The organism is Pseudomonas delhiensis (genome assembly GCF_900187975.1).
Classification (GTDB): Bacteria; Pseudomonadota; Gammaproteobacteria; order Pseudomonadales; family Pseudomonadaceae; genus Pseudomonas; species Pseudomonas delhiensis.
On the sequence record NZ_FZPC01000038.1, the window covers coordinates 1 to 53,613 of the forward strand.

Sequence of the window (53,613 nt, forward strand, 5' to 3'; positions counted from 1 at the left end):
CTGCAGGTTAGAAACTGTTACCCATGTGCCTGAACCGATTTGTCACCTATGTGGGTGAGTCGTACCGGCAAGCCTTTTTGGTTACTTTTGTGGCGTTTGACAAAAGTGACTCGCCCGAGGGGGCGAAACAAGAAACATCCTAGCACTCGGAGCGGCGCGCTACACCGAGCCCAAACCCAAAAGTCTCTGGGTTCCCGCATTCGCGGGAATGACGAGGCTGAGGGCAGAGTGCGAGGCCAAGGTTCGCGAGCAAGCTCGCTCCTACAAGAGCGTTTCCAGCGAAACATCGGTGCGTGTTCGCGGTTATCCGCCCCACGGGGAAAAACCCGGCCATGACGCCGATTTTGCCCCGGATCAAGCCCTTTCGAGCCCCGCCTGGCCTAGACTTGCCTTATCGACAGAATGGACAAGGACCCACCATGGATTCCTTCGGCGTCACGCTCGCAGTCATCATCTTCGGCATGTTCATGCTCGGCATCGGCTTCACCATCCGCGAGCGGGGGGCGGGCGTGCTGCTCATGTGGGTCGGCGTGCTGAGCATGCTGTCGATCATCACCTACCGCATCTACCTCGCCACCTCGGCGGTCTGAGCGCCGCGCCAGCCGTGCATCGCCCGGGCGTAGCCGGCCGGGGCGAAGCGCAGGGTCACCCCCAGCATCAGCAGCACCGACAGCGCCAGCAGCGTCCAGGAGGCCTGGAAGCTGCCGGTGGCGTCGCGCAGCCAGCCGGTGACGTAGGGGATGATGCCGGTGATGATGAAGCCGATGCCCTGCACGAAGGCCGCCAGGCTCCCCGCCGGGCCGGGTTCGGCCAGGTGGTCGAGGGTCAGCGTCAGGCTCAGCGCGAAGCAGGCGCCCAGGCCATAGCCGATCAGCGCCACCCAGGCCGCCGGCAGCCCCAGGGGCGTCAGCAGCAGGCCGGCGAAGCCGCCGAGCTGGATCAGCAGGCACAGGCACAGCCAGGGCCGGCGGTCCGCCGAGCCGCGGCTCAGGGCCGGCATGCTCAGGGCGCCGAGGACCTGGAAGATGGTCATCAGGCCGATCAGCTGGCCGCTGCCCTGGGCACTCCAGCCCAGCTGCCGGTAGAACATCGGCAGCCAGGCCACCATGCTGGTGTAGCCGCCGTTGATCAGCCCGAAGTACAGCGCCAGCAGCCAGGCCCGGCGGCTGCCGAAGAAGTGTTCGCCACGCCGCGCCACGCTGGGCACCGCCGCCTCGCGCGGGCGCGCCAGGGCCCACAGCAGCAGCCCCAGCACCGCCAGCGCCACCCAGGCGCCCAGGCCCAGCTGCCAGTGGCCGGAGCCGCCGGCCAGCACCGGCGCCAGCACCGCCGCGGTGCCGCCGCCGGCCATCAGCGAGGCCGAGTACAGGCCCATGGCCGCCGGCACCCGCTGCGGGAACCAGCGCTTGACCACCCCCGGCACCAGGGCCTGGATGATCGCCACGCCGGTGCCGGCCAGCACCGCGCTGGCGATCAGCGCCAGGCCGCTGTCCAGCAGCAGGCGCCAGGCGCAGGCCACGGCGATGGCCAGCAGGCCGCCGAGCATGCCGCGGCTCTCGCCCAGGCGCGGGCCCACCCAGGGCAGCGCCAGGGCGAACAGGCCCATGCACAGCACCGGCAGCACCGTCAGCAGCGACGCGCCCTGGAAGCCCAGGCCGGTGGCCTGGCGGATCTCCGCGAGCAAGGGGCCGATGGAGGTGAGGATCGGCCGCAGGTTGATGCCCAGGGCGACGATCACCAGCAGGCCGATCCAGCCGACCCGCGCCTTGCCGGTGCTCATGGGCGGCGCTCCCGCCAGAAGCCGTACAGCCCCTCCTCGTCTTCCGGGCGCAACGCCTGCAGGGGCAGCGACTGCCACTCCACGGGCTGCGCCATCTGCGCATAGACCGCCGCGGTGGACAGCCCGTAGGGCTCGCCGTCAGCGTTGGAATAGGCGTAGTAGGCGGCGCTGACGCCGCTCAGGTGCATGGCCGCCAGGCACATCGGGCACGGGTGGCCGCTGGCGTAGACCACGCAGCCGTCCAGGCGCGGGCTGCCCAGGGCGCGGCCGGCCGCGCGCAGCGCCAGCAGTTCGGCGTGGGCGGTGGGGTCGTGGTCCAGGTGGGTGCCGTTGGCGGCGCGGGCGATGACCTCGCCGTCGCGCACCAGCACGGCGCCGAACGGGCGGCCGCCGGCCTCGACGTTGGCCCGCGCCAGGGCCAGGGCTTCGCGCATGTATGCCAGGTGTTGCATGGGGGAATCCTCTTCGGCGGGGCCCATTGCGGCGCCCCCTTCGTCGAAAGGGATTATCCCGGCGCGGCCTTCCATGGTGAAATTAAATGGAAAAATGACTTCCAGTGGATTTCCGAATGCTAGACCCGACCCTGTTGCGCAGCTTCGTCATGGTGGTGGACGCCGGCAACTTCACCCGCGCCGGCGAGTGGCTGCACCTCACCCAGTCCACCGTCAGCCAGCAGATCCTGCGCCTGGAGGAACAGCTTGGCTGCCGTCTGCTGGAGCGCGGGCGGCGCCAGGTGCTGCCCACCGAGGCCGGCGAGCGCCTGCTGGGCTACGCCCGGCGCATCCTCCAGCTCGGCGAGGAAGCCCGCGCCGCCCTTGGCGAGGAGCACAGCGAGGGCGTGCTGCGCCTGGGCATGCCCGAGGACTTCGCCGGCGAGCGCATGATGCCGCTGCTGGCGGCCTTCGCCAGCCAGCGCCCGCGCCTGCGCCTGGAGGTGGCCAGCGGGCTCAGCCACGAGTTGCTGCGCCAGTACCGCAACGGTGAGCTGGACCTGGCCCTGGTCAAGCAATGGGGCGCCGACAGCGACTGCCTGGCGCGCTGGCCCGAGCCGCTGTGCTGGCTGGACAGCGCCGCCAACCCGGCGGCCGCCCGCGAGCCGCTGCCGCTGGTGGCCTTCCCGCTCGGCGCGCTGTACCGCCAGGAGATGATCCACGCCCTGGAGGCCCAGGGCCGGCGCTGGCGCGTCGCCTACGGCAGCGCCGCCCTGGCCAGCCTGTCGGCGGCGGTGGCGGCGGGCCTGGGCGTCAGCCTGCTGCCGCAGCGCTGCCGGTTGCCGGCGCACCGGGTGCTCGGCGCCGCCGAAGGCTTCCCGGAGATCACCGGCCTGGAACTGGCGCTCTATGCCCGCACCGACCTGCCCAGCGCCGGCCGCAGCCTGTGCGAGCAGCTGCGCGAGCTGTGCGCGCAGCTGAGCCTCACACCGGCAGGGTAAGGCGGCCGAGGAACTGCTAGGCCGGGCACGGCTGGCCGAGGGCGACGATGGACAGGTCCAGAGCCGTGTAGGAAGCCAGGACGGCGACGAAGAGGGAAATCAGCACCAGCGCAAGCCGTAACGGCCTGCCGGCATCTCGAATCTCTGGAGCGCCGCCCGGGGCGCGCGCAAAAGCGCAGATTTCAGCCAAGCGCCAGCACCTCGAACCAGATGCATTTTCATTGCGCGACAGCCGCGGGTTTGCCGCTCGTCGGCCACAGCACCTAAGCTGAGCGGATCCGCCCCCGCGAGGAGAGCGCAGCGCCTTGGCGAAATTCCTGCAATTCCTGGCCCGGCCCTGGCGCCGCCTGGCCAACCCCTACACCCGCTACCGCTACGCCGCGTGGATCCACTGCGTGCGCGTGGGCCTGGCGCTGCTGGCCTCCATCCTGCTCACCACCGGCATCGACATCCCCCACGGGCTCTGGGCCTCGGTCACGGTGCTGGTGGTGATGGGCGGCCTGGTGCACCAGGGCACCATCCGCGGCAAGTCCCGCGAGCGCACCCTGGGCACCCTGCTGGGCGCCGCGGTGGGCCTGGCGATCATCCTGGTGCACAACCTCACCGGCTCCGATCCGCTGGTCTATGTGCTGATGTCGGTGGCCGGCGCGGTCTCGGCCTTCTATGCCATCCGCCGCCCCGGCTACGTGGCGCTGCTGGCGGGGATCACCATGTGCACGGTGGCCGGGCATGGCGACAACAGCATGACCGAGGGCCTCTGGCGCATGCTCAACGTGCTGGTCGGCGTGGCCCTGGCGCTGGTCTTCGCGCAGATCTACCCGTTGCGCGCGGTCTACGTCTGGCGCTACCTGCTGTCGGACAACCTGCGCGCCTGCGCCCGCCTGTTCGGCCAGTTGAGCAGCAGCGCCGACCTGCGCGCCGAGCACTTCGCCAGCCAGCTGGAGGAACTGGACCAGCGCCTGGTGGCGTCCCGCGCGCACCTGGCGCCGGTGGCGCGGGAAACCGGCATGCCGCTGCGCGAGCTGGAACTGATCCAGCGCGCCCACCGGGCCATCATGGGCACCCTGGAATCGCTGCTGGCCTCGCGCCAGTTCGCCGCCCAGGCCGGCGGGATCGCCCCGCTGCCGGCGGACCTGGAACCGCTGCGGCAGGCCATCGGCCGCCTGCTGCTGCAATCGGCCCACGCCCTGAAGTTCAGCCGCACCTCGCGCCTGGTCCAGGAATGCCAGGGCACCGCCCACCTGCCGCCACGCCCGCAGAGCCTGGCCGGCGCCTTCGAGACGCAGGGCTTCTACTGGCTGACCCTGCGCCTGTACGAGCAGGTGGAGCAGCTTTCCGCGCAACTGGCCGGCAGCGCCGCGCACTGGAACATCCAGAGCCGGGAGCGGCCGGCGGCGCGGTGAGGTTTCGGGAACTCAAAGCTCCAATTGCGCCGGCGCAATGCCGAGTGCCCCGGCGATGCGCGCGCGGGTGGCTTTCCTCGGCCGTGTCGAGGCCTCCTGCTGCGCATAGGCGGACTGCGTCACCCCCAGGCGCTCGGCCACCTCCAGCTGCGTCAGCCCCAGGTGCTCCCGCCAGGCCCTGATCGCGCTTGCACCATCCACCATGCGGCTGACCACGTCATGGGGAATCAGGTTCTCGTCCAGGCGGTGCTGCGCCACGTAATCGGCATAGGGAATCACCACGAAGGCCGGTTTACCGTCTGCGTCATTGATGATCTGCACCTTAGTAGGTTCGCTCATCGCGCTTCCTCACTTCTTGCATCGCAACGATCCTGATTTCACCGTCCCAATCGAACAGTACCCGGTAGTTGCCGACGCGAAGCCGGTAACCGTAGGCGTGATCGCTCAGTGCCTTCACTTGCCGGCAGTCGGGCATCCGCCTCAGCTCGCCAACGGCGTCGCGAACCTGCACCTGGTGACGCCTGTCCAGCCTGAGCAACTGCTTGACCGCCTTCCGCGTCCAGTTGACGGAGTTCATCGGATATTAGCCTTTTATTAGAGTTCCGATAAATACCTTATATCCATGCCAATCCCCGGGACTGCACTCCTCGAAAGCGACTCATGCCTTGGGCATTGGTGGGATGACGGGCAAGGCAGGTGGCGGTATTGCTTGCCGCCACCTGCCTCCGCGAAAGGTCTCAGGCCGCGAAGCCGCCGTCGATCAGCAGGTTGGCACCGGTGATGTAGGCCGCTTCCGGGCCTGCCAGGTAGGCCACGAAGGAGGCGATTTCCTCCGCGCGGCCGTAGCGGTCCAGGGCCATCAGGCCTTTCAGCGACTCGGCGAAGTCGCCGCTGTCCGGGTTCATGTCGGTGTCCACCGGGCCGGGCTGCACGTTGTTCACGGTGATGCCGCGCGGGCCCAGGTCGCGGGCGAAGCCGCGGGTCAGGCCGGTCACCGCGGCCTTGCTCATGGCGTAGACACCGCCGCCGGCGAAGGGCATGCGCTCGGCATTGGTGCTGCCGATGGCGATGATGCGGCCGCCCTCGCCCATGTGCCGGGCCGCGGCCTGGGTGGCGACGAATACGCTGCGCACGTTGACCGCCAGGGTGCGGTCGAAGTCTTCCAGGCTGAACCCGCGCCTTCGTCGACTTCATCCTCGAGCACTTTCGCGCGCAGCAGCTGGAGCGGCGGTTTTCCGCGCTGTAGCGAAAACGGCGGATAACGCCTGGGGCGTCATGCGCCCTACGGGATGGACGCGCGGATGGCGGGGGCGAAAAAAATGACACGAACGGCGCGGGGGCCGGTCGAAACAGGCGTCAGGTATTCCTGGCCACCTTGATCGACATCAGGTGAAGCGGCATCCACGGGCCCGCGGGCTTGCTCGCGCACGGCCCCGCCCCCAGGTTCACGGTGAACCCGTTCAGGAGACAGCCCCATGAAGAAGATCGCCCTCGTCCTCGCCGCCACCCTGGCCCTGCCGATGGCAGCCATGGCCGACAGCAAGCTCTGCGACGCCAACCTGACCCAGTTGAAGGACTTCATCGCCACGGCCAGCAAGAACGCCACCGGCGTGAAGGTCAACGTGGTCCAGGACCATATCGACCAGGCCGAGAAGGCCCGCGCCGCCGGCGACTACGAGTCCTGCGTGAACCACACCACCCAGGCGCTGCGCATCATCCGCAAACCGGCCAACCGCTGACCGGGCCCCGCCCGTGCGGGAGCCCGCGCCGGGCTCCCGTCACCCCGCGCCCGGGCATTGCACGCCGGGCGCGGTTCTCCCGCCTCAGCCGCAGTTGAGCCCGCGCACCAGTTCGCGGTCGTCGACATTGATGTTCAGCCGCTGCGAGTTGTACTCCAGGGTGACCGCGTCATGGGGGTGAAGCACGCGCGCGTTCTGCGCGCCGGCATCGCGCCGGGCCTGCTCCACCAGCGCCTGGGACAGCGGCTTGCCGACCAGCGACTGCACCGCCCCGGCATTGCAGCGGCCGGCTTCGGGCGCGGCGGCGGCCGGGGATTCGGCGGGCTTGTCGGCGCTGCTGCAACCGGCCAGCAGGATGGCGCCGAACAGCATGGCCGGCAGGGCTCGATTCAAGGGCATAAAGCCTCCTTGGCTTGAGGGAAAACCCCAACCATAACAAGCCGCGCCGCCGCAGGCCCGGTTTTTGTGTTGCCGGCTGCATCGAAGAAACCCCGGAACGACCGTATGGCGCCCTTTACACAGGATTTACACAGCGCCGGTTACACTTTGCCTGAACAGAATGTCTTAGAAGTATCCGACCTCAAGGCCGGAACTTTCAGGAGGCAAGACAGATGATTCGCCGGATTCCGCAACTCGCCCTGGTGTTGTGCGCATCCTTCGCCCTGGCCGGGCAGGCATCGGCCAACAGCAACACCGATGCCGCGGCCATAGGCGCGGTGGTCGGCGCCGTCGTGGGTGGCGCTGTCGTCGCCGGCGCCTCCGCGCCGCCGGCACCGGTCTACGTGCAACCCGCCCCGCCGCCGGCCTACTACTACCCGCCGGCGCCGGTGTACTACGCCCCACCGCCGCCAGTGGCCGTGGTGGTGCCGCCGCCGGTGCGCTACTACCGGCCGGTATACTACGGGCCGGCGTACTATGGCCCGCGCTACTACGGGCCGCCGCATGGTTACTATCGTGGGTATCGCCACTGGTGATGGTGCGCGGGTCATGAGGAAACGCCGTTTTCTTTAGTAAGGGGAACGGCGTTTTTCATTTCCAACGAGGGGGCGAGGCTGTTGTAGGAGCGTGGGGGATGCCTGGTTCTTGCTCGCGAAGCTTGGGCCCGTGCTCCAATCTCCCCCGCCACGAGGCCCGCCCCGACAGCACGTCCCTGTGCTGATCGGGGCTCTCGCGAATCCATGTCACATGACCTCCTGAGCGCCGGTTTCGCTCGGCCTTCTGAAGGGGCGTTCCGGTGCGCTCGGAGGTTTCTCTGGAAACCCGTAGGGCGCATAACGCCTACGGCGTTATCCGCCGTTTGCGTCGAGCATCGGCCAACGGCGGATAACCGCGAACGGTTATACGCCCTACGAGTTTGCCGGCTGACGCTGCGTTATCCGCTTGCTCGGGACAGCCCCCTCTCCCTTCAGGGCGGGCCGCGTAGGCGAGGGTTGGGGAGAGGGGACGGACTTCGCCCACGCACCTCTGCCAACCCTGACACCGCACCCCCTCCCTAACCCTCCCCCGCAAGCGGGAGAGGGGACCGTTCGGCGCAATGCGGAACCGCGAAGTTCCCGGGCTCCCCGTAGGGCGCATAACGCCTACGGCGTTATCCGCCAGATCGCGGACAGAGTCCGCTCCGGTTCCAGGTAGCACGGGCGTAGGAGCGGACTCCGTCCGCGATTGGTCTCACCGCCCACGCCGGACTTTCCGCCTGCACAGGACAGCCCCCCAAAATGCCACCCCAATCCCATTCCCGAAAAATCGCCCCCCGCGCCATGGCCGCCCCGTCGGGCCGTGCCTATCCTTTGAGCATTCCACCGCCGTAAACCACCGCGTCGCCACCGGTCACCGACCCAGGAGCCCTGCATGGCCGCGACCAGGAAGATGGGCCTCACCGGGCTGACCACCCTGGTGATGGTCAACATGATGGGCTCGGGGATCATCATGCTGCCCTCCAGCATGGCCCAGCTGGGTGCGGTCTCGCTGCTGTCGTGGGTGTTCACCGCCGTGGGCTCCATGGCCATCGCCTACTGCTTCGCCCAGTGCGGCATCTACTGCCCGCGTTCCGGCGGCATGTCCGCCTACAGCGAGGAGGCCCATGGCAAGTCGGCGTTCTTCCTCTGCTCGTACCTGTACTTCCTGTCCCTGGTGATCAGCAACGTGGCCATCAGCCTGTCCGCGGTGGGCTACCTGACGCCCTTCTTCCCCTGGCTGGGCAGCGGCGCGGTGCCCCTGTTCCTCGGGACACTGGGGCTGATCTGGCTGACCACCCTGGCCAATTTCGGCGGCCCGCGGATCACCGGACGGCTGGGCTCGGTCACCGTCTGGGGGGTGATCATCCCGGTGGCCGGGCTGGGCTTCTTCGGCTGGTTCCGCTTCAGCCCGGAAACCTTCGCCGCCGCCTGGAACCCCAACGACCTGCCGGTCAGCCAGGCGATCACCGACAGCATCCCGCTGACGCTCTGGGCCTTCCTCGGCATGGAGTCGGCGGCGCAGAACTCCGACGCGGTGGAGAATCCCAAGCGCAACGTGCCGCTGGCCTGCCTGCTGGGCACCCTGGGCGCAGCGGTGGTTTACGTGCTGTCCACCACCGTGATCCAGGGCCTGGTGCCGAACCCGGAGCTGGCCAACTCCAGCGCGCCCTTCGCCCTGGCCTACGCACACCTGTTCAACGACGGGGTGGGCAACCTGGTGATGGCCCTGGCGGTGATGGCCTGCGTCGGCTCGCTGCTGGGCTGGCAGTTCACCCTGGCCGAGACGGCCAAGGTCACCGCCGCCCAGGGCCTGTTCCCGCAACTGTTCACCCGCGTCACCGGGCGCGGCGCGCCCTTGGCCGGGCTGGTCACCTGCGCGGTGCTGCAGAGCCTGATCGCCCTCTCGACCATCTCGCCCAACGCCACCGCCCAGTTCACCAAGCTGGTGAGCCTGGCCGCGGTCACCAACATCATCCCCTACATCACCTCGCTGACCGGGCTGGTGGTGATCCTCTACAAGGCCGGTGTCGGCCTGGAGCTGGTGCGCCGCAACACCGCCGTGATGCTGGTCGCCGCCGGCTACTGCTTCTACGCGCTTTATGCCTCGGGGCTGGAGGCGGTGTTCGGCGCCGCCCTGGTGATGGTGGTCGGCTACCTGCTGTTCGGCTTCATCGCCAAACGCTTCGTCAAGGCCTACGAGCGCCTCGCCGCGCCGCCGGAGTCGCCATGAACCGCCTGTTCGCCGCCCTGTTCCTGCTGCCGCTGCTGCTGGCCCCCGGCGCCCGGGCCGACAGCCTGGCGCGCATCCACGCCAGCCATACCCTGGTGCTGGGCTTCCTGGCCGACAACGCGCCCTTCTCCGAGGGCGACGAGCACACCGCCAGCGGCTACGCCATCGACCTGTGCCAGGCGCTGGCCGCCCGCCTGCGCAGCGCGCCGGGCCTGGCCGACCTGCAGGTGCACTACCGGCCGCTGCCCCTGGAGCAGGCCCTGGAGGCCGTGAGCAGCGGCCAGGTCGACCTGTTCTGCAGCCCGCTGGTGGAAACCCTGCAACGCCGCGAAAGCGTCAGCTTCTCGCTGCCGGTGTTCACCGCCGGGCTCGGGGTGATCCTGCGCCGCGACGCCGACGCCACCCTGCAGGCCGCGCTCAGCGGCGCCCCGCGCGAGCGCACGCCGACCTGGCGGGGGACCGTCAACCAGGGCCTGAACAAGCGCAGCTTCGCCGTGCTCAAGGGCAGCACCAATGTCCAGTGGGCGCAGCAGCGGGTGCGCGAACTGGGGCTGCAATCGCGCCTGGTGGAGGTGGCCAGCTACCAGGACGGCGTCGACCGCGTGCTGCGCCGCGAGGTGGACGCCTTCTTCGGCGAACGCCTGTCGCTGCTCAACTACCGGGCCCGCTCGGCCCAGGCCGACCGGCTGCAGGTGTCCGACCACCTGTTCGAGATGGCCAGCGTCGCCCTGCCCCTGCCCCGCAACGACGACGCCTTCCGCCTGGAGGTGGACCGCGCCCTCAGCGACGCCCTGCGCGGCGCCGCGGGCGAGGCGCTGTACAGCCGCTACTTCGGCCCGCCTTCGCCACAGCAACGCCTGCTGCTGCGCCTCTACTCCCGGCCCTGAACCCGGGAAGCCCCCGCGGGACAAGCCCGCCCCTATCGCTATATACTTTTATAAATAGCGATAGCCGTTTCCCCGGATTCCCCATGAGCGACCAGGCCACCCGCCCTGCCCGTAGTCCCGCCAACCGCCGCAAGGCCAGCGTCGACGACAGCGAGCCGCTGGGCATCCGCGAGCGCAACCAGCGCCTGATCCTCGGGGCCGCCAGCCAGGAGTTCGCCGCCAAGGGCTTCCAGGCCGCGCGCACCGAAGACATCGCCGCCCGAGTGGGGCTGCCCAAGGCCAACGTCTACTACTACTTCCAGAACAAGCGGAACCTCTATGCGCGGGTGCTGGAAGCCCTGGTCGAGCCCCTGCTGCAAGCCGCCGCCCTGCTGCGCGCCGAACGGCCCCCGGAGCAGGCCCTGCCCGCCTACATCCAGGCGCGGATGCGCGTGGCCCACGAGCACCCGCACACCTACAAGGCCGTGCTCGGGGAAATGCTGCTGGGCGCCCGGCAACTGCCGGCCCCCTGTGGCGAACGCCTGCGCCAGGCCGCGCAGGACAACCTCGCCTGCCTGCGCAACTGGATGGAACGCGGCCTGATCGCCACGGCCGACCCGCAGCACCTGCTGCTGTTCCTCTGGTCGGCCACCCAGGCCCACAGCCATTTCGGCTGGCAGGCCTCGCTGATCACCGGCAAGGCCCGGCCGGCGGAAGCCGACTACCGAGCCGTGGCCGAAAGCGTCAGCCGCCTGGTGCTCGGCGCCCTCGCTCCGGACGATGCGCGCCCGCGGTTGCGGCCGTTTCCGATATGAAGAACCCTCTCCCACAAGCGGGAGAGGGTTGGGGAGAGGGCTGGAATTTAGCCGCCATCCTCACACTCCGTCGCTCCCCCGTAGGGCGAATAACCGTTCGCGGTTATCCGCCGCTACACCGCGGCCACAGCCAACGCCCAGATCAACCCCGGAGCCGCCGAGCATCAAGGCCAAACGGCGGATAACGCCATAGGCGTCATGCGCCCTACGTCCCGCCCGGCGTTGTCCGGTGTGCGGGCCCGCGCGGGTGACGCCGCGGGCCCCGGCGGGTAAGCTGCCGCCCCTCGTATCACCCGCACAAGGAGGCCCCCATGGCTGACAACGACCTCACCTTCCTCCCCGACGCCGATCCCGAGTCGATCTCCTCCGACGTCGCCGGCTTCGGCGGCCTGCTGGTCTCCACCCAGATCCCCACCCGCGAGGACGGCAGCCTGGAGCTGGGCGGCATCGTCGAGCAGAGCGAATGCACCCTGCGCGCGCTGAAGGCCGCCCTGGAGCGCGCCGGCAGTTCCATGGACCGTGTGCTGCACCTGACCATCTACCTCACCGACATGGCCGACCGCGCCGCCTTCAACGAGGTGTACCAGCGCTTCTTCGCCAGGCCCTGGCCGGTGCGCGCCGCCGTCGGCGTGGCCGCCCTGGCCGTGGAAGGCATGCGCGTGGAAGTCACCGCGCTGGCCGCCAGGGCCTGACCGGGCCCCTTCGCCGTCCGGCGCCCCGCCGGGCGGCGCCACCACCGGGCAGCGCACGGGTGCCCGGCGGGCGTTTCGCCGCTACAATGCGCGCCTTGCCGTGTCACGCCTGATGAAGAAGAAACCATGTCCCTGCCCAAGAACCATCTGGAACTGCTCAGCCCTGCCCGCGATGTGAGCATCGCCCGCGAGGCCATCCTGCATGGAGCCGATGCCGTGTACATCGGCGGCCCGAGCTTCGGCGCCCGGCACAACGCCTGCAACGAGGTGAGCGACATCGCCCGGCTGGTGGAATTCGCCCACCGCTACCACGCGCGCATCTTCGTCACCATCAACACCATCCTCCACGACGACGAGCTGGAGCCGGCCCGCGCGCTGATCCACCAGCTCCACGACGCCGGCGTCGACGCGCTGATCGTGCAGGACCTGGGCGTGCTCGACCTGGACATCCCGCCGATCGAGCTGCACGCCAGCACCCAGACCGACATCCGCACCCTGGGCCGGGCGAAATTCCTCGACCAGGCCGGCTTCTCCCAGTTGGTGCTGGCCCGCGAGCTGAACCTGAAGGAAATCCGCGCCATCGCCGACGAAACCGACGCGGCCATCGAGTTCTTCATCCACGGCGCGCTCTGCGTGGCCTTCTCCGGCCAGTGCAACATCTCCCATGCACAGACCGGGCGCAGCGCCAACCGCGGCGACTGCTCCCAGGCCTGCCGCCTGCCCTACACCCTGAAGGACGACCAGGGCCGCGTGGTGGCCTTCGAGAAGCACCTGCTGTCGATGAAGGACAACAACCAGAGCGCCAACCTCAGCGCCCTGATCGACGCCGGCGTGCGCTCCTTCAAGATCGAGGGGCGCTACAAGGACATGGGCTACGTGAAGAACATCACCGCCTACTACCGCCAGCGCCTGGACGGCATCCTCGCCGAGCGCCCGGACCTGGCCCGCGCCTCCAGCGGCCGCACCGAGCACTTCTTCCTGCCCGACCCGGACAAGACCTTCCACCGCGGCAGCACCGACTACTTCGTCAGCGAGCGCAAGATCGACATCGGTGCCTTCGACTCGCCGACCTTCACCGGCCTGCCGGTGGGCGTGGTGGAGAAGGTCGGCAAGCGCGACCTGATCGTCGCCACCGAGCAGCCGCTGTCCAACGGCGACGGCCTGAACGTGCTGGTCAAGCGCGAGGTGGTGGGTTTCCGCGCCAACATCGCCGAGCTGAAAAGCGAGTTCGAAGAAGATGGCGAGAAGCGCTACCGCTACCGCGTCGAGCCCAACGAGATGCCCGAGGGCATGTACCGCCTGCGGCCGAACCACCCGCTGTCGCGCAACCTCGACCACAACTGGCAGCAGGCCCTGCTGAAGACCTCCGCCGAGCGCCGCGTCGGCCTCTCCTGGGTGGCCCGCCTGCGCGAGGAACGCCTGGAGCTGAGCGCCACCAGCGAGGAAGGCGTCAGCGCCAGCGTCGCCCTGGATGGCCCCTTCGGCCTGGCCAACAAGCCGGAGCAGGCCCTGGAGCAACTGCACGACCTGCTCGGCCAACTGGGCACCACCCAGTACCACGCCGAAAGCATCGAGCTGGACGCGCCGCAGGCCTTCTTCATCCCCAACTCGCAGCTCAAGGCGCTGCGCCGCGAGGCCATCGAGGCGCTCACCGCCGCCCGCGTCGCCGCCCACCCGCGCGGCAGCCGCAAGGCCGAGACGAACCCGCCGCCGGTGTACCCCGAGGCGCACCTGTCGTTCCTGGCCAACGTGTACAACCACAAGGCCCGCGAATTCTACCACCGCCACGGGGTGCAGCTGATCGATGCGGCCTACGAGGCCCACGAGGAGGCCGGCGAAGTACCGGTGATGATCACCAAGCACTGCCTGCGCTTCTCCTTCAACCTGTGCCCGAAGCAGGCCAAGGGCGTCACCGGCGTGCGCACCAAGGTCGCGCCCATGCAACTGGTGCACGGCGACGAGGTGCTGACGCTGAAGTTCGACTGCAAGCCCTGCGAGATGCACGTGATCGGCAAGATGAAGGGCCACATCCTCGACCTGCCGCAGCCGGGCAGCGCGGTGGAGCAGATCGTCGGCCAGATCAGCCCGGAAGACCTGCTCAAGACCATCCGCCGCGCGCCGCACTGAAGCGCCGACACGACAGCGCGGGGCGGCCCCATGACCGCCCCGCCGCTGCTCAACCCGCCGGCTGTTCGCGCTCCTGGAGCAACTGGCGGATGATCGCCTCCTGCCCTTCGTAGTCGCCCTCGCCCACATGCAGGTGGCGGACGCGGCCCTTCGCATCGATGAAGTAGTGCGCCGGCCAGTACTGGTTGGCGGAGGCGTTCCAGATGCGGTACTGGTTGTCCAGCGCCACCGGGTAGTGGATGTCGTGGCGCTCCACCGCCTTCTGCACGTTGGCCGGGATGCGCTCGTAGGGGTATTCCGGGGTGTGCACGCCTATCACCACCAGGCCCTGGTCGGCATAGCGCTTGGCCCACTGGTTGACGTACGGCAGGCTGTGCTGGCAGTTGATGCAGTCGTAGGTCCAGAAATCCACCAGCACCACCTTGCCGCGCAGGTCCGCGCTGGCCAGCGGCGCGCTGTTGAGCCACTGCACGGCGCCGTCCAGGCTGGGCATGGCGCCCAGGTCGGCCAACTGGTCGGCGGCATTCGCGCTGGGCATCAGCTTGTCGAGCAGCTTCGGCACGCCGTCCAGCACCTTGTGCTCCAGCACGGCCAGGGTGCGCGAGGCGCCGGAACCCACCAGCTGCACGCTGGCGCCACTGCCGATGACCACCACCGCCAGCAAGGCCAGGGCCCCGGCCCCGCGGCGCAACCACTCCAGCGCACCCAGCGACGGGCGCAGGCGCTGGTACAGGCCGCGGCCGAGGAACAATGCGGCGCCCAGGGCGACGGCGCTGCCCAGCCCGTAGGCCAACAGCAGCAGGCTGGTGGAGGCGCTGGGCCCCTGGAGCATGGCCCCGGAGAGGATCAGCCCGAGGATGGGCCCGGCGCAGGGCGCCCACAGCAGGCCGGCGGCGAAACCCAGCAGCCAGGCCGACAGCGCCGGCGGCAGGCCACGGGCCTGGCCGTGCAAACGGTCGCCGAGCCAGGCCCAGGGCCGCGACAGCCAGGTGCCGAAGCGCGGCGACAGCAACGCCACGGCGGATAGCCCGAGCAAGCCCAGCGCCAGGTAGCGGCCGACCTCGCTGGCCTCCACCACCCAGGCGCTGGAAACCGCGGCCAGGCTGGCCAGCACGGCGAAGCCGCTGGCCAGGCCGGCGAGGGTCAGCAGCGGCGACCAGGCCGGCCCGCCGGCGCGCTGCAACAACAACGGCAATACGGGAAGGATGCAGGGGCTGAGCAGGGTCAGCACCCCGCCGAGAAAGGCGACGATCAGCATGGGAATCTCCTCTTGAAGGGCTCTGGAGCGGCAGGGCCATCCCTGGCCGGGCGGCGTGCATCAACCGCCTTCGTTGCAGTCGCTGGAGAACTTCTGGTAGGCCAGGCTGTGGGGCTGGCCGTTGGAGTCCAGGTAGTCCATGCGCGCCTGCACCACCTGGCAGCTGCCGGGCTCCTCGTGCAGGGCCAGGACCTTCTTCACGTCCAGGTGCTGGCCGTAGTGGTACTGCTCCACCGGCGCGGGGGCGCTGGCGGCGAAGCTGGCCAGGGGCGCGGCGAAGGCGAACAGGGCGGCGGCAAGGGTCAGGGTTTTCATGGCGGTGTCCTCGGGTGTGGGTTCGTGGCGCGGAGGCCGTGTGCCTTCCGCTTGGTGCCCATTTCACCCGCCGCCGGTATCCCGCCTGTGTCCGCCGCCGCCCGCGAATGCCGCCCCAGGTATCGGCACGGCGAATGGATACACTGGTATACAAACCCTGGCGGGCAGGCACCGCCTTGCTCTATACACTTGCCCCAACGAACGAACCGATGGGGAACCACCATGGAACACGTCGATCACGTCCTGATCGTCGACGACGACCGCGAGATCCGCGAGCTGGTCGGCAACTACCTGAAGAAGAACGGCCTGCGCGTCAGCCTGGCCGCGGACGGCCGGCAGATGCGCGCCTTCCTCGAAGCCAACGCCGTGGACCTGATAGTGCTGGACATCATGATGCCCGGCGACGACGGCCTGAAGCTGTGCCGCGAGCTGCGGGTGGGCAAGCACAAGGCCACCCCGGTGCTGATGCTCACCGCGCGCAACGACGAGACCGACCGCATCATCGGCCTGGAAATGGGCGCCGACGACTACCTGACCAAGCCCTTCTCCGCCCGCGAGCTGCTGGCGCGGATCAATGCCGTGCTGCGGCGCACGCGCATGCTGCCGCCGAACCTGTCGATCACCGAGAGCAGCCGGCTGATCGGCTTCGGCCAGTGGCGCCTGGACACCAGCGCGCGCCACCTGCTCGACGCCGAGGGCACCCTGGTCGCCCTGAGCGGCGCCGAGTACCGCCTGCTGCGGGTGTTCCTCGACCACCCGCAGCGGGTGCTCAGCCGCGAGCAGCTGCTGAACCTGACCCAGGGCCGCGAGGCGGACGTGTTCGACCGCTCCATCGACCTGCTGGTCAGCCGCCTGCGCCAGCGCCTGCGCGACGACGCCCGCGAACCGGACTGCATCAAGACGGTACGCAACGAGGGCTACGTCTTCTCGCTGCCGGTGCAGCTCATCGAACCCGCCGGGTGACCGCCATGCCCCGCACCCTGGCAGCGCGCCTGGCGCTGATCTTCCTCACCGGGCTGGTGCTGGCCTACGGCCTGTCCTTCAGCTCGCAGTTCTACGAGCGCTACGTCAGCGCGCGGAGCATGATGCTCGGCAACCTGGAAAGCGACGTGAGCACCGCCGTCGCCTTGCTCGACCGCCTGCCGGCGAGCGAGCGCGAGCAGTGGCTGCCCATGGTGGAGCGCCCCAACTACCGCTACCGCCTGGACGAAGGCGAACCCGGCCAGGCCATGGACATGGCCCAGGCGCCCATGGCCGCGACCAGCATCGAGAGCGCCATCGGCTCGCGCTACGCCCTGCGCTTCGAAACCCTCCCCGGCCCCGCCGCGCACTTCCAGGCGCACCTGCGCCTGGCCGACGGCAAGCCGCTGACCATCGACGTCACCCCCCGCGGGGTAGCGGCGGTGGCGCGCTGGCTGCCGGTGGTGCTGGTGCTGCAGCTGGCCGTGCTGCTGGCCTGCACCTGGCTGGCGGTGCGTACCGCGATCCGCCCGCTGACGCGCCTGGCCCAGGCCGTCGACCACCTCGACCCGGACACCCCGGCCGCGCCGCTGGACGAGAACGGCCCGAACGAAGTGGCCTACGCCGCCCGCGCCTTCAACGCCCTGCAGGGCCGCATCGGCGACTACCTGAAGGAACGCATGCAACTGCTGGCGGCCATCTCCCACGACCTGCAGACGCCGATCACGCGCATGAAGCTGCGCGTCGAGCAGATGGACCCGTCGCCGGAAAGCGAGCGCCTGTGGAGCGACCTGGAGGAAATGCAGCACCTGGTCCGCGAAGGCGTGGCCTACGCCCGCAGCATGGACGGCGCCAGCGAGGCACAGCGCCGCGTCGACCTCGACGCCTTCCTCGACAGCCTGGTGCTCGACTACCAGGACGCCGGCCAGCAGGTCAGCCTGCAAGGCCGCGCCGGCGTGCCCCTGGAAACCCGCCCCCACGCCCTGCGCCGGGTGCTGGGCAACCTGCTGGACAACGCGCTGAAGTTCTCCGGCGCCGCGCAACTGGAGGTGGGCCGCGAGGACGGCAAGCTGTGTATCCGCGTACTCGACCGCGGCCCGGGCATCGCCGAGGAAGAACTGGAAGAAGTCCTCAAGCCCTTCTACCGCGTGGAAAGCTCGCGCAACCGCAGCACCGGCGGCACCGGCCTGGGCCTGGCCATCGCCCATCAGTTGAGCCAGGCCCTGGGCGGCCGCCTGACCCTGGCCAACCGCGACGGCGGCGGCCTGTGCGCGCAACTGGAACTGCCACTCCCGGCCTGAGCGACCGTACAAGCAGATACAAGGCGGCCCCCGGCGGGACACATCCGGGACAAGCCGCCTTGCCAGCATGGCTCCACCGGCAGCGACGGCACCCCGCCGCTCGCGCCGCCCCCCAGGAGCCCACCATGACCCCCACCGCGCCCACTGCCAGCCTGCACGGCTGGCGCCTGTTCACCGCCCTCGCCGTCGCCGTGCTGGCGGTCACCGCCCTCTGCCTGCTCTGGCAGCCGCAGCTGGTGGAGGCCCTGCGCAGCGCCATCCGAGCCACCGCGCGGACCTCCTTCGCCCTGTTCCTGGCGACCTTCCTCGCCTCCGCCCTGGCCACCCTGGTGCCCAGCCCCGGCAGCCGAGCCCTGCTGCGCGAGCGGCGCTTCCTCGGCCTGGCCTTCGCCTTCTCGCACCTGGTGCACGGCGTGCTGATCATCGCCTACGTCAAGCTGTTCCCGGAGACCTTCTGGGCCGGCCGCACCGCGGCGGCGAACATCCCGGGCTCGGTGGGCTACCTGTTCATCCTGGCGCTGGCCCTGACCAGCTTCCCGGCCGCGGTGAAGGCCCTGGGCGCCCGCACCTGGAAGCTGCTGCACGGCACCGGCACCTGGGTGATCGCCGGCATCTTCTGCCTGTCGTTCTTCAAGCGCATCCCCATGGGGCCCTGGTACGTCCTGGGCTTCGCGCTGATCTTCAGCGCCATCGTCCTGAAACTCACCGCCAAGCTCGCCACCCGCCAACGCCGCGCCACCCCGGCCCTGCGCGGCGCCACCCGCTGAACGAACCCAGGAGACACCGCCATGCAAAGCCCCCTCGCAACCACCCTGCGCCCCCTCGACCGCCTCGGCGCCTGGGGCGCCGACATCCCCCTGCGGCTGTTCCTGGCCTGGGAATTCCTCGAATCCGGCCTGGAGAAATGGAACGGCGAGAACTGGTTCGCACAGATCCACGACGCCTTCCCCTTCCCCTTCGACCGCCTGCCGGCGAACCTGGACTGGCAGGTCTCCATGTGGGCCGAACTGATAGCCCCGGCGCTCCTGCTGCTGGGCCTGGGCACCCGCTTCGCCTCGGCGGTGCTGATGGTGCTGACGGTGGTGGCCATCGCCGCCGTGCACTGGCCGGCGCACTGGTCGAGCCTGGGCGAACTGGCCATGGGCTACTCCATCAGCGACAACGGCTTCGGCAACTACAAGCTGCCGCTGATCTACCTGGTGGCGCTGGTGCCGCTGCTGCTCAAGGGCGCCGGGCGGCTGAGCCTGGATGCGCTGCTGCGGCGGCGCTTTGCGTAGGTAATTGCACCGTCCTGACGAACCCGCCGCATGGCGGGTTCTTCTTTTTCGTCCCCCTCGAACACAGGCGCTCCGCCCTACGTTGGGCACCTGCGCAGGAGCGGACTCCGTCCGCGCTTGGTCCCGTAGGGCGCATAACGCCTACGGCGTTATCCGCCGTCGTCCCGAACACCGGTGCTTCGACTTGTTTATTACGTAGGAGCGAGCTTGCTCGCGAACAGATTTCTCCTGCCCCTCCGCTGCCTTGGCTTGAATCCGTCCCCTCTCCCCAACCCTCTCCCGCAAGCGGGAGAGGGGGCCGTCCTGAGCGGCGTCGAGATCAGGCGCCATCCTTCAGGCCAACCTGTATGGCGCTCTCCCTCATCGCCCCCGAACACCGGTGCTCCGGCCGGCGGCGGATAACCGCGAACGGTTATTCGCCCTACGTTGGGCACGTGCGCAGGAGCTCCGTCCGCGATTGGTCCCGTAGGGCGCATAACGCCTACGGCGTTATCCGCCGTCGCCCCGAACACCGGTGCTTCGACTTGTTTATTACGTAGGAGCGAGCTTGCTCGCGAACAGATTTCTCCTGCCCCTCCGCTGCCTTGGCTTGAATCCGTCCCCTCTCCCCAACCCTCTCCCGCAAGCGGGAGAGGGGGCCGTCCTGAGCGGCGTCGAAATCAGGCGCCATCCTTCAGGCCAACCTGTATGGCGCTCTCCGTCATCGCCCCCGAGCACCGGCGCTCCGGCCAACGGCGGATAACCGCGAACGGTTATTCGCCCTACGCTGCCCCACCCGCGCCTACGGATTGCCCGTCCGTTCGCCATCGTGCACTGCTTCCCCAACGAAAAAGCCCGCGCACCTGGCCAGGCACGCGGGCTTCTCGAACATCACCTCACTGCATCACGGAAGGATGCTGTCCGGTATGTCGGTCATCGCGGTGTCTCCCTGGGGGCTGAGGAATGCTGTCGACGGTGGGTAGCGCACAGGTTGCGCGTGCCGAGCACCACGCCTTGTGCGTGAAGGGCCTGCAACAGGGCCAGGCCCTGCCGCAGGATGGGTTCGGGGTCGGCGCCAATGGCCTCGGCCAGCGCCTGCAGGTGTTCCCGGCCGCTCAGCTGGCGGTCGCGCACGGACTCCAGCAACGCGTGGGCCAGCGGCGCCAGGCGGGCGAAGTGCACCTGCTGGTCGCCGCCGCGGCGGGCCAGCAGCAGCGTCGGCTGCTCTGGCGGCTGCCCGGGCAGGTGGCCGGGGCCCAGGTCGCTCACCGGCCAGGCGTAGGCCAGCGGCCAGGCCAGGGACGACAGCAGCGGCACGCCCTCCAGCAAGTCGCCCTGCGGGTCGTGGGCCGGCTCCCGGCTGTCGCTGAGCGACAGGGCGGTCTCCACCCATTCGTAGTGCGCCAGCTCGGCGGCCCAGGCCGGCGCGTCGATCCCGCGCTGTTCGAGGAAGGCGACGAACTCGCCGGCCAGCTCGGTGAACAGCGGCGTCCGGCAACGGTAGTCAGCGTAGAAGCGCTCCGTCAGCGCATGCCACTGGCTGTCGGCCAGGCTGGCGCGCAGCACCGGGAAGCTGCCGGCCAGCAACGACTGCACATTGCCCAGGAACAGCTGGCGATACACCGCCAGGCGCCGTGCCTCGATGCCCGGCGGCGGCGCGTTGCGCTGCGGGTCGCGGATGTGCCGGGCCAGTTGCAGTTGCTGCTCGCGCAGGGTCTCAGCCATGGCTCACCTCCCGCGGCGCGGCGGCCTGCTGCAGGGTGCGGATGCAGTCCACCTCCGCCAGCAGCTCGGCCAGCGGCGGGAAGTTGAAGTCGCGCTCCAGCAGCGTCGGCACCACGCCACAGCGGGCGTAGGCCTGCGCCAACAGGTGCCAGACCGGCTGCTGCACGCTGGCGCCGTGGGTATCGATCTTCAGGTCCGGCGCCTCGTCGTAGTGCCCCGCCACGTGGATGCAGGCCACCCGCTCGGCGGGCACCCGGGCCAGGAAGGCGGCGGCGTCGTAGCCGTGGTTGCAGGCGTTGACCACCAGGTTGTTGACGTCCAGCAGCAGGTCGCAGTCGGCTTCCGCCAGCACGGCCCGGAGGAAATCGATCTCGCTCAGCGCCTGGTAGGGCGCGGCGTAGTAGGAAATGTTCTCCACCGCGATGCGCCGCCCCAGCACGTCCTGGGCCTGGTGGATGCGCGCGGCGACGTGGTGCACCGCCTCGTCGGTGAAGGGCAGCGGCAGCAGGTCGTAGAGCTGGCCGTCGTCAGAGCAGTAGCTCAGGTGCTCGCTGAACAGGCCGACGCGGTGGCGGTCGAGGAACTGCCGGGTGCGCCGCAGCAGCTCGAGGTCCAGTGGCCCGGGGCCGCCGAGGGACAGCGACAGGCCGTGGCAGGCCAGCGGGAAGCGCTCGGCGAGCTGCGCCAGGCCCTCGCCATAGGCACCGCCGACGCCGATCCAGTTGTCCGGCGCGCATTCGAGGAAGTCCACGGCTTCGGCGGGCATCGCCAGCAGCTCGGGCAGCAGCGCGCGGCGCAGGCCGAGGCCGGCCCCGCGCGGTAGGGAATGGGCATTCATGGCAAGGCTCCACGGGGGAGGAATGCCCTCCCCGCAGGGAGGGCCGGATTGGCGGATGACTCAGTGGCGGTCGCCCTGGAGCCTGGCGAACAGGCCGGCCGGCATCGGCTTGCCGTGGGCCTCGAAGACGCTCTTCAGGTGCTGGTAGGCCTCGGCCTCGGAGATTAAGCCGTCGTGGTCGGCGTCGATCCTGTCGAAGTCGCCGGCGCGGTCCCTGGCCACGGCCAGGAACTCGTCGCGCGAGACCTTGCCGTCGTGGTCGCTGTCGGTACGCGAGAAGGAGGCGTCGCCGCACTTGCCCTCCCCGCACTTGCCTTCGGCCTGGGTCGCCTTGGCCTTGCCGGCGCCGCACTTGCCTTCGCCACACTTGCCCTCCCCGGCCTTTTCGGCGGCGGCGAGCTGGTAGCCCTGGGGCAGCGCCTCGACGGCGAAGGCCGAGGTGGCGAGGTTGGCGCCGCCCACCAGGGCGATGGCGAGCAGGCCGATGCGGGTCTTGGTCTGGATCGGGTTACGGGACATGGGTGTTTCTCCGATGCTGGGCGCTTGGCGCGCGGGTCTGGGTTCTGGTCGAACCCGGACGAGCGGGGGGCCGGCTTTCGAAGCCCGCCGGGTCTCTCGTCCGGGTGTGGCCATTTGGCCCGCGCCATGTATCGGCGACGTATCGGAGGGTGGCCGGGTTTGTATGCGTGCCTCGTGCAGGGGCTGGCGGGATACATTGGGATACAGCGCCAGGATGCCCAATGGCTCATGCGGCCGTAGGCCATCGCGGACGGAGTCCGCTCAGTTACCCACCCGTAGGAGCGGACCTTGTCCGCGATAGCCGGAGGTTCAGGTGCGATTCGCGGATGAGATCCGCTCCTGCACTGCCCCACCACGCCGTGCCCATGTAGGAGCGCGCCCTGCGCGCGATTTCGCGGGCAGGGCCCTACAGGTTTTCATGAGGTACCTGGCCCTACGGCGCCTCAGAAGTTGTAGCTCAGCGAAGCCGTCACGTTGCGCGACGGGCCGTAGAAGCCGGAACCCCCGCTGTACAGGCTCATCAGGTACTTGCGGTCGGTGACGTTGTTCAGGTTCAGCGACGTGCTCCAGTGCTTGTCGATGTCGTAGCTGGCCATCAGGTCCACCAGGGCGTAGGCGTTCTGCCGCACGCGGCTGTCGTCGTCGAGCTGGATGGCGCTCTGCCAGGCCACGCGGGTGCCGACCTTGGCCCGGGGCAGGCCCGGCAGTTGGTAGGTCAGGCTGCTGCGCAGGCTGTGGCTGGGCACGTACTGGCGCGCCTTGTGGCCGTCCGGGTCCTCGATGTGCACGTAGGTGTAGCCGCCCTGCAGTTGCAGGCCGGGGGCCAGTTGGCCGCTGGCTTCCAGTTCCACGCCATGGCTCTTGAAGTCCTCGCCGTTGTAGATGGTCTCGCCGCCGGGCAGGCTCTGGTCGGTGGCTTCGGCGACGTTGCGCTGGTCGGTCTTGAACAGCGCAGCCGACAGACTCAGCTGGTCGTCGAGCAGGCTGCCCTTGATGCCGGCCTCGTAGCTCTTGCCTTCCAGCGGGTCGAGCACCTTGCCCTGGGCATCCATGACGTACTGCGGGTTGAAGATCCTGGTGTAGCTGGCGTACAGCGAGTACCGCTCGTTCAGGTCGTAGACCACGCCGGTGTAGGGCGTCACCTCGCCATGGATGTGCACGTCGCGGGCGCTGCCGTAGTCGGTGCCGTCGCTGTCGACGCTGAGCATGCGCGCGCCGAGGATCCAGTGCAGCCGGTCGCCGAGGTTCAGGCGGGTGCCGGCGTAGACGCTCTTCTGCCGGTCGGTGAAGCGCGCCATCTCGATGGTGTCGTTGGTGTAGCTCAGGCTCGGCCTGGGTACGGCGCCACTCAGGGTCTGGCCCAGGTCGGCGTCCATGAACTCGTCTTCGTTGTTGTAGTAGCCACGGTCGCTGTGCCGCGAGCGGCCGTAGTCCACGCCCAGGGTCAGGTCGTGCTGGCGCCCGCCGAGGCTGAACGGGCCGCTCAGCTGGGCCTCGCCCAGCAGCTGCTTCTCGCCGGAATGGCTGTGGCTGGGGTCGGCCAGCCAGGGCGTGTCGGCGTCGTTGGCCATCAGGTAATACATGTTCGCCTGCTGGCTCTGGTCCACGCCGGTGACGTTGAGCTTGCCCTTCCAGCCGGCGCCGAAGTCGTGGGCCAGTTCGACGAAGGCGCGCTGGGTGTGCACGTCCCAGTAGGTCCAGTCCTGGCCGATGTTGGCGCCGCGGCGGCTGTAGTGGATCAGGTTGCCGGCGTAGTCGGTCAGCGGCAGCGCGCCCCAACTGCTGCCGTTGGAATTGCTCTTGTTGTCCGAGAAGCCGACGGTGAGGGTGTCCGCCGCCGAGAGGTCGAAGGCCAGCATGCCGCTGAGCACGTTCTTCTCGTGGGAGTAGCGGTCCAGGTAGGAATTGCCGGTTTCGTTGGCGTAGATGAAGCGGCCGCGCACGGTGCCCGAGTCGGTCAGCGGGCCGGCGGCGTCGAGGTCGACGCGGCGGGTGCCCCAGGAACCCACCGAGAGCTTCACCTGGGCCTGCGGCGTGTAGGTCGGGCGCTTGCGGATGAAGTTGACGGTGGCCGAGGGGTTGCCGGTGCCGCTCATCAGGCCGTTGGCGCCGTGGAGGATGTCCACCTGCTCGTACTCGGCCAGGTCCAGGTCGCCGCTGAGCAGGCCGGCGCTGAACGGCGAGCCGATGCCGTCGTACTCGAAGTTGTTGATGTCGAAGCCGCGGGAGGTGAAGTTGGTGCGGTCGGTCTCGTACTGCTCGACCGTCACCGAGGGCGCGCTGCGCAGCGCGTCCTTCACGCTGTTCATGTTGAAGTCGTCCAGTTGCTGGCGCGACAGCGTGGTGACGCCCTGGGGCGTTTCCCGCGGCGTCAGGCCCAGGCGCGTGGTGCTGCTGTCGCTCAGTTGCTGGTAGCCGCCCGGGGTGCCGGCAGCGCCGGCGCTCGCCTGGATCACCGTCTCGGGCATGGCCAGGGTGTCGCGGCCCTTGCCGAGCACGGTTTCGGCCGGCATCTGCAGCGCGGTGCCGGAATCCTCCAGCGCGTAGATGCCCGCGCCGCGCCGCACCGGTTGCAGACCGCTGCCGCGCAGCAGGCGCTGGAAGCCTTCGTCGACCCTGTAGCGGCCCTTCAGGCCCGGGCTGCTACGCCCGGCCAGCTTCGCCGGGTCGAACACCAGTTGCACCCCGGCGCGCGCGGCGAAACGGGCCAGCACGTCGCTCAGCGCGCCGGCGCCGATGGCGTAGTCGCGCGCGTCCTCTGCGGCCATGGCCACGGACGGGGCCAGGGCCAGGCCGGCGCAACCCAGGGCCGCGCCATGGATCGCCGCCGCCAGGGCCAGGTGGGTGATTCGACCGGTGCCGGAATGCCGTCGGTGCTTCGAAGCCATGCTCATTGCCATCCTTCAAGCCGCGCGTCGCGCGGGCTGCCCACCCCTCCCCACGAGGCGTGTTCAGCCTCTTTCCCGGACGAGACGGAAAAAGTGCTCAGGGGGACGTGAAATTGTTTCGCTAGCGGGCGGAAACCGTCACCCAGTAGCGGCTCAGGCGCGACACCCGCACCGGCAGCGTCAGCTCCAGGGCGTTGAGCGCCTGGTCGGTGTCCGCCACCGACAGCGCGCCGGAGACACGCACCCCGGCCACCTCCGGGTCGCAACGCAGCAAGCCGTGGCGATAGCGCCCCAGCTCCGCCAGCACCTCCACCAGCGGCTGGTCGCGGGCCACCAGCATGCCCTGCTCCCAGAGCGCGGCGCTGTCGTCCACCGCCGCGGTGCGCAGCACGCCGCGGGCGTCGAACCAGGCCTGCTGGCCGGCGGCCAGGCGCAGCACGGCGCCGGCATGCGGGCGAATCTCCACCTGGTGCGCGAACACCGCCACCTGGCACTGCTCGCCCAGCTGGCGCACGCTGAAACGCGTGCCCAGCGCCTCGACCACGCCCTGCCGGGCGTCGACCAGGAACGGTCGGCGCGGCGCCACGGGGTCGGCGTGGGTGGTCACCAGCACCTCGCCATTGCGCAGGCGCAGGCGGCGCGCCGTGGCGTCGAAACGAACGTCCAGCCCCGATGCCGTGTTGAGCACCACCTGGCTGCCGTCGGCCAGCGTCAGCGCCCTGCGTTCGCCGGTGCCGGTGCTGGCATCGGCCAGCCAGCCGTCCCAGGGGGCGCTGCGCGCCACCAGCCAGCCGGCCGGCGCGGCCATCAGCAGCGCGCCCAGCAGGCGCAGCGCGCGGCGCCGGCTCAGGCCCTTGAGCCCCTCCAGGCCATGCAGCGCCTGGCGGCCCAGTTCCGTGGGCACCGCGTCGAAGGTGCCGAACACCCGCTCGGCGCGCGCCCAGGCCTCGCGGTGCGCGTCGCTCTGCCCGCGCCAACGCTCGAAGGCCTGCCACTGCGCCTCGCCGGGGGCGTCGAAGCGCAGCGTCATGATCCACTCGGCCGCCTCTTCCAGCAGCCTGGCCGCGGGTGCGCCCCGGGCATCCCCGCGGCTCATGGGTCGCAGGCCGCCATGCAGGCCACCAGCGCCTTGTGGATGTGCCGGCGCACGGTGATCAGCGCCATGCCGGTGCGCTCGGCGATCTGCCGCAGGGTGAGTTCGTGGAACTGCGCCAGCAGGAACACCTCCCGCGTCTGGCTCGGCAGCCCGTCCAGCATCGCGTCGATGCGCAGCAGCGACTCGACGATCAGCCAGTGGGTTTCCGGCGCCGGCACCTGCGCCTCGGGCAGGTGCGCGATGGCCTCGCGGTAGGCGCGCTCCACGTCCTGGCGGCGCCACAGGTCGATGACCAGGCCCTTGGCCACCTGCACCAGGTAGCGCCGCGAATCGTCCGGCGGCGGCGTGCGCCCGGAGGTGAGGATGCGCAGGTAGGTGTCATGGGCGATGTCCGCCGCATCCGGGGCATTGCCCAGGCGCTGGCGCAACCAGCCGAACAGCCAGCCGTGATGGTCGCCGTAGAGGCGCTCCAGCGTGGCTGCCGGCGAAGCGTGGGACGAAGCGGGAAACATGCGCGGGCATCCTTGGCGGGACCGCCGGAAAGGCGAGAATGAGAAAGCGTCTCATTTTATTTCAACGCGACAGGTTTCCACAATGCGCGGCAACGCCCTGCCCCGGCACCGGGCTCAGCCCGGGCTGGCGATGGCCAGGACCAGCTGCATGTCGCTCAGCCCGGAGCGCGGATGCGCCTGCCGGCAGCGGCCAGGAGCATGGCGATCAGCAATGGGCTTGCGCGTTTCAAGGTGGGGGGTTCCGGCAGCGGGCAACCGCTCCTTTTACCCTGCCCTGGCGTTGGCGGCCATAGGCGCCCCCGGATTCTCCTGGCCTCACGCTGATCGACAGCACGGGCGCGGGGCGGGCAGGCTTTGATGCCATGTTGCGAAAACGAATGGAGGGTTTATGAGCAAAGCCGCCACCAGTGTCGCCAGCCAGGTCCGCAAGCTTGCCAAGGCTCACGAGGTCACCGCAGAGCGCGACGAAATGAGCCGCATGGCGATGACCATCACCCGTCTGGCCGGCGACGTGGTCGAACTGGACAGCGTTGAGCAGTTGCTCGTCAACCTGAAGAAGAAAGGCATTCTGAGCAAGACGGAAACGCTTGCACTCCAGGGGCGCTACCTCCAGGAAAAGAGGTGCTCGAAAAAGAAACTCAGTGCATGAGTTTCGATCCTTAGCCTGCTGGTGGCGGGGCGCAGGCTCACCGGGTTCTCCTGGCGCGAGGAAATCCTCGCCGGCGTGGCGAAGAAGATGCCCTACAACGCCGAAGAGGAAATGAAGCGGCGCGGCGCGCGCTACGAAAAGGCCCTGCTGCCGTTCGTGCCCAGGGTGGTGGTGGATGGCCGCCTGGTGACCGGCCAGAACCCGCAGTCGGCGAAAGCGACGGCGCTGCGGCTGGCCGAGCTGCTGCGCTAGGCGGCCGGCGCCGGCCTAGCCGCCCGGGCGCACGGCCAGCACGCTGCCCTCGACGTGCTCGATCAGGTGTTCGGTGGTGCTGCCGATCAGCCGGTCCACGGCCCGGCGGTGGATGCGGCCCATCACGGTCACGTCGATGGCGTTCTGCTCGACGAAGTTGGCGATGCCGCGCACCGCCGTGCCCATCAGGAAGTGGCGGCGCTCCTCGGGGACGCCGTACCGGTCCGCCAGGGCGAGGAAGGGCTTGTGCAGCGCGCCGCGCATCTCTTCGACCAGGTCGACCCAGGCCACGCCGCCCTCGCCGCCATTGGCCATGTAGGCCGGCATGCAGTCGTAGATGAACAGCAGGTGCAGCTCCGCGTTGCATTGCAGGGCCAGGCCATTGGCGGCCGAGATGACCCTGTCGTTGATGTCGCTGAGCTGGGTCTGCGGGTCGGACGGGTCGACCGCCGCGACTATCCGGCGCGGCAGGGGCTGGCGGATGTCGTTGACCAGCAGCAGCGGCGCCGGGCACTCCCGCAGCAGGTGCCAGTCCAGGGGGGTGACGAAGGAACGCTTGAGCGCCGGCTCGTGGCGCACGTCCTTGATCACCATGTCCGGCTGCAGCTCGCGGATGTCCTGGAGCATCTCCTCGCGCAGGTTGTCCGCCGCCACCACCGAGGCCGTGACCTCCAGCCCCCGCCCCCGCTGGGCCGCGCATTCGTTTTCCCAGGCTTGGCGCTGGGCCTGCAGCATGCTTTCGCGTGCCTGCTCCATGACCTTGCGGTCCAGCAGGAAGGTCGCGAAGGGCTGCACGTAGACGAGCACGTGAAGGGCCGCGTCGCAGGCCGATGCCAGGGCGAGCGCGCGCTGCAGGCCGGGAGAATGATGTTGCTCGGGGTGGGTCACGAACAGGAGCTTGCGTAGCTGACTCATATCGCACCTCGTGATTGTCCGGCCGCGCGCCGGAAGGCAGGGGCAACCGCTTCCGGCTCGATGGAAGCGCCACCAACGAGTTTCCGGCGCCCGGCAGGCGCAGGATTTGCGTTGGATCAAATTCGTCCATCGTCCGACGCGGGATGGTGGATGCCATGGCAGCCCCAGCCCATGGGCCCTGCCCCACTATTGCCCGGAGGCCCCATGGCGAACCCGAACGATGCGCAACGCCTGACCCTGTACGACGCCCGGGAGCTGGATGCGGTGCTCCTGGAAATGGCGCGCAGGGCCGCCCCGCTGCTGCCCCCGGGCGACAGCGCCCTGGTCGGCATCCTGCGGCGTGGCGAACCCCTGGCGCGGCGGCTGCAGGAACACCTGGTGCAGCACTGCGGGCACGCGCCGCTGCCCGTCCACGCCCTGAAGGTGAAACGCTACGCCGACGACCTGAGCCTGCTGCACCCGGAGACGGCGCTCACGGAAAACCCGCAACTGGCCGGCATGGACCTCGGCCACACCACGCTGCTGGTCGTGGACGACGTGCTCTACGAGGGGCACTCGCTACTGCGCGCCTGCGCGTACCTTGCGCAACTCGGCGCGCGCCACGTCCTGGCCGGCGTGCTGGTCGACCGCTGCGTGAGCCGCCAGCCGGTGCATGCCGACGTGGTGGGGGTGCATCTGCAGGTGGCGCCGGACGACATCGTCGAATGCAACGTGCCGCCCTACGAGGCGGAGCTGCGCATCGACGTGCTCCGCCATGGCCGGCGCCGCACCTGACGGACGCTAGGCTCCGCCCGCCTCCCGCTGCCAGGCCCGCTGCAGCAGGTCCACCACCTCGGCGTCGCTGGTCTGGGAGAAGTCCAGGTACCAGCGGCCGATGGCGCTGAACGGCTCCGGGGTGAACGGGCAGACCACCTCGTCGACCTCCTCGCGCAGCTCCGCCAGCACCTCCGCCGGCGCCACGGGAACGGCGACGACCATGCCCGCGGGCGCCTGGCGGCGTACCGCCCGCACGGCGGACAGCATGGTGGCGCCCGTGGCCAGGCCGTCGTCGACCAATATCACCTGCCGGCCACGCAGTTGCGGCACGGGCCGCTGCCCGCGGTAGGCGCGCTCGCGCCTGTGCAGCTCGGCGCTTTCCCGGCGCTCCACCGCCTCCAGGGCACGCGCGTCGACGCCATATGTCCGCAGCACGTCCTCATTCAGCACCCGCACGCCGCCGCTGGCGATGGCGCCCATGGCCAGTTCCGGGTACGAAGGCACGCCGAGCTTGCGCACGATCAGTAGGTCCAGGGCCACATCCAGTTCATTGGCCACCTCATAGCCGACTGGCACGCCACCGCGCGGCAGGGCCAGCACTATCGCCCCGGCGTCGCCCCGGCGGGCCTGCAGCAGCCGCGCCAGGGCCCGGCCGGCATCGGCGCGGTCGACGAAGGGAAGTCTTGCGTCAGTCATGGCAGCCACCTGCCCGGAGGGCCTAGTCATCCTCTTCGCGCTCGCCCTCTTCGCGCAGGTTCTGGAACCCCACCAGGCGCGAGAGGTCGCGCAGGTTGTCGGCCAGCACGCCGAGCACCAGGTCGCCGACGTGGTACTGGCTCATCAGCCGGGCGGCGGTCAGGATGGATACGCTGGGCGCCGCGATGACGACGTCGCGGTTGCAGTATTCGCCGATGGCCATGGTGCGTCTCCTGTGCGGGCAAGCGGGCATTCGCTTGCCTTGCACCATGGGCGCGGCGCAACGGGCTCACCTTGATCTCGATCAGATTGGCGCCGCCCCCGGCCCCGCGCCCCGGCCAGCGGATGAACGGCCCGGTCAGCGCGCTGCGCCTTCCTGCTGCGCCTCCAGGCCGCTCATCCGGCACAGGCCCTGGCGGTCCAGCAGGCGCACTTCGCGGCCGTGGCACTCGATCAGGCCGCTCTGGACGAAACGGGTGAACAGGCGGCTGACCGTCTCCATGGTGAGGTCCAGGTAGTTGCCGATGTCGCCGCGGCTCATCGGCAGGGTGAAGCGCTCCTGCGACAGGCCGCGCTGGTGGTAGCGGGCCGACAGGCCGAGGAGGAAGCCGGCCAGGCGCTGTTCGGCGCGCTCGCGGCTGCAGCGGATGTGCGCATGCTCGCCCTGGATGCTCTGGCTGAGGATGTGCAGCAGCTGGTGGCGCAGGCCGGGGATGCGCCCGGACAGGTCCTCCAGCTGTTCCAGGCCGATGCTGCACACCATGGAGATTTCCAGCGCCACCGCATAGCCCGGGAAGCGTGGCGAACCGATGGCGTCCAGCCCCAGCATCTCGCCGGGCAGCACGAAGCCGGTCACCTGCTCGCCGCCGCCGGCATCGAGCAGGTAGCTCTTCAGCGCCCCGGAGCGCACGGCGAACACGTGCTGCATCGGCTCGTCGGCGCGGAACAGGTACTCGCCCTTCTGCAGCGGGCGGCTGCGCCGGACGATGCGGTCCAGCGCCTCGACTTCGCCGTCGCTGAGGCTGGCCGGCAGGCACAGGCGGCTCAGCGAGCACGCCTGGCAGTTGACCTGCGGGCGCGGCGTGGAGCGATGAGCGTCGGACATGGCAGCGCCTCCGACAGGAAGGGGATTTTCCCACTATAGCCGCTTCGCCATGCCGCGCTCCGCCCTTCGACGAAGGGGCGCGCCTGCCGCCAGGCGCGCCCGGGTGCATCAATCGCCGTTCTTCACCGGGATGACTTTCTCCGGATGGACCGCCTCGGCGCGCTTGGGCAGGTGCACCTGCAGCACGCCCCTGGAGAACTGCGCGTGGACCTTCTCGGGGTCGACCTCCCGGGGCAGCCGGAATACCCGCTCGAAACTGCCGTAGTGGCGCTCCGACAGGTGGTACTCCTTGCGCTGCTCGTCCTTCTCTTCCTTCTTCTCGCCCTTGATGACCAGGTTGCCGTTGGCCAGCTTGACCTCGATGTCCTTCTCATCCATGCCGGGCAGCTCGGCGCTGATGCGGTATTCCTCGGCCTGCTCGCTGACGTCCACCGCGGGCAGGCCGCGGGCGAAGGGCTCGCGCCGCCAGAACGGCTCCACGTCGAAGGCGCTGTGGCCGAAGGGCAGGCGCAGCGGCGCGCGGCCGAAGTCGTCGAACAGGCTGTCGATCTGCCGTCGCAGGGTGTCGAAGGGCCCGGCAGCGGGGGCTGGCGCCTTGGCGCCCTGGTTGGCGGACGGCGTGATGGGGACTTGCTTGGCGGGATCGGACATGGGGAATTCCTCCGCAAGATGAAAACGCCTCGGAAATGGGGCGAATCGATTCTGCGACTGCCGCGGGCGCTGTCCTTGATCCCGGTCAAAACGCCGGCCGGGGCCCCCGCGGCGCAGAACTTGATGGCGGTCAAGGCGGCACGGCCCGCGGCGCCTAGCCTGGACCGGGAAGCCACGCGTCATCGACCTCGGCAAGGGGGCGCGCAATGGAACGGGTAAGGCTACTGGAGGTGCTTTGCGTGCCGGGCACGGGGCAATGCCTGCGCCTGGCGCTCGAAGATGATGAAGGCGGCGCCGTCATTCCCGGCCAGTATTGCCTGCTGGGCGTCCATGGCGGGGCGCTGCAGCCGTACAGCTACATCAGCCTGCCGGAGCACTTCGGCCCCTTCATCGTCAGCGCCGGCCATCCCGGCCGGTTCGACGCCGCGGCTGGCTGGCTGGACTACCGGGGCCCGCTGGGCATCGGCTGGCCCCTGCCCCTGCGCGCCGGCCGGGTGCTGGTACTGGCCAGCGGCGGCGGCCTGCTGTCGGTGGCGGCGGCGATCGACGAACTGGCCTGCTGGATGCCCGGGCTGCACCTGGACCTGATCGCGGATGCGGCCAGCCTGGCGGGCCTGCCCGAGGAGTGCCGCCGCTGGCTGCACTCCCTGGGCCTGCTCGACGAGAAGGTCCACGGGGCCTGCCTGCTGGAGCGCCTGCACCGGCAGTTGCTGGAGCCGCTGCCCGACGTGGTGTTCTGCGCCACCGCCGACTTCCTCGGCCGCAGCGCGGCACAGGCCTGCGTGCGCAGCGGGGTACCGGCAACGCGCATCTGGCTGCGCAGTGAGCGCCTGCTGTCGCCGCCCCCCGGGCAGGCGCCCGCGGAAGGGCCGGTGGTCCGTTTCGACCGGCTGCCGGCCCCTCTGCGCCACCGTTCTTGATGCGCATCAAAGTGCCCCCGCCCACCCCGGCCCAGGCTCACACCACCCAGCCCGCGCCCGGCGCGCGGGCGCCGCTGCGGAGACTGCCATGAACGCCTATTCGCGCCTGCTCCTGATCTGCGACACCCACCTGCACTATTCCGCCGCCATGGCCCGCGCCCAGGCCCTGGCCGGCTCCGCCGGCGCCAGCCTGCACATGCTGATGCCGGAGAGCCTGGCGCCGGCCCTGAACACCCTCGACCACGAGCTGCAGCAACGCGCCCGACAGGCGATCCAGGCGCACCACCAGGGCTGGCTCGACGACCAGGTGGCGTTGCTGCGCGGCCGCGGCATCGAGGCCAGCGCCGAGGCGATCTGGAGCGACGACCCGCTGCAGGAGATCCTGCGCCTGGCGCGCGAGCGCGGTTTCGACCTGCTGGTCAAGGACGTGCACTACGAAACGGCCGTCAGCCGCGCGCTGATGACGCCGCTGGACTGGCAACTGCTGCGCCAGTGCCCGGTGCCGCTGCACCTGGTGAGCCACGCCGAGCATCCGCTGCCGCGCAAGGTGGCGGCGGCGCTGGACCTGTCCCAGGACGACACCCGGGTCGACGAGCTGAACGCGCGCATCGTCGAGTCGGCCCAGCAACTGGCGCGGCAATGCGATGCCGAGCTGCACCTGCTGCAGGCCTACGACCTGAGCAGCAGCTTCCTCGCCTATGCCGTGGGGCCGGTGGCCTGGACCAGCGAGATCCAGGAACAGATGAGCGGCCGCGCCACCGAGCGCATGCAGCGCCTGGGCGAGCGCTTCGGCATCGAGCAGAAGTGCCTGCACCTGATCAAGGGCGCGGCCAACCGGGTCATCGCCGAGTTCGCCGACGACTACCGGATCGACGTCGTGGTCATGGGCACCCTCTACCACGCCGGGCTGGCGAAGATCGTCGGCAGCACCACCGAGCAGGCGCTGTACCAGGTGCATTCCAGCATCCTCGCGATACGCCCCTGAACACCAGGCGCATGGCCGCCCCGCGTGGGCGGCCGAGCGGGCCCTGGGCGCACTGGCCGCGGGCCCGCTGGCACGCTCAGTCGGCCCGGCGCTGCGCCTGGCGTTTCTCGGCGTCGCGGCGTTGCGCCTCGGCCAGCACGTGGGGCGCGACGATGCGCTGCTGCAGGCGTGCCAGGTAATCCCGGGCCTGCTCCGCGCCCTGGAAGGGCACGCGGACCTTGTCCAGCTGGACGTAGCAGCGCCCGTCGCTGGTGCACAGCAATTGGATGCGCATGGCTGCCTCCCCGCCTCAGGTCGCCGGCTGCAGTTGCAGGGTGTGGACCGTCTGCGTCGGGTCGTCCGGGTCCTGGTGGCTGCTGAAGCCGAGGAAGCGCACCAGCTCGTGCATCGGGGCGTTGGCCGCCGAATCGATCGAGTACATCTGCGTCATGCCGTTGCGCCGGGCGGTCTCGATCAGGTGACGCATCAGCGCCGCCGCCAGGCCGCGGTGCCGCCAATCGTCGGCCACCGTCACCGCGCACTCGCACTGGCCGGCGTTGGCGCCCCGGGCGTAGCGGCTGACGCCCACCTCCGCCAGCTCGCCATCCTGGTGCACCAGGGCGACGTAGGCGACGCTGTCGTGGAAGTCCACCGCCATCAACTGGTCGAGCAGCGCCGGGCTGACCTCGCGCATGCTGCAGAGGAAGCGGAAGTGCCGCGCTTCCGGCGACAGCCGGGCGATGAAGTCCGCCTCGCGCTGGCGGTCCTCCGCGCGCAACGGCCGGATCAGCACGTGGCTGCCGTCGGGCAGGGCCTCCACCCAGTGCTCGTCGGTGGCTTGGGTGGGCTGTGAAGGCTGGGCGATGGGCATGGAAACCTCCTGGCGTGGCGCCGGCATGGGAAGGAACCGCCGGGTCACTTGTACGCCGCGGGGCGAACGGAAGTTTGACCCCGATCAAATCACACCGACGCCGCCGCCCCCGGCGGTCGAACGGTCCCCCCCTGCCCCACCTGCCGCCTGCCGCCTGAAGCCTGAAGCCTGAAGCCTGCGGAAAATGGATAGAACGCCCCCCGCCCTACGGACGAAACTAGCCCCGCGGCCAGGCAGCGGCACGCTGCCGGCGCACCCACCAGAACCCATGGACCATCCGAGGCTTGTATGAGCACCCCCGCCGAGCAACTGGAGCAACGGCTGAAGCAACAGAAAATCACCGAAGTCGAATGCGTGGTCAGCGACCTGACCGGCATCGCCCGCGGCAAGATTTCCCCCACCAACAAGTTCCTCGGCGAAGGGGGCATGCGGCTCCCGGAAAGTGTGTTGCTGCAGACCGTCACCGGCGATTTCGTCGATGACGACGTCTATTACGACCTGCTGGACGAAGCCGACATCGACATGGTCTGCAAACCCGACCCGAACGCCATCTTCCTGGTGCCCTGGGCGCTGGAACCGACCGCGATGGTCATCCACGACACCTTCGACAAGTACGGCAACCCCATCGAGCTGTCGCCGCGCAACGTGCTCAAGCGCGTCCTCGGGCTCTATGCGGACAAGGGCTGGAGCCCGGTGGTGGCGCCGGAGATGGAGTTCTACCTGACCAAGCGCAGCAGCGACCCGGACTTCCCCCTGGAGGCCCCGGTAGGCCGCTCGGGCCGCGCCGAGAGCGGCCGGCAGAGCTTCTCCATCGACGCCGCCAACGAATTCGACCCGCTGTTCGAGGACGTCTACGACTGGTGCGAGCTGCAGGGCCTGGACCTGGACACGCTGATCCACGAGGACGGCCCGGCGCAGATGGAGATCAACTTCCGCCACGGCGACGCGCTGAGCCTGGCCGACCAGATCACCGTGTTCAAGCGCACCATGCGCGAGGCCGCGCTCAAGCACGACGTGAGCGCCACCTTCATGGCCAAGCCGATCACCGACGAGCCGGGCAGCGCCATGCACATCCACCAGAGCGTGCTGGACATCGCCACCGGCAGGAACATCTTCGCCAACGAGGACGGCTCCATGAGCGAGCTGTTCCGGCACTTCATCGGCGGCCTGCAGAAGTACATCCCCAAGGTGCTGCCGATGTTCGCGCCGAACGTGAACTCCTTCCGCCGCTTCCTGCCGGACACCTCCGCGCCGGTGAACGTCGAGTGGGGCGAAGAGAACCGCACCGTGGGCCTGCGCGTGCCGGCCGCCCCGCCCGCGGCCATGCGCGTGGAGAACCGCCTGCCCGGCGCCGATGCCAACCCCTACCTGGCGCTGGCCGCCAGCCTGCTCTGCGGCTACCTGGGCATGCTCGAGCGGCTCGAGCCCAGCGCCCCGGTGCAGGGGCGCGCCTACGAGCGCCGCAACCTGCGCCTGCCGATCACCATCGAGGACGCCCTGGCGCAGATGGAAGACTGCGAGGTGCTCGGCGAATACCTGGGCCGCAAGTTCGTCCAGGGCTACGTCGCGGTGAAACGCACCGAGCACGAGAACTACAAGCGCGTGATCAGCTCCTGGGAGCGCGAGTTCCTGCTGCTGAGCGTCTGATCCGCCCTTCACGTCGATCACAACAACAATTCAGGAGCCGTCATGAGACTGCTGCGCTACCTTGCGCCCTTCGCCCTGGCCACGCTGGCCGCGGGCGCCCACGCCGAACCGACCGTCAGCGTCTACAACTGGACCGACTACATCGCCCCCGACACCCTCGGCGGCTTCCAGAAGGCCACCGGCATCAAGCCGGTCTACGACGTCTTCGACTCCAACGAGACCCTGGAAGGCAAGCTGCTGGCCGGCCGTTCCGGCTACGACGTGGTGGTGCCCTCCAACCACTTCCTCACCCGCCAGGTGCAGGCCGGGGTGTTCCTGGAGCTGGACCGCAGCAAGCTGCCGAACTGGCAGCACCTGGACCCGAAACTGCTCAAGCTGCTGGAGCAGAACGACCCGGGCAACAAGCACTCGGTGCCCTACCTGTGGGGCACCAACGGCATCGGCTACAACGTCGCCAAGGTCAAGCAGGTGCTGGGCGTCGACCGCATCGACTCCTGGTCGGCGCTGTTCGAGCCGGAGAACATCAGGAAGCTCAGCACGTGCGGCGTCGCCTTCATGGACTCGCCCGACGAGATGATCCCCTCGGTGCTCAACTACCTGGGCCTGGACCCCAACAGCACCAACCCGGCGGACTATCCCAAGGCCGAGGCCAAGCTGGTGGCGGTGCGCCCCTACGTCACCTACTTCCATTCCTCGAAGTACATCTCGGACCTGGCCAACGGCAACATCTGCGTGGCCTTCGGCTACTCCGGCGACGTATTCCAGGCCGCGGCGCGGGCCAAGGAAGCCGGGAACGGCATCGAGATCGCCTACGCCATTCCCAAGGAAGGCGCCAACCTGTGGTTCGACCTGATGGCCATTCCCTCGGACGCGACCCACCCCGAACAGGCCCTGGCGTTCATCAACTACATCCTCGACCCGAAGGTGATCGCCGGCATCAGCGAGTACGTCGGCTACCCGAGCGCCAACGGCGACGCCAAGGCGCTGCTGCCTGCCCGGATGCAGAACGACCCCGAGGTCTACCCGAGCCAGGAAGTGCTCGACAAGCTGTACATCGCCAAGGCGCCGCCGCCCAGGATCATGCGCCTGATGACCCGCAGCTGGAGCAAGATCAAGTTCAACCAATGAAGCGAGAGCGAGCCATGCGCCACACCGACGAGCAGGTCGCGTCCTACTATGCCGCGACCGCCCGGGACAAACAGCCGTACCCCTCGCTGGAAGGGGACGTCCGCGCGGACGTCTGCGTCGTCGGCGGCGGGCTCACCGGCGTCAACACCGCCCTGGAGCTGGCCCAGCGCGGCCACTCCGTGGTGCTGCTGGAGGCCCGGCGCATCGGCTGGGGCGCCAGCGGGCGCAACGGCGGCCAGCTGATCCGCGGCATCGGCCACGACGTCAGCGGCTTCGCCAGGTACGTCGGTGATGAAGGGGTGCGCTACCTGGAGCGGGCCGGGATCGACTCGGTGGCCCTGGTCGCCGAGCGCATCCGCGACCTGAACATCGAATGCGACCTGCGCTGGGGCTTCTGCGAGCTGGCCAACACCCCGGCCCAGTTCGCCGCCATGGCCGAGGAGCAGCAAGCCCTGAACGCGTCCGGCTACCCGCACCAGACCCGCCTCGTCGAGGCGAGCCGCATCCACGAGGTGGTGGCCAGCGACCAGTACGCCGGCGGCCTGGTGGACATGGGCTCGGGGCACCTGCACCCGCTGGACCTGGTGCGCGCCGAGGCCCGCGCGGCAGCCGCCCTCGGCGCCAGGGTCTTCGAGCGCAGCCCCGCCCTGCGCATCGAGCATGGCAGGCAGGTGGTGGTGCACTGCGCACAAGGCCGGGTGCTGGCCGACAACCTGGTGCTCGGCTGCAATGCGCACCTCGACGACCTGGAACCGCGTCTGACCGGCAAGGTGCTGCCCGCCGGCAGCTACGTGGTGGCCAGCGAGCCGCTGCCCGAGGCGCTGGCGGCGCAGCTGATCCCGCAGAACATGGCGCTGTGCGACCAGAAGGTGGGGCTGGACTACTACCGCCTGACGGCCGACCGCCGCCTGCTGTTCGGCGGCGCCTGCCACTATTCCGGGCGCGACCCGAAGGACATCGGCGCCTACATGCGGCCGAAGGTGCTCAAGGTGTTCCCGCAGCTGGCGGACGTGAGGCTCGACTACCAGTGGGGCGGCATGATCGGCATCACCGCCAACCGCTTCCCCCAGGTCGGGCGGCTCAAGGCACAGCCGAACGTGTTCTTCGCCCAGGGCTACTCCGGCCACGGGCTGAACGTCACGCACTGGTCGGCGAAGCTGCTGGCGGAAGCCATCCACACCGGCCACAGCCAGGGCCTGGACCTGTTCAGCGCGGTGCCGCACCTGACCTTCCCCGGCGGCCAGCTGCTGCGCTCGCCGCTGCTGGCCCTGGGCATGGCCTGGTACCGGCTGCGCGAGATGCTGGGCTGAGGACGCGCCGAAATGCTCTTCGTAGGATGGGTTGAGCGAAGCGATACCCATCCTACGAAAAGCGCCCCGGCGCGGTGGGCAAGACAGCTGCTCCATGCTCCGTAGGGCGCATAACCGTTCGCGGTTATCCGCCGCAGGCCGAAACGCCGATACCCAGGGTTAACGGTACTAAGGCCGTGCCCCCTGCCGGACAGTGGCCCTGGGGTACTCGCCGAACAGCGCGTGGTAGGACTGGGAGAAGCGCCCCAGGTGCCAGAACGACCACTTCATGGCCACCTCGGCGACGCTCACGCCCGACTCGGCGGCGCCCAGCAGGTCGCGGCGGGCGGCGTTCAGGCGGCGGTTGCGCAGCCAGACGATGGGCGGCATGCCGGCGTAGCGCAGGAAGGATTGCTGCAGGGTGCGCGGCGAGACGCCCGCCTTCGCGGCCAGCTCGGCCATCGCGAAGTTCTCCTCGGGGCAGTCGTTCACCAGGTCCCGGACGCGCTGCACCACGCGCTTGGCCTGGACGATGGAGCGCGCGCGGTGCTCGTCGCCGGCCGGCGCCTCGCAGAGCAGGGAGAAGCAGTTGGCGACTATGGACTGCGCCACGCCGGGGGCGTCCACCGGCTGCGCCCCGGCGCCCGCGCCGGTGAGCATGCTGCTCAGCGAAGCCGCCAGCGCGCGGCAGCCGTCGGAGCGCAGGGGCGTCAGCACCAGGTCGGCGAAGTCGTCAAGCGCCTGGTCCCACTGCCCCGCCTGCTTGATCACCACCGCCACCTCGCGGTAGTTCTCCGGCGTGACCCAGGCGTTGCGCGTCTCGCCATCGAGCAGGTAGAGGCTGTTCTCCGACATGTCGAAGCTGAACACCAGCGCGCCGGGCGGCGCATGGAACTCCTGCTCCACGCGCAGGTTCATCTGCTCCTCGTAGAGCTCGATGCCCTCGACCTCGGCATGCAGGATGCGCCCGGCGAACCGCCCGGCGGACATCTGCGTGTACTGCTGCTCCCAACCCGGAATGGCTATCCGCTGCTGATCGACTTCCTGCGCTTCGACAACCCTGATCACCATACCCGGAGCCTGTGTTCTTCTTAGGCCGCGAAGGCTACCAATGGCCGCGAACGCGACGCAAGCGGCAACCCCGGCCGGCGGCCCGGGATGGCTTCCCTGCGGGTCCGCCGACGCCTCAGGGTTGCCGGGGCGCCGCCGGCAGCGCCGCGCCCAGGCGGTAGAACACCCCGCCGGCGACGACGAAGGCGCCCAGCATCACGAACATCCAGTGCGCCGGCAGGCTCGCCAGCACCCAGCCGCAGAGCACCGGCCCCAGGGCGCCGCCGAGGTTGGAGAGGTTCTGCGCGCCGTAGTACATGCCGCGCAGCCGCAGCGGGGCGATGCGGTCGATGAACATGTATTCGGCGGGGAACACGATGATCTCGCCCAGGGTGAACACAGCCATCGCCAGCACCCAGTGCAGCACGCTGGTGGACAGCGCGAAGCCGATCACCCCGGCCAGGAACAGCGCCAGCCCGGCCAGCAGCCAGGTCTCCAGGCGGCGCTCGTCGATGCGCCGGCCCAGCGGATATTGCAGGGCGATCACCACCAGGGCGTTGACCGCCACCACGCTGCTGATGACCTCGTAGGCCGCCTCGGCGCTGCGGGTGGTGACCAGGTACTGCGAGAGGTAGGCGGTGAACTGGCCGAACACCACCGCGCTGAGCACGCCGCCGAGGGTGAAGCAGACCAGGCGCCGGTCATCCAGCAGCACGCGGCCCAGGGCGAGGAAGGCCACCGGCGCCTGCCCGGTCGGGGCCGGGCGCTGGCTGCGCTCGCCATGGACCAGGTAGAGCAGCAGGAAGCCGCCGCCGAGCAGCGCGGAGACCACGAACGGCAGCTTCGGCGCCCAGTGGGCCAGCCCGGCGCCGAGGAAGGGGCCGACGGCATAGCCGATGTTGATGAAGGTGTAGCGGATGGAAAAGGCGCGGCCCTGTTCCTGCGCCGGCAGCAGGCGGCCGAAGCTCGCCTTCACCACCACGTCCACCGCCGAGTAGGCGAAGTTGAAGGCCACCAGGAAGCCGAAGAACAGCCAGAGGTCGGCGGCCAGGCACATGCCGACGAAGCCGGCGATGAAACACGCGGTATAGCCCAGGATGAGCCCGCGGCTGGAGAGGCGGTCGGTCAGGTAGCCGCCGTACAGGCTCAGCACGGAGCCGGCGATCAGCGCGCCGCCGACGATGACGCCGATGCGGGCGATCGGCAGGCCGAAGGTCGAGGACAGGTAGACCACCAGGAACGGCAGGCTGATGGCCCGCCCCAGGGTCAGGACGAAGGTGGCGCAGAACAGCAGGTTCACCGACCGCGGGTAACGCTTGAGTGCAGCGAGCATCCCTGTTCACTCGGCTGGGGAGGACAACCGCCTCAGCCTAGCACAGGGCGCCGGCGCCCCGTGCGTTCGGCCCGGCTCGGCGCCGGGCCGTGTGGCTCAGGCCTTGGTTGCCGCCAGGTAGGCGCCCAGGCGCCGGCCCATTTCCTCGCCGAGGGCCTGCAGGCCGCTCATGGGGCGGACCATGACTTCGAACTCGACGATGCGGCCCTGCTCGTCGAAGCGGATCATGTCGATGCCCTTGAGTTCGCGGCCGTTGACCTTGGCGCTGAACTCCAGCACCACGCTCAGGCCGTCGGCGGTGGCCAGCTCGCGGTGGTAGGTGAAGTCGGCGAAGACCTGCAGCACGGTGTTGAGGATGGTCGCCGCCACCTTCGCCCCCGGGTAGGGCGTGTGGGCCATGGGCGAGCGGAACACCACGTCCTCGGCCAGTAGCTCGGGCAGCGCGCCGAGGTCGCGCCGCTCGATCATGCGGTGCCAGTGCTGGAGGGAAGCGGCAGCCTGGGGGTGCAGTTGCAATTCGCTCATCATCGGTTCCTCTGTCTTCTTGTAGTGGAGAACCATCCGGCAGCGCCGGACGCCGTGGTCAGAGGAACCATAAGACCGGCCCCGGCGCGGCTCAATGATCGGAAATGACAGACCTATGACCCGGGCGCACAGCGCCTCAGTGGGTGACCGGCGTCACCAGGTAGCTCAGCAGCTGCTCGTCGTCGACCGGTTCGATGGGCCGCGCCGGCCGTGGCAGTTCGGCCAGCACCGCCTGCCAGAAGGCCCGGGCCGTTTCGTCCTGGCGGTAGAAGTGCACCAGCCAGGCGCCCTCCCCGCGGGTCAGCACCTGGGTCGCCACGGCGCGGCCGATGCCCTGGTGGCGGTACTTCTTCAGGATGAACAGGTCGGCCAGCTCCAGGGCGTCGATGCCCGGCAGTTCGCTGCGCTCGATGAGCACGAAGCCGGCGATGAAGCCGTCGACCAGCACCAGCTCGGCGCTCCACTGCGGCGCCTGCCAGTAGCGCGCCAGGTGTTCCTCGTGGATGTAGAAGCGGCCGTCGGCCTCGACGTCCTCCTGCTCCCAGTCCGAGGACTCGTAGGCATAGAACTGGTAGAGGTTGCGGACCAGCTCGCTGTGTTCGGGGCCGGTACGCACCAGCTCGACGGTGGCGGTGCTCATGGGCGGTGCTCGCGGATGGCGGTCATGGGAAAGCTCGGTATGGGGCGGCGGGCGCGCATTCTTCCCCAAAGCGCGCGCCGGTGCCAGCGCAAGGCACCGGACACGGGCCCCGCTTCCCCTCTAGACTAGGCGTTTTCCATCCGCCAGGAGGCGCCATGTCGCAAGCCAGCTACCAGTTCACCCCGGGCGCCGATCCCCAGGCCCGGGCCGTCGTGGAGGAAGGCCTGCGCGCCTACAACGTCGAGCAGATGGGCGAGGCCTACGGCTACGAGGGCTTCGAGCTGTACGCCCGCGACGCCGGGGGCCGGGTGGTGGGCGGGATGTTCGGGCATTCGGGGATGGGGTGGTTGTACGTGGACTACCTGTGGCTGGATGCGAGGCAGCGCGGTGCCGGGCTGGGTGCGCAGTTGCTGGCGCTGGCCGAGGAGCAAGCGCGGCGTCGCGGCTGCGTGGGGGTGTTCCTCTATACCTACAGCTTCCAGGCGCCGGAGTTCTATCGGAAGCAGGGGTTCGAGCCGATGGGGGTGCTGGAGGATTGCCCGCCGGGGCATCAGCGGTTTTATTTGAAGAAGCGGTTGGCAGAGACGTAGAACGGGGGCGGAGCGATAACCATCTCCGGGGTGGTGCTCGTCCGGAGTTCTGGTGTGTTGGTTCGAGGCCGCCCCTCTCCCCAGCCCTCTCCCTTCAGGGAGAGGGCTGGGGAGAGGGCGCTCTTCGGGGCAAAACACCATGCCAGTTCCGGAAACTCCATTCGCGAGCAAGCTCGCTCCTACAAATGCGCCGAACCCCTCAACCACCGACAAACTCCCGCCCCTCCACCCCCTCGAACACCCCCAGCAAATCCAGCACCGTGCTCTCCAGGTAATCCCCCGCCCGGTACGCAGGCTTCACCCCGTCCCACCCCGCGACCACCGCCTGCGGCCGTTCGACGAAGCGCCCTACCAGCTCGAACCCGGCGTCCAGCACCGCCACCACCGGGATGGCGATGCGCTCCAGGCCCAGGCGCTGCCGCAGGTCGTCCTCGGCGCGGCCCTTGGAGATCACCGCCAGGTCGATGCGCGGCTGCCGGCGGCACAGCCAGTCCAGCGCGGTGACGTTGAGCTGGCAGTCCGGGCACCACACCTCGCCGGCCACCAGCAGGTGGTAGCGGCCCTGCACCGCGGCCAGGCGTTCGCCGGTGGCCGCGCCGATCAGGCCCGGTTCGTCGAGCCTGCGCTGCACCACCCGCACCGCGGCGATCTCCGCCGGCAGGCCGTGGGCGACGAAGGCGTCGAAGTTTTCGCCGATGGCGAAGAGTTCCTGGTAGCTGGCCATGGCGGGCCCCTCGTTGATGGTCGACCGGGGCATCCCAGCAGAAATGGCCGGCGGCGGCAATCTCACTGTTTCAGCGGGGTCAGCACCGGGGCCTGCTCGTCCAGCAGCATCCACACCAGCAGCCTGGCCGGCTGCGTGGCGCTGGCGTTGCGCGAGACCAGGTGCGGCGTGTTGGCCGCCTCGTACCAGGACTGGCCGGCCTTGTAGGTCACCGGCGCCTGGCCCTGCAGCTGCGACACCACCGCGCCCTCCAGCACGTAGGCGAACACCGCGCCGGCATGCACGTGGGGCCCCGACGCCTCGCCGGGCTTGTAGCCGACCTCGATCAGCAGGCCCTTCTTGCCGGGGGCGTCGGGCAGCGCGTGTTCCTGCAGGGTGGCGATCTTCTCGTGGCCGCCGGCAAGGGCCAGCGCGGGCAGCGCCAGCACCAGGGCCAGGCAGGCGAGCGGCAGGTGGCGGGGGTTGCGGATGGACATGGGACGGCTCCTCGGGCCACGGGCCCCTTGGGTTGTGCCCCCAAGCTACCCCGGCCCCGGGGCCGGCCCAAGGGCCAATCGCGGCGAAGTTCGCCAGTCCACTGCCCTGCCCTAGCCGATGAACAGCCGGTACGCCGGGTTCTCGCTCTCGTCCCAGTAGCGGTAGCCGATGGCGTCCAGCACCGCGCCCAGCTCGCCACGCTCGTGCTCGGGCACCTGCAGGCCGGCCAGCACGCGGCCGTCGGCGGCGCCGTGGTTGCGGTAGTGGAACAGGCTGATGTTCCAGCGCCCGCCGAGCTTGCTGAGGAAGTTGAACAGCGCCCCCGGCCGCTCGGGGAACTCGAAGCGGAACAGCCGCTCCTGCTCCACCTGCGGCGCGCGGCCACCGACCATGTGGCGGATGTGCAGCTTGGCGGCCTCGTTGTCGGTCAGGTCCAGCACCGGGAAGCCCTGCTCGCGCAGGCGCTCCACCAGGGCCGGGCGCGGGTCGTTCTGCGGGTGGGTCTGGATGCCGACGAAGATCTGCGCTTCCTCGCTGCGGTCGTAGCGGTAGTTGAACTCGGTGATCTGGCGCTTGCCCACCGCCTCGCAGAAGGCCTTGAAGCTGCCCGGGCGCTCGGGGATGGTCACCGCCAGGATGGCCTCGCGGCGCTCGCCCAACTCGGCGCGCTCGGCCACGTGGCGCAGGCGGTCGAAGTTGATGTTGGCGCCGGAATCGATGGCCACCAGGGTCTGCCCCGCCGCGTCGTCGCGCTCGACGTAGCGCTTGATCCCGGCCACCGCCAGGGCGCCGGCGGGTTCGGTGATGGAACGGGTGTCGTCGTAGATGTCCTTGATCGCCGCGCAGATTTCGTCGCTGCTGACGGTGATCACCTCGTCCACGTAATGGCGGCACACCTCGAAGTTGTGCGCGCCTATCTGCGCCACCGCCACGCCGTCGGCGAAGATGCCCACCTGCGGCAGCACCACGCGCTCGCCGGCCACCAGGGCGGCCTGCAGGCAGTTGGAGTCGTCCGGCTCGACGCCGATGACCTTCACCTCCGGGCGCAGGTACTTCACGTAGGCGGCGATGCCGGCGATCAGGCTGCCGCCGCCCACCGGCACGAAGATGGCGTCCAGGCGCCCCGGGTGCTGGCGGAGGATTTCCATGGCCACGGTGCCCTGGCCGGCGATCACGTCCGGGTCGTCGTAGGGCGGCACGAAGGTATAGCCGTGGGCCTCGGCCAGTTGCAGGGCGTGGGCCAGGGCCTCGGGGAAGGCGTCGCCGTGCAATACCACCTCGCCGCCGCGGGACAGCACGCCCTGGACCTTCAGTTCGGGGGTGGTGCGCGGCATGACGATGGTCGCGCTCACGCCCAGTTCCTTCGCCGCCAGCGCCAGGCCCTGGGCGTGGTTGCCGGCCGAGGCGGCGATCACCCCGCGCGCCCGCTCCGCCGCGCTCAGCTGCGCCAGCTTGTTGTAGGCGCCGCGCAGCTTGAAGGAGAACACCGGCTGCAGGTCCTCGCGCTTGAGCAGCACCTGGCAGCCCAGGCGCTCGGAGAGCTGCCGCGCGCCCTGCAGCGGGGTTTCGATGGCCACGTCGTAGACCGGCGCAGCGAGGATCCTGCGCACGTATTCCTTGAGCAGCGCGTCCTGGCTCATGCCCGCGCCTCCCGGGTTCGGCCGCCGGCCGGCAGGCCGTCGAGCAGGTCGGCGCCGTAGGAATTGTCGACCGCGCAGCGCCACTGGCCGTCGGCCTCGCGGCGGAACACGTAGGTGGCCTTGCGCGCCTGCACCTGCGGGCCCTCGTCGGTCTCGCCGGCCACCAGGGTGCGCGCCAGCACCAGCGCGGTGTCGCCCGCCTCCAGCACCTCCATGGCGGCCTGGCGTACCTGCAGGCTGCCGTGGAAGTACTGGTCGATGGTCTCGAAGGCGCGGCGGATCTGCGCCTTGCCGCAGACGCTCAGGCCCGGACGCAGCACCAGGGTGGCGTCGTCGGTGTAGAAGTCCATGAGGGGCTCGAACTGCCGGGCGTTGATCAGTCGATCCGCCTGTTCGATGGCCTGGGTCACACGGTGGGGGCTCATTGCCTGTCTCCTGCTGGGCTCTTTTTTCAGCGCCCTGGAGACAGTCATGAAAAACCCGCCTCTAGGGCGGGTTCGGTGGACGTCGGCTAACCCGCCAATTGCGTAATGGCGGTAATAATGATTCGGCCGAGGTTCAGGGATGTGCGGGTCATTGCGGCCAACTTAGGCGAAGCCGGGGGCGGCCGTCAAGCGCCGGTCGCAGCGACGGGCCAGCGGCGTCGCCGGGGCTAGCGCGGCCGGGTGGGCGATCAGACGTCTGACAGACAGGGCTGCGTCAATTTCAACCGTGTCGGGAACGGTCGCGATCTTCTGCGGTCTTTCGGGGATAGTACCGGAAAACGGCCTGGACGAAATCAGATTGCCAGCGTCGCTGCGCCATAGTCAGATTTACGACGCTGAATTGGAGCGAAATGCATCGCTCGCCGGATATCGCCATAAGTTTGACGAACCGGCGACTGGCAGGCTCTCCAGGCCCAACCATACTGTCGATACCGCTAAACGCAGGGATCGCCCAGACACGAACAGGGAGAAGTCCTTCGTGCAGAACTTCCTTCATCACTACCGAAACGCCTACCGCAAGCTGCGCAACCTGCATTGCAACGGCCTCACCGCCATGCACCGGGCCTTCCGCTACGCGGCCTTCGGCAGCACCGGGCGCTTCGTCAACGGCTACACGCAGATGCGCATCCACCTCAGCCGCTGAGCAGGCGGGCACCCGCCCGGCGGGTGCCCGGGCGCCTCAACCCAGCAGCGCGCTCAGGTCCAGGCCGGCCGCGCCGCGCGGCGGGCACCAGTAGTAGCCGCCGCTGAGCGGGCGGCTGAAGCGGTACAGGGCATCGACGATGCCGTCCTCCAGGCCGCTCATGCGCCGCAGTTGCACCTCGAAGGCATCCAGGGTACGACCGAAGGCCAGGAACATCAGGCCGGCGTCGCTGCCCGCGGTCCAGGGCATGGAGCGGCGCACCACGAAGGCCTCGGGCTCGAAGCTCTCCTGGGCGGTGCGCTTGACGTGGGCGGACTCGGGCGCCTCGTCCAGTTCCTCGTTGTCGCGCTTGCGCCGGCCGATGATGTCGTCCTGCTCGGCCTGGGGCAGCGCGGCGAAAGCCTGCAGCTGGTGGCGCCACTGCTGGAGAGCGGCGAAGCTGCCGCCGTCCAGGCCGGCACCGGCGCCGGCGACCACCGCCGCGGCCACTGCGTCGTCGTCCCGGGGGTTCTCGGTGCCGTCCTCGTAGCCGGTCAGGTCCAGGCCGGCGCCGTGGCGGAAGGCCTCGACGCAATCCACCAGCTGCAATGCCGGCGCCAGCTCGCGCTCCAGCTCATGGGTGCGCAGCAGCAGCTCGCCGCGTTCCTCGCCGCGCAGCCACAGCCACAGGGCGTGCTGGGTGGAAGGGTTGTCGACGCCGGCGCCGGACAGCGCCGGAAACTCGCGCAGCCCCGCGACCTGGCGGCCCAGCGCGCGCACCAGCGATTCGCCGAAGCCGACCACCACGGCCTCGCCGTCGGCCAGGCGCAGCAGGCGGTCGAGGGCGGCCGGCAGGTGCTCGGCGGCCTGCAGGTCGAAGAACAGGTGGCGGGCGTGGGCGGGCACCGGGGTGGCGAGAATGCCGGGCTGGTAGAGGCTCATGGGGCGTCCTTGTGCGAAAAAGCCGCGATTCTACTGGCTGGCGGCAGTTTTCCATACCCGCCGGGTCAATGCGCGGCGCGGCCAGCCCTCCTGGACGAAAGCGGGTGGCCCCGGGCGCAGGCGTTGTTCTTATCGAACACCAGCCGTCAAATATTTCTGACTACCGGCACAGATCAGCCGCACTAAATCAAACAGTTGGACGAATCAAGACAGCACGCCTGTCATTTTTTTCATTCAATCGCTCTGTAATTGTTTGACATATTTTACGTCTTTGGCAGACTGCTCGCCCGTTGCGTCCCGGCCGGCAGCCCCTCCTGCCGACCGGGCCTGGCGCGAGCCGGGCCGCCAAGTCCAAAAACAAAAACCTGCCAGTCTGCGCCTCCCTACCCCGCCGCGCGCACCTGGCCAGCCAATGGAAAGAACGAACAAATGCTGATCTGGTTTGTCGGGATCTACCTGCTGATTACGGTCATCGTCGGCTTCTACGCCGCGACCCGCGTGCACAACTCCTCGGACTACGCAGCGGCCGGCCGCAGCATGTCCTTCCCCCTGGTCGTGACCATGGTGTTCGCCACCTGGTTCGGCTCCGAAGCCGTCCTGGGCATTCCCGCCACCTTCCTCCAGGAAGGCTTCGCCGGGATCATCGAAGACCCCTTCGGCTCCTTCGGCTGCCTGATGCTGGTGGGCCTGGTGTTCGCCCGCCCGCTGTACCGCCTGAACCTGATGACCATCGGTGACTTCTTCCGCAAGCGCTTCGGCCAGCACGTGGAAATCTTCACCAGCCTGGTGATCATCATTTCCTACATGGGCTGGGTCGCCGCCCAGCTGACCGCGCTGGGCGTGTGCTTCAGCGTGCTCTCCGACGGCGCCATCACCACCACCCAGGGCATGCTGCTGGGCACCGTGATCGTGCTGCTGCACACCCTGTTCGGCGGCATGTGGTCCGTGGCCCTGACCGACTTCCTGCAGATGATCATCATCGTCTGCGGCCTGTGCTACCTGGTCTGGCTGATCGGCGACATGGCCGGCGGCCCGCAGGTGGTGATCAGCCACGCCGCGGCCGAAGGCAAGTTCCACTTCCTGCAGGGCACCTCGGCCAAGGACATAGTCGCCTTCCTCGGCGCGGCGGTGACCATGATGTTCGGCTCCATCCCGCAGCAGGACGTGTACGCCCGGGTGATGTCGGCCAAGACCGAGAAGATCGCCTCGCGCGCCACCATGACCGGTGCCTGCTGCTACCTGGTGTTCTGCATGCTGCCGATCTTCCTGACCTACGCCGCGTCGATGATCGACCCGCAGATGGTCCAGCACTGGCTGAACGAGGACGCCCAGCAGATCCTGCCGCACCTGATCATGGAGCGCACCCCGATGTTCGCCCAGATCATGTTCTTCGGCGCCCTGCTCTCGGCGATCATGTCCTCGGCCTCCGGCGCCCTGCTGGCCCCCTCGGTGACCCTCACCGAGAACATCCTCAAGCCCATGCTGCCGCACCTGAACGACCACCAGGCGCTGAAGCTGATGCGCGCCAGCGTGCTGGCCATGACCATCGCCACCTGCGTGTTCGCCCTGTACTCCAACGCCAGCATCTACGAGATGGTCGGCAACGCCTACAAGGTGACCCTGGTCGCCGCCGTGGTGCCGCTGTTCTTCGGCCTGTTCTGGAAACGCGCCACCACCCAGGGCGCCCTGACCGCCATCGCCTGCGGCCTGATCGGCTGGATCTCGCTGGAGATGGGCCACCAGGAAGGCGACTTCTGGCCGCCGCAGCTGGTGGGCCTGATCTGCAGCGCCTTCGGCATGATCATCGGCTCCCTGGCCCCGCAGTTCAGCAAGAACCACGGCGACCACACCGAGACCCTGACCGAGCAGGCCGCCGCCGGCAACTGAGCCCCGCGCCCGACGAAAGAGCCCCGCCTGGCGGGGCTTTTCTTTTGCGCGCTCTTCGTAGGAGCGAGCTTGCTCGCGAACAAACGCGGTGCCATGCGATTCGCGAGCAAGCTCGCTCCTACGAAAAGCCGTGCGATAGCCGGAACCACCGGCGCGATTCGCGGATGAGATCCCCGCACCATTCCCCTGTAGGAGCGCGCCCTGCGCGCGAAATCGCTGGCAGGGCCCGCTCCTACAATTCGTGAGTCCACGGCAACTATCCTTTGCCGCTACCGGCGTTTTTCTCAGCAGTGCCTCCCGGGATACTAAGCTCCAGTACAACCCATCCCCCCACTGGAGATTCCCATGAGCATTCCCGACCTCGGCCTCGGCACCTTCCGCCTCAAGGACCAGGTGGTCATCGACTCGGTATCCACCGCGCTGGAGCTGGGCTACCGCGCCATCGACACCGCGCAGATCTACGGCAACGAGGCCGAGGTCGGCCGGGCCGTGGCGGCCAGCGGCGTGCCCCGCGGCGAGCTGTACCTGACCACCAAGGTGTGGACCGAGAACCTCTCCCGCGACCGGCTGGTGCCCAGCCTGGAGGAGAGCCTGTGCAAGCTGAAGACCGACTACGTCGACCTCTGCCTGATCCACTGGCCCTCGCCGGGCGGCGCGGTGCCGGTCGCCGAGTACATGGAGGCCCTGGCCGAAGCCAAGTCGAGCGGCCTGGCCCGCGAGATCGGCGTGTCCAACTTCACCCTGGCGCTGATGCAGCAGGCCATCGACGTGGTCGGCGCCGGCGAGATCGCCACCAACCAGGTGGAGCTGCACCCCTACCTGCAGAACCGCAAGGTCGCCGACTTCGCCAGGCGCCACGGCATCCGCATCACCTCCTACATGACCCTGGGCTACGGCAGGGTGCTGGGCGACGCGGTGATCGGCGAGATCGCCCAGCGCCATGGCGCCACCCCGGCGCAGGTGGCGCTGGCCTGGGCCATGCAGCTGGGCTACGCGGTGATCCCCTCCTCCACCAGGCGCGCCAACCTGGCGAGCAACCTCGCCGCCCACGAGCTGCACCTGGGCGAGGCGGACATGGCCGCCATCGCCGGCCTGGAGCGCAACGGTCGCATCACCAGCCCGGCCGGCCTGGCCCCGGCCTGGGACTGAAAGCGGCGGCTTGCGCCGCGGCCACGGCACGGGTAAATGTCGTGGCCGCCACTTTCGCTTCGAACAGGAGAACGCCATGGATCTCGGAATCGCAGGACGCTGGGCGCTGGTCTGCGCCGCCAGCAAGGGCCTGGGCAAGGGCTGCGCCAGGGCGCTGGCCGGCGAAGGCGTGAACCTGGTGATCAACGCCCGCGGCGCCGAGGCCCTGGAGGCCACCGCCACGGAACTGCGCCGGCACGCGCCGGGCGTGGAGGTGCGCTGCGTGCCCGGCGACGTGGGCCGGACGGAGGTCCGCACGGCGCTGCTGGCGGCCTGCCCGCAGGTGGACATCCTGGTCAACAACGCCGGCGGCCCGCCGCCCGGCGATTTCCGCGCCTGGGGCCGCGAGGAATGGCTGGGCGCCCTGGAGCTGAACATGCTCACGCCCATCGAGCTGATCAAGGCCACGGTGGACGGCATGGCCGAGCGCGGCTTCGGCCGGGTGGTGAACATCACCTCCTCGGCGGTGAAGGCGCCCATCGACATCCTCGGCCTGTCCAACGGCGCGCGCAGCGGCCTCACCGGCTTCGTCGCAGGCCTCGCCCGCCAGCCGCGCCTGGCCTCGCGCAACGTCACGCTCAACGCGCTGCTGCCCGGCTCCTTCGACACCGACCGCCTGCGCAAGGGCCTGGGCGACGACCAGGGCAAGGTCGAGCAGTGGCTGCAGGCGATCCCCGCCGGGCGCTTTGGCACCGCGGAGGAGTTCGGCGCCTTCTGCGCCTTCATCTGCAGCGCCCATGCGGGGTATCTCACCGGGCAGAACCTGTTGCTGGATGGCGGGGCTTATCCGGGGACGTTCTGAGTGGCGGCTTTACTTGTGGGAGCGAGCTTGCTCGCGAACGGGGCTTACCGGGGAGTTCAGTCGTTGGGCCTGAGAGCCCCCTCTCCCTAACCCTCTCCCTGAAGGGAGAGGGGACCGTTCGGAGCGGTTGGGTTTTCCAGAGTCAGCCGGCAGCTCCAGAGTTGCCGGTTGACATCAAATCCTCTCTCAGCACGGACAAGCCCCCTCTCCCTTCAGGGCGGGGCGCGCAGCCGAGGGCTGGGGAGAGGGAGCGGAGTCAACCCCATGCACCACCCCCACCGGCAAACACCATTCGCGAGCTAGAAGCAGCCACCGACAGGCCCCCAATGAAAGTCCAATCCGACGAACTGCGCACCTTCACCACCGTCATCGACAGCGGCTCCATCACCGCCGCCGCCGACCATCTCGGCCTCACCGCCTCGGCGGTGAGCCGCACCCTGGCGCGCCTGGAGGACAAGCTCGGCACCACCCTGCTCAACCGCACCACGCGGCGCATGAAGCTCACCGAGGAAGGCCAGTTCTTCCTCGACAGCGCGCGGCACATCCTCGCGCAGATGGAGGACCTGGAGGAACGCCTGGCGCTGCGCCGGCAACGGCCGGCCGGGCGCCTGCGGATCAACGCCGCCTCGCCCTTCATGCTGCACGCCGTGGTGCCGCACATCGGCGCCTTCCGCGAGCAGTACCCGGACATCGAGCTGCAGCTGAACACCAACGACCTGAACATCGACCTGCTGGAACAGAGCACCGACATCGCCATCCGCATCGGCACCCTCAGCGACTCCACCCTGCATGCCCGGCCGCTGGGCAGCAGCCGCCTGAACCTGCTGGCCAGCCCGGCCTACCTGGCGCGGCACGGCGCGCCGCAGAGCGTGGAGGACCTGGCGCGGCACAGCCTGCTCGGCTTCACCCAGCCGGAGAGCCTGAACATCTGGCCGCTGCGCCACGCCGGCGGCGAGAGCCTGGCCATCACCCCCAACCTCTCCGCCTCCAGCGGCGAGACGCTGCGCCAGTTGGCCCTGGCTGGCCAGGGCATCGCCTGCCTGGCGGGCTTCATGACCTGCCACGACATCGCCGCCGGGCGCCTGGTCAAGGTGCTGCCGGAGTGGGTGCGCGAGCAGCACCAGCCGATCAACGCGGTGTACTACCGCAACTCGCAGCTCGCGCTGCGCATCCAGTGCTTCCTGGACTTCATCCAGGAACGGCTGGCGGCGACGCTCGGCGCCTGATCAGTCCGCCACCACGCTGGCGGCCGCCGGCTTCGGCTGGCTGGTCAGGGTGGTGCCCACCGAGGCAACCATGATCGCGGCGATGGCCAGCCATTGCAGCGAGGTCAACTGCTCGCCGAGGAACACCAGGCCGGACAGCGCCGCGAAAGCCGGCTCGATACTCATCAGGGTGCCGAAGGTGCGCGCCGGCAGGCGCGTCAGGGCGATCATCTCCAGGGTGTAGGGCAAGGCGCTGGAGAGCACCGCCACGCCCAGCAGCGCCGGGATCAGCTGCAGGTCGAACAGCGCGGCGCCCGAATGCGCCAGGCCGACGGGGAAGATGCACAGCGCCGCGATGGTCACGCCCATGGCCGCCGTCTGGGTGCCGTGGTCGTTGCCGGCGCGCTGGCCGAACAGGATGTACATCGCCCAGCAGGCCCCGGCGCCCAGGGCCAGCGCGGCGCCCAGGGGGTCGACGCCGTGGCCGAGGTCGCCGACGGGCAGCAGCAGCCACAGGCCGAGCACGGCGATGGCGATCCACAGGAAGTCGATGGGCTTGCGCGAGAAGTACAGCGCCACCGCCAGCGGCCCGGTGAACTCCAGGGCCACGCCGACACCCAGGGGGATGGTGCGCAGGGCCATGTAGAACATCAGGTTCATGCAGCCCAGGGTGATGCCGTAGGCCAGCAGCGGGCCCCAGGAGCCCCGCGCGACGGGCTTGCGCCAGGGGCGCAGCACGGCGAGCAGGATGATGGCGGCGAACAGCAGGCGCATGGCCGTCACGCCCTGGGCGCCGAGCACCGGGAACAGGCTCTTGGCCAGGGCCGCGCCGCCCTGGATCGAGGCCATGGCGACCAGCAGCAGGGCGACCGGGAAGAACAGCGTGGCGAAACGGGAACGCGGCATGGGGGCAGACCAAAAGGGTTGAAATGTGGCCAGGGACCTGGCGTAT

Annotated in this window: 57 protein-coding genes and 2 pseudogenes; 28 read left to right on the plus strand and 31 right to left on the minus strand. The window is 69.4% G+C overall.

The annotated features are described in order from the left end of the window. Nucleotides 1-419 precede the first annotated feature (419 nt). Nucleotides 420-590: a hypothetical protein gene (locus CHC02_RS30305; RefSeq protein ID WP_009622326.1), complete on the plus strand. Its 171-nt coding sequence runs from the start codon at nt 420-422 to the stop codon at nt 588-590. Here the strand turns inward: CHC02_RS30305 and CHC02_RS26155 are convergent. Both CHC02_RS26155 and CHC02_RS26160 read right to left on the minus strand, forming a co-directional pair. After that, nucleotides 566-1,780: a CynX/NimT family MFS transporter gene (locus CHC02_RS26155; RefSeq protein WP_089394310.1), complete on the minus strand. Its 1,215-nt coding sequence runs from the start codon at nt 1,778-1,780 to the stop codon at nt 566-568. The genes CHC02_RS30305 and CHC02_RS26155 overlap by 25 nt on opposite strands. Beyond that, nucleotides 1,777-2,232: a nucleoside deaminase gene (locus CHC02_RS26160; protein ID WP_089394311.1), complete on the minus strand. Its 456-nt coding sequence runs from the start codon at nt 2,230-2,232 to the stop codon at nt 1,777-1,779. Before CHC02_RS26160 ends, CHC02_RS26155 begins: the two co-directional genes overlap by 4 nt. Before the next feature lie 116 nt (nt 2,233-2,348). Between CHC02_RS26160 and CHC02_RS26165 the strand changes: the two genes are divergently transcribed. Together CHC02_RS26165 and CHC02_RS26170 are read left to right on the plus strand one after the other, a co-directional pair. Then, complete coding sequence (locus CHC02_RS26165; RefSeq protein ID WP_089394312.1) at nt 2,349-3,212, plus strand: LysR family transcriptional regulator; 864 nt, start codon at nt 2,349-2,351, stop codon at nt 3,210-3,212. A gap of 305 nt (nt 3,213-3,517) precedes the next feature. After that, complete coding sequence (locus CHC02_RS26170) at nt 3,518-4,615, plus strand: FUSC family protein (protein ID WP_089394313.1); 1,098 nt, start codon at nt 3,518-3,520, stop codon at nt 4,613-4,615. A 12-nt stretch (nt 4,616-4,627) separates the two neighbouring features. On the opposite strand, the gene CHC02_RS26175 is transcribed toward CHC02_RS26170, so the two are convergent. The 3 genes and pseudogenes from CHC02_RS26175 to CHC02_RS26185 all read right to left on the minus strand — a co-directional run. After that, on the minus strand, nt 4,628-4,954 hold the full coding sequence (locus CHC02_RS26175) for a helix-turn-helix domain-containing protein (protein WP_089394314.1): 327 nt from the start codon (nt 4,952-4,954) through the stop codon (nt 4,628-4,630). Continuing rightward, a complete protein-coding gene (locus CHC02_RS26180) occupies nt 4,938-5,192 on the minus strand; it encodes a type II toxin-antitoxin system RelE family toxin (protein ID WP_089394315.1) in 255 nt (84 codons plus the stop codon). The genes CHC02_RS26175 and CHC02_RS26180 overlap by 17 nt, the downstream gene beginning before the upstream one ends. 160 nt (nt 5,193-5,352) lie before the next feature. Then, nucleotides 5,353-5,781: pseudogene (locus CHC02_RS26185) on the minus strand (SDR family oxidoreductase); the annotation flags it as partial. A gap of 309 nt (nt 5,782-6,090) precedes the next feature. On the opposite strand from CHC02_RS26185, the gene CHC02_RS26190 reads away from it, so the two are divergent. Beyond that, the gene (locus tag CHC02_RS26190; RefSeq protein WP_089394316.1) at nt 6,091-6,354 is read left to right on the plus strand and encodes a hypothetical protein; all 264 of its coding nucleotides are present in this window, start codon (nt 6,091-6,093) and stop codon (nt 6,352-6,354) included. An 84-nt stretch (nt 6,355-6,438) separates the two neighbouring features. Here the strand turns inward: CHC02_RS26190 and CHC02_RS26195 are convergent, their stop codons facing one another. Continuing rightward, a complete protein-coding gene (locus tag CHC02_RS26195; RefSeq protein WP_089394317.1) occupies nt 6,439-6,753 on the minus strand; it encodes an I78 family peptidase inhibitor in 315 nt (104 codons plus the stop codon). Between the two features lie 212 nt (nt 6,754-6,965). Here CHC02_RS26195 and CHC02_RS26200 point away from each other — a divergent pair, with 212 nt between their 5' ends. From CHC02_RS26200 to CHC02_RS26225, 6 genes are all read left to right on the plus strand, one after another. Further along, a complete protein-coding gene (locus CHC02_RS26200; RefSeq protein WP_089394318.1) occupies nt 6,966-7,328 on the plus strand; it encodes a hypothetical protein in 363 nt (120 codons plus the stop codon). An 874-nt stretch (nt 7,329-8,202) separates the two neighbouring features. Continuing rightward, nucleotides 8,203-9,540 carry a putrescine-ornithine antiporter gene (gene potE / locus CHC02_RS26205; RefSeq protein WP_089394319.1) on the plus strand — a complete coding sequence of 446 codons (1,338 nt, stop codon included), beginning with the start codon at nt 8,203-8,205 and terminating at the stop codon, nt 9,538-9,540. Further along, on the plus strand, nt 9,537-10,427 hold the full coding sequence (locus CHC02_RS26210; RefSeq protein WP_089394320.1) for an amino acid ABC transporter substrate-binding protein: 891 nt from the start codon (nt 9,537-9,539) through the stop codon (nt 10,425-10,427). Before potE ends, CHC02_RS26210 begins: the two co-directional genes overlap by 4 nt. An 83-nt stretch (nt 10,428-10,510) precedes the next feature. Beyond that, nucleotides 10,511-11,221: a TetR/AcrR family transcriptional regulator gene (locus CHC02_RS26215; protein ID WP_089394321.1), complete on the plus strand. Its 711-nt coding sequence runs from the start codon at nt 10,511-10,513 to the stop codon at nt 11,219-11,221. A 311-nt stretch (nt 11,222-11,532) separates the two neighbouring features. Then, nucleotides 11,533-11,913 carry a RidA family protein gene (locus CHC02_RS26220; protein ID WP_089394322.1) on the plus strand — a complete coding sequence of 127 codons (381 nt, stop codon included), beginning with the start codon at nt 11,533-11,535 and terminating at the stop codon, nt 11,911-11,913. A gap of 126 nt (nt 11,914-12,039) precedes the next feature. Next, nucleotides 12,040-14,040 carry a peptidase U32 family protein gene (locus tag CHC02_RS26225; RefSeq protein WP_089394323.1) on the plus strand — a complete coding sequence of 667 codons (2,001 nt, stop codon included), beginning with the start codon at nt 12,040-12,042 and terminating at the stop codon, nt 14,038-14,040. A gap of 49 nt (nt 14,041-14,089) precedes the next feature. Here CHC02_RS26225 and CHC02_RS26230 read toward each other — a convergent pair whose 3' ends face one another. Next, nucleotides 14,090-15,298 (minus strand): cytochrome c biogenesis protein DipZ, encoded by a 1,209-nt coding sequence (locus CHC02_RS26230; protein ID WP_089394324.1) that lies wholly within the window; start codon nt 15,296-15,298, stop codon nt 14,090-14,092. Between the two features lie 60 nt (nt 15,299-15,358). After that, the gene (locus CHC02_RS26235; RefSeq protein ID WP_089394325.1) at nt 15,359-15,613 is read right to left on the minus strand and encodes a DUF2790 domain-containing protein; all 255 of its coding nucleotides are present in this window, start codon (nt 15,611-15,613) and stop codon (nt 15,359-15,361) included. A 222-nt stretch (nt 15,614-15,835) separates the two neighbouring features. Between CHC02_RS26235 and CHC02_RS26240 the strand changes: the two genes are divergently transcribed. The 4 genes from CHC02_RS26240 (at nt 15,836) to CHC02_RS26255 (ending at nt 19,151) form a co-directional block, all read left to right on the plus strand. Beyond that, nucleotides 15,836-16,576: a response regulator gene (locus tag CHC02_RS26240; RefSeq protein ID WP_089394326.1), complete on the plus strand. Its 741-nt coding sequence runs from the start codon at nt 15,836-15,838 to the stop codon at nt 16,574-16,576. 5 nt (nt 16,577-16,581) lie between these two features. Next, nucleotides 16,582-17,874: a sensor histidine kinase gene (locus CHC02_RS26245; RefSeq protein WP_089394364.1), complete on the plus strand. Its 1,293-nt coding sequence runs from the start codon at nt 16,582-16,584 to the stop codon at nt 17,872-17,874. Nucleotides 17,875-17,999: 125 nt separating this feature from the next. Next, nucleotides 18,000-18,641, plus strand: coding sequence for a ferric reductase-like transmembrane domain-containing protein (locus CHC02_RS26250; protein WP_089394327.1), 642 nt, complete (start codon nt 18,000-18,002; stop codon nt 18,639-18,641). Nucleotides 18,642-18,662: 21 nt separating this feature from the next. After that, nucleotides 18,663-19,151: an HvfX family Cu-binding RiPP maturation protein gene (locus CHC02_RS26255; RefSeq protein ID WP_089394328.1), complete on the plus strand. Its 489-nt coding sequence runs from the start codon at nt 18,663-18,665 to the stop codon at nt 19,149-19,151. Nucleotides 19,152-20,063: 912 nt separating this feature from the next. Here CHC02_RS26255 and CHC02_RS26260 read toward each other — a convergent pair. From CHC02_RS26260 to CHC02_RS26285, 6 genes are all read right to left on the minus strand, one after another. Continuing rightward, entirely contained in the window at nt 20,064-20,855 is a 792-nt protein-coding gene (locus CHC02_RS26260) for an HvfC family RiPP maturation protein (RefSeq protein WP_089394329.1), read from the minus strand. Continuing rightward, nucleotides 20,848-21,693: an HvfB family MNIO-type RiPP peptide maturase gene (locus CHC02_RS26265; protein ID WP_089394330.1), complete on the minus strand. Its 846-nt coding sequence runs from the start codon at nt 21,691-21,693 to the stop codon at nt 20,848-20,850. Before CHC02_RS26265 ends, CHC02_RS26260 begins: the two co-directional genes overlap by 8 nt. A 60-nt stretch (nt 21,694-21,753) precedes the next feature. Continuing rightward, nucleotides 21,754-22,212, minus strand: a complete 459-nt coding sequence (locus CHC02_RS26270) for an HvfA family oxazolone/thioamide-modified RiPP metallophore (protein ID WP_089394331.1) — start codon at nt 22,210-22,212, stop codon at nt 21,754-21,756. A gap of 443 nt (nt 22,213-22,655) precedes the next feature. Further along, nucleotides 22,656-25,100, minus strand: coding sequence for a TonB-dependent siderophore receptor (locus tag CHC02_RS26275; RefSeq protein ID WP_089394365.1), 2,445 nt, complete (start codon nt 25,098-25,100; stop codon nt 22,656-22,658). A 121-nt stretch (nt 25,101-25,221) separates the two neighbouring features. Then, nucleotides 25,222-26,196: a FecR domain-containing protein gene (locus CHC02_RS26280; RefSeq protein ID WP_089394332.1), complete on the minus strand. Its 975-nt coding sequence runs from the start codon at nt 26,194-26,196 to the stop codon at nt 25,222-25,224. Continuing rightward, nucleotides 26,193-26,708, minus strand: a complete 516-nt coding sequence (locus CHC02_RS26285) for a sigma-70 family RNA polymerase sigma factor (RefSeq protein WP_089394333.1) — start codon at nt 26,706-26,708, stop codon at nt 26,193-26,195. Before CHC02_RS26285 ends, CHC02_RS26280 begins: the two co-directional genes overlap by 4 nt. A 388-nt stretch (nt 26,709-27,096) precedes the next feature. Between CHC02_RS26285 and CHC02_RS26290 the strand changes: the two genes are divergently transcribed. Next, nucleotides 27,097-27,357 (plus strand): hypothetical protein, encoded by a 261-nt coding sequence (locus tag CHC02_RS26290; protein WP_089394334.1) that lies wholly within the window; start codon nt 27,097-27,099, stop codon nt 27,355-27,357. A 15-nt stretch (nt 27,358-27,372) separates the two neighbouring features. After that, nucleotides 27,373-27,609 (plus strand): annotated as a pseudogene (locus tag CHC02_RS26295) (type 1 glutamine amidotransferase domain-containing protein); the annotation flags it as partial. 15 nt (nt 27,610-27,624) lie between these two features. Here the strand turns inward: CHC02_RS26295 and CHC02_RS26300 are convergent. Next, nucleotides 27,625-28,524: a universal stress protein gene (locus CHC02_RS26300; protein ID WP_089394335.1), complete on the minus strand. Its 900-nt coding sequence runs from the start codon at nt 28,522-28,524 to the stop codon at nt 27,625-27,627. 204 nt (nt 28,525-28,728) lie between these two features. Between CHC02_RS26300 and CHC02_RS26305 the strand changes: the two genes are divergently transcribed. Next, entirely contained in the window at nt 28,729-29,298 is a 570-nt protein-coding gene (locus CHC02_RS26305) for a phosphoribosyltransferase family protein (protein WP_089394336.1), read from the plus strand. Nucleotides 29,299-29,304: 6 nt separating this feature from the next. Here CHC02_RS26305 and CHC02_RS26310 read toward each other — a convergent pair whose 3' ends face one another. From CHC02_RS26310 to CHC02_RS26325, 4 genes are all read right to left on the minus strand, one after another. Beyond that, complete coding sequence (locus CHC02_RS26310; RefSeq protein WP_089394337.1) at nt 29,305-29,976, minus strand: phosphoribosyltransferase; 672 nt, start codon at nt 29,974-29,976, stop codon at nt 29,305-29,307. 22 nt (nt 29,977-29,998) lie between these two features. Continuing rightward, a complete protein-coding gene (locus CHC02_RS26315) occupies nt 29,999-30,199 on the minus strand; it encodes a CBS domain-containing protein (protein ID WP_089394338.1) in 201 nt (66 codons plus the stop codon). A 135-nt stretch (nt 30,200-30,334) separates the two neighbouring features. After that, nucleotides 30,335-31,081, minus strand: a complete 747-nt coding sequence (gene fnr / locus CHC02_RS26320; protein ID WP_089394339.1) for a fumarate/nitrate reduction transcriptional regulator Fnr — start codon at nt 31,079-31,081, stop codon at nt 30,335-30,337. A gap of 108 nt (nt 31,082-31,189) precedes the next feature. Beyond that, complete coding sequence (locus CHC02_RS26325; protein ID WP_089394340.1) at nt 31,190-31,732, minus strand: Hsp20/alpha crystallin family protein; 543 nt, start codon at nt 31,730-31,732, stop codon at nt 31,190-31,192. 206 nt (nt 31,733-31,938) lie between these two features. Between CHC02_RS26325 and CHC02_RS26330 the strand changes: the two genes are divergently transcribed. Further along, nucleotides 31,939-32,652, plus strand: a complete 714-nt coding sequence (locus CHC02_RS26330; RefSeq protein WP_139210263.1) for a ferredoxin reductase domain-containing protein — start codon at nt 31,939-31,941, stop codon at nt 32,650-32,652. An 88-nt stretch (nt 32,653-32,740) separates the two neighbouring features. Then, nucleotides 32,741-33,637: a universal stress protein gene (locus tag CHC02_RS26335; RefSeq protein ID WP_089394342.1), complete on the plus strand. Its 897-nt coding sequence runs from the start codon at nt 32,741-32,743 to the stop codon at nt 33,635-33,637. A gap of 76 nt (nt 33,638-33,713) precedes the next feature. On the opposite strand, the gene CHC02_RS26340 is transcribed toward CHC02_RS26335, so the two are convergent. Next, nucleotides 33,714-33,911 (minus strand): hypothetical protein, encoded by a 198-nt coding sequence (locus CHC02_RS26340; RefSeq protein ID WP_089394343.1) that lies wholly within the window; start codon nt 33,909-33,911, stop codon nt 33,714-33,716. A gap of 15 nt (nt 33,912-33,926) precedes the next feature. Next, nucleotides 33,927-34,487 carry a GNAT family N-acetyltransferase gene (locus tag CHC02_RS26345; RefSeq protein ID WP_089394344.1) on the minus strand — a complete coding sequence of 187 codons (561 nt, stop codon included), beginning with the start codon at nt 34,485-34,487 and terminating at the stop codon, nt 33,927-33,929. A 288-nt stretch (nt 34,488-34,775) separates the two neighbouring features. Here CHC02_RS26345 and CHC02_RS26350 point away from each other — a divergent pair, with 288 nt between their 5' ends. Genes CHC02_RS26350 through CHC02_RS26360 form a run of 3 tightly spaced genes read left to right on the plus strand, consistent with a single transcriptional unit; the run spans nt 34,776 to nt 38,572 of the window. After that, complete coding sequence (locus CHC02_RS26350) at nt 34,776-36,134, plus strand: glutamine synthetase family protein (RefSeq protein WP_089394345.1); 1,359 nt, start codon at nt 34,776-34,778, stop codon at nt 36,132-36,134. A gap of 42 nt (nt 36,135-36,176) precedes the next feature. Then, complete coding sequence (locus tag CHC02_RS26355; RefSeq protein ID WP_089394346.1) at nt 36,177-37,262, plus strand: polyamine ABC transporter substrate-binding protein; 1,086 nt, start codon at nt 36,177-36,179, stop codon at nt 37,260-37,262. Between the two features lie 14 nt (nt 37,263-37,276). Continuing rightward, complete coding sequence (locus CHC02_RS26360; protein ID WP_089394347.1) at nt 37,277-38,572, plus strand: NAD(P)/FAD-dependent oxidoreductase; 1,296 nt, start codon at nt 37,277-37,279, stop codon at nt 38,570-38,572. Between the two features lie 168 nt (nt 38,573-38,740). On the opposite strand, the gene CHC02_RS26365 is transcribed toward CHC02_RS26360, so the two are convergent. The 4 genes from CHC02_RS26365 to CHC02_RS26380 form a co-directional block, all read right to left on the minus strand. Then, the gene (locus CHC02_RS26365; protein ID WP_089394348.1) at nt 38,741-39,622 is read right to left on the minus strand and encodes a helix-turn-helix domain-containing protein; all 882 of its coding nucleotides are present in this window, start codon (nt 39,620-39,622) and stop codon (nt 38,741-38,743) included. 115 nt (nt 39,623-39,737) lie between these two features. Then, nucleotides 39,738-40,934, minus strand: coding sequence for an MFS transporter (locus tag CHC02_RS26370; RefSeq protein ID WP_089394349.1), 1,197 nt, complete (start codon nt 40,932-40,934; stop codon nt 39,738-39,740). Between the two features lie 96 nt (nt 40,935-41,030). Next, nucleotides 41,031-41,459, minus strand: a complete 429-nt coding sequence (locus CHC02_RS26375; RefSeq protein ID WP_089394350.1) for a nuclear transport factor 2 family protein — start codon at nt 41,457-41,459, stop codon at nt 41,031-41,033. A 136-nt stretch (nt 41,460-41,595) separates the two neighbouring features. Continuing rightward, nucleotides 41,596-42,099, minus strand: a complete 504-nt coding sequence (locus tag CHC02_RS26380; protein WP_089394351.1) for a GNAT family N-acetyltransferase — start codon at nt 42,097-42,099, stop codon at nt 41,596-41,598. A 155-nt stretch (nt 42,100-42,254) separates the two neighbouring features. On the opposite strand from CHC02_RS26380, the gene CHC02_RS26385 reads away from it, so the two are divergent. Continuing rightward, entirely contained in the window at nt 42,255-42,689 is a 435-nt protein-coding gene (locus CHC02_RS26385) for a GNAT family N-acetyltransferase (RefSeq protein WP_089394352.1), read from the plus strand. Nucleotides 42,690-42,888: 199 nt separating this feature from the next. Here CHC02_RS26385 and CHC02_RS26390 read toward each other — a convergent pair whose 3' ends face one another. From CHC02_RS26390 to CHC02_RS26405, 4 genes are all read right to left on the minus strand, one after another. Continuing rightward, the gene (locus CHC02_RS26390; RefSeq protein ID WP_089394353.1) at nt 42,889-43,413 is read right to left on the minus strand and encodes a thioredoxin family protein; all 525 of its coding nucleotides are present in this window, start codon (nt 43,411-43,413) and stop codon (nt 42,889-42,891) included. Nucleotides 43,414-43,475: 62 nt separating this feature from the next. Beyond that, complete coding sequence (locus tag CHC02_RS26395) at nt 43,476-43,889, minus strand: cupin domain-containing protein (protein WP_089394354.1); 414 nt, start codon at nt 43,887-43,889, stop codon at nt 43,476-43,478. Between the two features lie 111 nt (nt 43,890-44,000). Further along, entirely contained in the window at nt 44,001-45,515 is a 1,515-nt protein-coding gene (ilvA, locus tag CHC02_RS26400; RefSeq protein WP_167364871.1) for a threonine ammonia-lyase, biosynthetic, read from the minus strand. Nucleotides 45,516-45,526: 11 nt separating this feature from the next. After that, complete coding sequence (locus CHC02_RS26405; protein ID WP_089394356.1) at nt 45,527-45,955, minus strand: YybH family protein; 429 nt, start codon at nt 45,953-45,955, stop codon at nt 45,527-45,529. A 538-nt stretch (nt 45,956-46,493) separates the two neighbouring features. Here CHC02_RS26405 and CHC02_RS30310 point away from each other — a divergent pair. Beyond that, nucleotides 46,494-46,658 (plus strand): hypothetical protein, encoded by a 165-nt coding sequence (locus CHC02_RS30310; RefSeq protein ID WP_158546406.1) that lies wholly within the window; start codon nt 46,494-46,496, stop codon nt 46,656-46,658. A 36-nt stretch (nt 46,659-46,694) separates the two neighbouring features. On the opposite strand, the gene CHC02_RS26410 is transcribed toward CHC02_RS30310, so the two are convergent. Beyond that, nucleotides 46,695-47,579 carry a Dyp-type peroxidase gene (locus CHC02_RS26410; protein ID WP_089394357.1) on the minus strand — a complete coding sequence of 295 codons (885 nt, stop codon included), beginning with the start codon at nt 47,577-47,579 and terminating at the stop codon, nt 46,695-46,697. 429 nt (nt 47,580-48,008) lie between these two features. Between CHC02_RS26410 and CHC02_RS26415 the strand changes: the two genes are divergently transcribed. The 4 genes from CHC02_RS26415 to CHC02_RS26430 all read left to right on the plus strand — a co-directional run bounded on the left by CHC02_RS26415 (nt 48,009) and on the right by CHC02_RS26430 (nt 52,682). Continuing rightward, nucleotides 48,009-49,466 (plus strand): high affinity choline transporter 1, encoded by a 1,458-nt coding sequence (locus CHC02_RS26415; protein ID WP_089394358.1) that lies wholly within the window; start codon nt 48,009-48,011, stop codon nt 49,464-49,466. Between the two features lie 345 nt (nt 49,467-49,811). Beyond that, complete coding sequence (dkgB, locus tag CHC02_RS26420; protein ID WP_089394359.1) at nt 49,812-50,615, plus strand: 2,5-didehydrogluconate reductase DkgB; 804 nt, start codon at nt 49,812-49,814, stop codon at nt 50,613-50,615. A gap of 76 nt (nt 50,616-50,691) precedes the next feature. After that, nucleotides 50,692-51,456 (plus strand): SDR family oxidoreductase, encoded by a 765-nt coding sequence (locus tag CHC02_RS26425; protein WP_089394360.1) that lies wholly within the window; start codon nt 50,692-50,694, stop codon nt 51,454-51,456. Between the two features lie 326 nt (nt 51,457-51,782). After that, nucleotides 51,783-52,682, plus strand: coding sequence for a LysR family transcriptional regulator (locus CHC02_RS26430; protein WP_089394361.1), 900 nt, complete (start codon nt 51,783-51,785; stop codon nt 52,680-52,682). Here the strand turns inward: CHC02_RS26430 and rhtA are convergent, their stop codons facing one another. Further along, nucleotides 52,683-53,567 carry a threonine/homoserine exporter RhtA gene (gene rhtA / locus CHC02_RS26435; RefSeq protein WP_089394362.1) on the minus strand — a complete coding sequence of 295 codons (885 nt, stop codon included), beginning with the start codon at nt 53,565-53,567 and terminating at the stop codon, nt 52,683-52,685. Nucleotides 53,568-53,613: the final 46 nt, after the last annotated feature.

Coding starts and splice junctions, on each gene's coding strand:
- CHC02_RS26155 (WP_089394310.1), bottom strand. CDS start 1,780: ATGAGCACCGGCAAGGCGCGGGTCGGCTGGATCGGCCTGCTGGTGATC.
- CHC02_RS26370 (WP_089394349.1), bottom strand. CDS start 40,934: ATGCTCGCTGCACTCAAGCGTTACCCGCGGTCGGTGAACCTGCTGTTC.
- CHC02_RS26165 (WP_089394312.1), top strand. CDS start 2,349: ATGCTAGACCCGACCCTGTTGCGCAGCTTCGTCATGGTGGTGGACGCC.
- potE (WP_089394319.1), top strand. CDS start 8,203: ATGGCCGCGACCAGGAAGATGGGCCTCACCGGGCTGACCACCCTGGTG.
- CHC02_RS26245 (WP_089394364.1), top strand. CDS start 16,582: ATGCCCCGCACCCTGGCAGCGCGCCTGGCGCTGATCTTCCTCACCGGG.
- CHC02_RS26250 (WP_089394327.1), top strand. CDS start 18,000: ATGACCCCCACCGCGCCCACTGCCAGCCTGCACGGCTGGCGCCTGTTC.
- CHC02_RS30305 (WP_009622326.1), top strand. CDS start 420: ATGGATTCCTTCGGCGTCACGCTCGCAGTCATCATCTTCGGCATGTTC.
- CHC02_RS26430 (WP_089394361.1), top strand. CDS start 51,783: ATGAAAGTCCAATCCGACGAACTGCGCACCTTCACCACCGTCATCGAC.
- CHC02_RS26300 (WP_089394335.1), bottom strand. CDS start 28,524: ATGAGTCAGCTACGCAAGCTCCTGTTCGTGACCCACCCCGAGCAACAT.
- CHC02_RS26390 (WP_089394353.1), bottom strand. CDS start 43,413: ATGGCCAGCTACCAGGAACTCTTCGCCATCGGCGAAAACTTCGACGCC.
- CHC02_RS26230 (WP_089394324.1), bottom strand. CDS start 15,298: ATGCTGATCGTCGCCTTTCTCGGCGGGGTGCTGACCCTGCTCAGCCCC.
- CHC02_RS26380 (WP_089394351.1), bottom strand. CDS start 42,099: ATGAGCACCGCCACCGTCGAGCTGGTGCGTACCGGCCCCGAACACAGC.
- CHC02_RS26215 (WP_089394321.1), top strand. CDS start 10,511: ATGAGCGACCAGGCCACCCGCCCTGCCCGTAGTCCCGCCAACCGCCGC.
- CHC02_RS26365 (WP_089394348.1), bottom strand. CDS start 39,622: ATGGTGATCAGGGTTGTCGAAGCGCAGGAAGTCGATCAGCAGCGGATA.
- CHC02_RS26410 (WP_089394357.1), bottom strand. CDS start 47,579: ATGAGCCTCTACCAGCCCGGCATTCTCGCCACCCCGGTGCCCGCCCAC.
- CHC02_RS26395 (WP_089394354.1), bottom strand. CDS start 43,889: ATGTCCATCCGCAACCCCCGCCACCTGCCGCTCGCCTGCCTGGCCCTG.
- CHC02_RS26415 (WP_089394358.1), top strand. CDS start 48,009: ATGCTGATCTGGTTTGTCGGGATCTACCTGCTGATTACGGTCATCGTC.
- CHC02_RS26225 (WP_089394323.1), top strand. CDS start 12,040: ATGTCCCTGCCCAAGAACCATCTGGAACTGCTCAGCCCTGCCCGCGAT.
- CHC02_RS26350 (WP_089394345.1), top strand. CDS start 34,776: ATGAGCACCCCCGCCGAGCAACTGGAGCAACGGCTGAAGCAACAGAAA.
- CHC02_RS26425 (WP_089394360.1), top strand. CDS start 50,692: ATGGATCTCGGAATCGCAGGACGCTGGGCGCTGGTCTGCGCCGCCAGC.
- CHC02_RS26290 (WP_089394334.1), top strand. CDS start 27,097: ATGAGCAAAGCCGCCACCAGTGTCGCCAGCCAGGTCCGCAAGCTTGCC.
- CHC02_RS26385 (WP_089394352.1), top strand. CDS start 42,255: ATGTCGCAAGCCAGCTACCAGTTCACCCCGGGCGCCGATCCCCAGGCC.
- CHC02_RS26255 (WP_089394328.1), top strand. CDS start 18,663: ATGCAAAGCCCCCTCGCAACCACCCTGCGCCCCCTCGACCGCCTCGGC.
- CHC02_RS26280 (WP_089394332.1), bottom strand. CDS start 26,196: ATGAGCCGCGGGGATGCCCGGGGCGCACCCGCGGCCAGGCTGCTGGAA.
- CHC02_RS26240 (WP_089394326.1), top strand. CDS start 15,836: ATGGAACACGTCGATCACGTCCTGATCGTCGACGACGACCGCGAGATC.
- fnr (WP_089394339.1), bottom strand. CDS start 31,081: ATGTCCGACGCTCATCGCTCCACGCCGCGCCCGCAGGTCAACTGCCAG.
- CHC02_RS26340 (WP_089394343.1), bottom strand. CDS start 33,911: ATGCGCATCCAATTGCTGTGCACCAGCGACGGGCGCTGCTACGTCCAG.
- CHC02_RS26335 (WP_089394342.1), top strand. CDS start 32,741: ATGAACGCCTATTCGCGCCTGCTCCTGATCTGCGACACCCACCTGCAC.
- rhtA (WP_089394362.1), bottom strand. CDS start 53,567: ATGCCGCGTTCCCGTTTCGCCACGCTGTTCTTCCCGGTCGCCCTGCTG.
- CHC02_RS26285 (WP_089394333.1), bottom strand. CDS start 26,708: ATGTTTCCCGCTTCGTCCCACGCTTCGCCGGCAGCCACGCTGGAGCGC.
- CHC02_RS26175 (WP_089394314.1), bottom strand. CDS start 4,954: ATGAGCGAACCTACTAAGGTGCAGATCATCAATGACGCAGACGGTAAA.
- CHC02_RS26310 (WP_089394337.1), bottom strand. CDS start 29,976: ATGACTGACGCAAGACTTCCCTTCGTCGACCGCGCCGATGCCGGCCGG.
- CHC02_RS26270 (WP_089394331.1), bottom strand. CDS start 22,212: ATGTCCCGTAACCCGATCCAGACCAAGACCCGCATCGGCCTGCTCGCC.
- CHC02_RS26160 (WP_089394311.1), bottom strand. CDS start 2,232: ATGCAACACCTGGCATACATGCGCGAAGCCCTGGCCCTGGCGCGGGCC.
- CHC02_RS26210 (WP_089394320.1), top strand. CDS start 9,537: ATGAACCGCCTGTTCGCCGCCCTGTTCCTGCTGCCGCTGCTGCTGGCC.
- CHC02_RS26315 (WP_089394338.1), bottom strand. CDS start 30,199: ATGGCCATCGGCGAATACTGCAACCGCGACGTCGTCATCGCGGCGCCC.
- CHC02_RS26360 (WP_089394347.1), top strand. CDS start 37,277: ATGCGCCACACCGACGAGCAGGTCGCGTCCTACTATGCCGCGACCGCC.
- CHC02_RS26345 (WP_089394344.1), bottom strand. CDS start 34,487: ATGCCCATCGCCCAGCCTTCACAGCCCACCCAAGCCACCGACGAGCAC.
- dkgB (WP_089394359.1), top strand. CDS start 49,812: ATGAGCATTCCCGACCTCGGCCTCGGCACCTTCCGCCTCAAGGACCAG.
- CHC02_RS26375 (WP_089394350.1), bottom strand. CDS start 41,459: ATGAGCGAATTGCAACTGCACCCCCAGGCTGCCGCTTCCCTCCAGCAC.
- CHC02_RS26200 (WP_089394318.1), top strand. CDS start 6,966: ATGATTCGCCGGATTCCGCAACTCGCCCTGGTGTTGTGCGCATCCTTC.
- CHC02_RS26190 (WP_089394316.1), top strand. CDS start 6,091: ATGAAGAAGATCGCCCTCGTCCTCGCCGCCACCCTGGCCCTGCCGATG.
- CHC02_RS26275 (WP_089394365.1), bottom strand. CDS start 25,100: ATGGCTTCGAAGCACCGACGGCATTCCGGCACCGGTCGAATCACCCAC.
- CHC02_RS26355 (WP_089394346.1), top strand. CDS start 36,177: ATGAGACTGCTGCGCTACCTTGCGCCCTTCGCCCTGGCCACGCTGGCC.
- CHC02_RS26325 (WP_089394340.1), bottom strand. CDS start 31,732: ATGTCCGATCCCGCCAAGCAAGTCCCCATCACGCCGTCCGCCAACCAG.
- CHC02_RS26235 (WP_089394325.1), bottom strand. CDS start 15,613: ATGAAAACCCTGACCCTTGCCGCCGCCCTGTTCGCCTTCGCCGCGCCC.
- CHC02_RS26220 (WP_089394322.1), top strand. CDS start 11,533: ATGGCTGACAACGACCTCACCTTCCTCCCCGACGCCGATCCCGAGTCG.
- CHC02_RS26180 (WP_089394315.1), bottom strand. CDS start 5,192: ATGAACTCCGTCAACTGGACGCGGAAGGCGGTCAAGCAGTTGCTCAGG.
- CHC02_RS26330 (WP_139210263.1), top strand. CDS start 31,939: ATGGAACGGGTAAGGCTACTGGAGGTGCTTTGCGTGCCGGGCACGGGG.
- CHC02_RS26305 (WP_089394336.1), top strand. CDS start 28,729: ATGGCGAACCCGAACGATGCGCAACGCCTGACCCTGTACGACGCCCGG.
- CHC02_RS26260 (WP_089394329.1), bottom strand. CDS start 20,855: ATGGCTGAGACCCTGCGCGAGCAGCAACTGCAACTGGCCCGGCACATC.
- CHC02_RS26405 (WP_089394356.1), bottom strand. CDS start 45,955: ATGAGCCCCCACCGTGTGACCCAGGCCATCGAACAGGCGGATCGACTG.
- CHC02_RS26195 (WP_089394317.1), bottom strand. CDS start 6,753: ATGCCCTTGAATCGAGCCCTGCCGGCCATGCTGTTCGGCGCCATCCTG.
- CHC02_RS26265 (WP_089394330.1), bottom strand. CDS start 21,693: ATGAATGCCCATTCCCTACCGCGCGGGGCCGGCCTCGGCCTGCGCCGC.